Source organism: Hymenobacter translucens, from assembly GCF_020685205.1.
In the GTDB taxonomy this organism is placed as follows: domain Bacteria; phylum Bacteroidota; class Bacteroidia; order Cytophagales; family Hymenobacteraceae; genus Hymenobacter; species Hymenobacter translucens.
This window is the reverse complement of record NZ_JAJERB010000006.1, coordinates 57,672-114,024: the sequence shown is the minus strand read 5'-3', so window position 1 is coordinate 114,024 and position 56,353 is coordinate 57,672. Positions and strand designations below refer to the sequence as shown.

At 61.2% G+C, this 56,353-nt stretch carries 55 protein-coding genes (1 of these 55 running past the window's edge); 41 read left to right on the top strand and 14 right to left on the bottom strand.

Annotated features, from left to right (window positions below; translation table 11 throughout):
* Positions 1-226 precede the first annotated feature (226 nt).
* From LJY25_RS14120 to LJY25_RS14085, 8 genes are all read left to right on the top strand, one after another.
* Positions 227-433: a hypothetical protein gene (locus LJY25_RS14120; RefSeq protein ID WP_227609000.1), complete on the top strand. Its 207-nt coding sequence runs from the start codon at positions 227-229 to the stop codon at positions 431-433.
* A 325-nt stretch (positions 434-758) separates the two neighbouring features.
* Complete coding sequence (locus tag LJY25_RS14115; protein WP_227608999.1) at positions 759-4,751, top strand: beta strand repeat-containing protein; 3,993 nt, start codon at positions 759-761, stop codon at positions 4,749-4,751.
* Between the two features lie 128 nt (positions 4,752-4,879).
* The gene (locus tag LJY25_RS14110) at positions 4,880-5,461 is read left to right on the top strand and encodes a HupE/UreJ family protein (RefSeq protein WP_227608998.1); all 582 of its coding nucleotides are present in this window, start codon (positions 4,880-4,882) and stop codon (positions 5,459-5,461) included.
* Positions 5,462-5,720: 259 nt separating this feature from the next.
* Complete coding sequence (locus LJY25_RS14105; protein ID WP_227608997.1) at positions 5,721-8,087, top strand: M1 family metallopeptidase; 2,367 nt, start codon at positions 5,721-5,723, stop codon at positions 8,085-8,087.
* Between the two features lie 83 nt (positions 8,088-8,170).
* The gene (locus LJY25_RS14100; protein ID WP_227608996.1) at positions 8,171-9,034 is read left to right on the top strand and encodes a hypothetical protein; all 864 of its coding nucleotides are present in this window, start codon (positions 8,171-8,173) and stop codon (positions 9,032-9,034) included.
* Between the two features lie 172 nt (positions 9,035-9,206).
* Entirely contained in the window at positions 9,207-9,779 is a 573-nt protein-coding gene (locus LJY25_RS14095; protein WP_227608995.1) for a hypothetical protein, read from the top strand.
* 30 nt (positions 9,780-9,809) lie between these two features.
* Positions 9,810-10,184 (top strand): PH domain-containing protein, encoded by a 375-nt coding sequence (locus LJY25_RS14090; protein WP_227608994.1) that lies wholly within the window; start codon positions 9,810-9,812, stop codon positions 10,182-10,184.
* Between the two features lie 108 nt (positions 10,185-10,292).
* Positions 10,293-10,679, top strand: coding sequence for a hypothetical protein (locus LJY25_RS14085; protein WP_227608993.1), 387 nt, complete (start codon positions 10,293-10,295; stop codon positions 10,677-10,679).
* Between the two features lie 86 nt (positions 10,680-10,765).
* Here LJY25_RS14085 and LJY25_RS14080 read toward each other — a convergent pair whose 3' ends face one another.
* From LJY25_RS14080 to LJY25_RS14070, 3 genes are all read right to left on the bottom strand, one after another.
* Complete coding sequence (locus tag LJY25_RS14080; protein WP_227608992.1) at positions 10,766-11,290, bottom strand: hypothetical protein; 525 nt, start codon at positions 11,288-11,290, stop codon at positions 10,766-10,768.
* Positions 11,291-11,367: 77 nt separating this feature from the next.
* Complete coding sequence (locus LJY25_RS14075; RefSeq protein ID WP_227608991.1) at positions 11,368-12,756, bottom strand: NAD(P)/FAD-dependent oxidoreductase; 1,389 nt, start codon at positions 12,754-12,756, stop codon at positions 11,368-11,370.
* 93 nt (positions 12,757-12,849) lie between these two features.
* A complete protein-coding gene (locus tag LJY25_RS14070; protein ID WP_227608990.1) occupies positions 12,850-13,500 on the bottom strand; it encodes a carboxypeptidase-like regulatory domain-containing protein in 651 nt (216 codons plus the stop codon).
* A 145-nt stretch (positions 13,501-13,645) separates the two neighbouring features.
* Between LJY25_RS14070 and LJY25_RS14065 the strand changes: the two genes are divergently transcribed.
* From LJY25_RS14065 to LJY25_RS13970, 20 genes are all read left to right on the top strand, one after another.
* Positions 13,646-14,053: an ArsR/SmtB family transcription factor gene (locus tag LJY25_RS14065; RefSeq protein ID WP_227608989.1), complete on the top strand. Its 408-nt coding sequence runs from the start codon at positions 13,646-13,648 to the stop codon at positions 14,051-14,053.
* A gap of 32 nt (positions 14,054-14,085) precedes the next feature.
* A complete protein-coding gene (locus LJY25_RS14060; RefSeq protein ID WP_227608988.1) occupies positions 14,086-14,403 on the top strand; it encodes a (2Fe-2S) ferredoxin domain-containing protein in 318 nt (105 codons plus the stop codon).
* A 134-nt stretch (positions 14,404-14,537) separates the two neighbouring features.
* Positions 14,538-15,230: a YjjG family noncanonical pyrimidine nucleotidase gene (locus tag LJY25_RS14055; RefSeq protein WP_227608987.1), complete on the top strand. Its 693-nt coding sequence runs from the start codon at positions 14,538-14,540 to the stop codon at positions 15,228-15,230.
* 46 nt (positions 15,231-15,276) lie between these two features.
* Complete coding sequence (locus LJY25_RS14050) at positions 15,277-15,714, top strand: DUF3592 domain-containing protein (RefSeq protein ID WP_227608986.1); 438 nt, start codon at positions 15,277-15,279, stop codon at positions 15,712-15,714.
* Positions 15,715-15,810: 96 nt separating this feature from the next.
* On the top strand, positions 15,811-16,359 hold the full coding sequence (locus tag LJY25_RS14045; protein ID WP_227608985.1) for a nucleoside/nucleotide kinase family protein: 549 nt from the start codon (positions 15,811-15,813) through the stop codon (positions 16,357-16,359).
* 18 nt (positions 16,360-16,377) lie between these two features.
* Positions 16,378-16,809, top strand: a complete 432-nt coding sequence (locus tag LJY25_RS14040; RefSeq protein WP_227608984.1) for a hypothetical protein — start codon at positions 16,378-16,380, stop codon at positions 16,807-16,809.
* A gap of 10 nt (positions 16,810-16,819) precedes the next feature.
* Positions 16,820-18,490: an L-glutamate gamma-semialdehyde dehydrogenase gene (pruA, locus tag LJY25_RS14035; RefSeq protein ID WP_227608983.1), complete on the top strand. Its 1,671-nt coding sequence runs from the start codon at positions 16,820-16,822 to the stop codon at positions 18,488-18,490.
* Positions 18,491-18,739: 249 nt separating this feature from the next.
* Positions 18,740-19,135, top strand: a complete 396-nt coding sequence (locus tag LJY25_RS14030; RefSeq protein ID WP_227608982.1) for an NADH-quinone oxidoreductase subunit A — start codon at positions 18,740-18,742, stop codon at positions 19,133-19,135.
* Between the two features lie 78 nt (positions 19,136-19,213).
* A complete protein-coding gene (locus LJY25_RS14025) occupies positions 19,214-19,771 on the top strand; it encodes an NADH-quinone oxidoreductase subunit B (RefSeq protein ID WP_317206601.1) in 558 nt (185 codons plus the stop codon).
* 99 nt (positions 19,772-19,870) lie between these two features.
* Positions 19,871-20,437 carry an NADH-quinone oxidoreductase subunit C gene (locus tag LJY25_RS14020; RefSeq protein WP_227608981.1) on the top strand — a complete coding sequence of 189 codons (567 nt, stop codon included), beginning with the start codon at positions 19,871-19,873 and terminating at the stop codon, positions 20,435-20,437.
* 181 nt (positions 20,438-20,618) lie between these two features.
* On the top strand, positions 20,619-21,809 hold the full coding sequence (locus LJY25_RS14015) for an NADH-quinone oxidoreductase subunit D (protein WP_227609218.1): 1,191 nt from the start codon (positions 20,619-20,621) through the stop codon (positions 21,807-21,809).
* 14 nt (positions 21,810-21,823) lie between these two features.
* Positions 21,824-22,123, top strand: a complete 300-nt coding sequence (locus LJY25_RS14010; protein WP_227608980.1) for a nucleotidyltransferase family protein — start codon at positions 21,824-21,826, stop codon at positions 22,121-22,123.
* Positions 22,107-22,400, top strand: coding sequence for a HepT-like ribonuclease domain-containing protein (locus LJY25_RS14005; protein ID WP_227608979.1), 294 nt, complete (start codon positions 22,107-22,109; stop codon positions 22,398-22,400). The genes LJY25_RS14010 and LJY25_RS14005 overlap by 17 nt, the downstream gene beginning before the upstream one ends.
* Positions 22,401-22,453: 53 nt before the next feature.
* Complete coding sequence (locus LJY25_RS14000) at positions 22,454-23,032, top strand: NADH-quinone oxidoreductase subunit NuoE family protein (RefSeq protein ID WP_227608978.1); 579 nt, start codon at positions 22,454-22,456, stop codon at positions 23,030-23,032.
* Between the two features lie 27 nt (positions 23,033-23,059).
* Positions 23,060-24,400: an NADH-quinone oxidoreductase subunit NuoF gene (gene nuoF / locus LJY25_RS13995; protein ID WP_227608977.1), complete on the top strand. Its 1,341-nt coding sequence runs from the start codon at positions 23,060-23,062 to the stop codon at positions 24,398-24,400.
* Between the two features lie 47 nt (positions 24,401-24,447).
* On the top strand, positions 24,448-25,455 hold the full coding sequence (locus LJY25_RS13990) for a 2Fe-2S iron-sulfur cluster-binding protein (RefSeq protein ID WP_227608976.1): 1,008 nt from the start codon (positions 24,448-24,450) through the stop codon (positions 25,453-25,455).
* A 91-nt stretch (positions 25,456-25,546) separates the two neighbouring features.
* Positions 25,547-26,644: an NADH-quinone oxidoreductase subunit NuoH gene (gene nuoH / locus LJY25_RS13985; protein WP_262908805.1), complete on the top strand. Its 1,098-nt coding sequence runs from the start codon at positions 25,547-25,549 to the stop codon at positions 26,642-26,644.
* 7 nt (positions 26,645-26,651) lie between these two features.
* Positions 26,652-27,242 carry a NuoI/complex I 23 kDa subunit family protein gene (locus tag LJY25_RS13980; RefSeq protein WP_227608975.1) on the top strand — a complete coding sequence of 197 codons (591 nt, stop codon included), beginning with the start codon at positions 26,652-26,654 and terminating at the stop codon, positions 27,240-27,242.
* Between the two features lie 182 nt (positions 27,243-27,424).
* The gene (locus tag LJY25_RS13975; RefSeq protein WP_227608974.1) at positions 27,425-27,943 is read left to right on the top strand and encodes an NADH-quinone oxidoreductase subunit J family protein; all 519 of its coding nucleotides are present in this window, start codon (positions 27,425-27,427) and stop codon (positions 27,941-27,943) included.
* A 246-nt stretch (positions 27,944-28,189) separates the two neighbouring features.
* Positions 28,190-28,615 (top strand): hypothetical protein, encoded by a 426-nt coding sequence (locus LJY25_RS13970; protein ID WP_227608973.1) that lies wholly within the window; start codon positions 28,190-28,192, stop codon positions 28,613-28,615.
* A 40-nt stretch (positions 28,616-28,655) separates the two neighbouring features.
* Here LJY25_RS13970 and LJY25_RS13965 read toward each other — a convergent pair whose 3' ends face one another.
* The 4 genes from LJY25_RS13965 to LJY25_RS13950 all read right to left on the bottom strand — a co-directional run bounded on the left by LJY25_RS13965 (position 28,656) and on the right by LJY25_RS13950 (position 31,669).
* Entirely contained in the window at positions 28,656-29,684 is a 1,029-nt protein-coding gene (locus LJY25_RS13965) for a zinc dependent phospholipase C family protein (RefSeq protein WP_227608972.1), read from the bottom strand.
* A 130-nt stretch (positions 29,685-29,814) separates the two neighbouring features.
* The gene (locus tag LJY25_RS13960) at positions 29,815-30,396 is read right to left on the bottom strand and encodes a DUF1003 domain-containing protein (protein ID WP_227608971.1); all 582 of its coding nucleotides are present in this window, start codon (positions 30,394-30,396) and stop codon (positions 29,815-29,817) included.
* 153 nt (positions 30,397-30,549) lie between these two features.
* The gene (locus tag LJY25_RS13955; RefSeq protein ID WP_227608970.1) at positions 30,550-30,948 is read right to left on the bottom strand and encodes a DUF1682 domain-containing protein; all 399 of its coding nucleotides are present in this window, start codon (positions 30,946-30,948) and stop codon (positions 30,550-30,552) included.
* A gap of 118 nt (positions 30,949-31,066) precedes the next feature.
* The gene (locus LJY25_RS13950; RefSeq protein ID WP_227608969.1) at positions 31,067-31,669 is read right to left on the bottom strand and encodes an RNA polymerase sigma factor; all 603 of its coding nucleotides are present in this window, start codon (positions 31,667-31,669) and stop codon (positions 31,067-31,069) included.
* A gap of 201 nt (positions 31,670-31,870) precedes the next feature.
* Here LJY25_RS13950 and nuoK point away from each other — a divergent pair, with 201 nt between their 5' ends.
* From nuoK to LJY25_RS13925, 5 genes are all read left to right on the top strand, one after another.
* Positions 31,871-32,206 carry an NADH-quinone oxidoreductase subunit NuoK gene (nuoK, locus tag LJY25_RS13945; RefSeq protein WP_227608968.1) on the top strand — a complete coding sequence of 112 codons (336 nt, stop codon included), beginning with the start codon at positions 31,871-31,873 and terminating at the stop codon, positions 32,204-32,206.
* A 136-nt stretch (positions 32,207-32,342) separates the two neighbouring features.
* On the top strand, positions 32,343-34,283 hold the full coding sequence (nuoL, locus tag LJY25_RS13940) for an NADH-quinone oxidoreductase subunit L (RefSeq protein WP_227608967.1): 1,941 nt from the start codon (positions 32,343-32,345) through the stop codon (positions 34,281-34,283).
* 9 nt (positions 34,284-34,292) lie between these two features.
* A complete protein-coding gene (locus tag LJY25_RS13935) occupies positions 34,293-34,763 on the top strand; it encodes a hypothetical protein (RefSeq protein WP_227608966.1) in 471 nt (156 codons plus the stop codon).
* A gap of 89 nt (positions 34,764-34,852) precedes the next feature.
* Positions 34,853-36,310 carry a complex I subunit 4 family protein gene (locus tag LJY25_RS13930; protein WP_227608965.1) on the top strand — a complete coding sequence of 486 codons (1,458 nt, stop codon included), beginning with the start codon at positions 34,853-34,855 and terminating at the stop codon, positions 36,308-36,310.
* An 18-nt stretch (positions 36,311-36,328) separates the two neighbouring features.
* Entirely contained in the window at positions 36,329-37,732 is a 1,404-nt protein-coding gene (locus tag LJY25_RS13925; RefSeq protein ID WP_227608964.1) for an NADH-quinone oxidoreductase subunit N, read from the top strand.
* 150 nt (positions 37,733-37,882) lie between these two features.
* On the opposite strand, the gene LJY25_RS13920 is transcribed toward LJY25_RS13925, so the two are convergent.
* From LJY25_RS13920 to LJY25_RS13910, 3 genes are all read right to left on the bottom strand, one after another.
* A complete protein-coding gene (locus tag LJY25_RS13920) occupies positions 37,883-38,674 on the bottom strand; it encodes a 3'-5' exonuclease (protein WP_227608963.1) in 792 nt (263 codons plus the stop codon).
* Between the two features lie 477 nt (positions 38,675-39,151).
* Positions 39,152-39,802: a response regulator gene (locus LJY25_RS13915; RefSeq protein WP_227608962.1), complete on the bottom strand. Its 651-nt coding sequence runs from the start codon at positions 39,800-39,802 to the stop codon at positions 39,152-39,154.
* A gap of 127 nt (positions 39,803-39,929) precedes the next feature.
* On the bottom strand, positions 39,930-43,031 hold the full coding sequence (locus LJY25_RS13910) for a sensor histidine kinase (RefSeq protein ID WP_227608961.1): 3,102 nt from the start codon (positions 43,029-43,031) through the stop codon (positions 39,930-39,932).
* Between the two features lie 314 nt (positions 43,032-43,345).
* Between LJY25_RS13910 and LJY25_RS13905 the strand changes: the two genes are divergently transcribed.
* Positions 43,346-44,380 (top strand): phytanoyl-CoA dioxygenase family protein, encoded by a 1,035-nt coding sequence (locus tag LJY25_RS13905; protein WP_227608960.1) that lies wholly within the window; start codon positions 43,346-43,348, stop codon positions 44,378-44,380.
* A 28-nt stretch (positions 44,381-44,408) separates the two neighbouring features.
* On the opposite strand, the gene LJY25_RS13900 is transcribed toward LJY25_RS13905, so the two are convergent.
* Positions 44,409-44,726 carry a hypothetical protein gene (locus LJY25_RS13900; RefSeq protein ID WP_227608959.1) on the bottom strand — a complete coding sequence of 106 codons (318 nt, stop codon included), beginning with the start codon at positions 44,724-44,726 and terminating at the stop codon, positions 44,409-44,411.
* Positions 44,727-44,885: 159 nt separating this feature from the next.
* Positions 44,886-46,649: an aspartate--tRNA ligase gene (aspS, locus tag LJY25_RS13895; protein ID WP_227609216.1), complete on the bottom strand. Its 1,764-nt coding sequence runs from the start codon at positions 46,647-46,649 to the stop codon at positions 44,886-44,888.
* Positions 46,650-46,908: 259 nt separating this feature from the next.
* Here aspS and LJY25_RS13890 point away from each other — a divergent pair, with 259 nt between their 5' ends.
* The 6 genes from LJY25_RS13890 to LJY25_RS13865 all read left to right on the top strand — a co-directional run bounded on the left by LJY25_RS13890 (position 46,909) and on the right by LJY25_RS13865 (position 54,225).
* Positions 46,909-47,799 (top strand): ABC transporter ATP-binding protein, encoded by an 891-nt coding sequence (locus LJY25_RS13890; protein WP_227608958.1) that lies wholly within the window; start codon positions 46,909-46,911, stop codon positions 47,797-47,799.
* Between the two features lie 102 nt (positions 47,800-47,901).
* Complete coding sequence (locus tag LJY25_RS13885) at positions 47,902-51,510, top strand: ABC transporter permease/M1 family aminopeptidase (RefSeq protein WP_227608957.1); 3,609 nt, start codon at positions 47,902-47,904, stop codon at positions 51,508-51,510.
* 298 nt (positions 51,511-51,808) lie between these two features.
* Positions 51,809-52,264, top strand: coding sequence for a T9SS type A sorting domain-containing protein (locus LJY25_RS13880; RefSeq protein ID WP_227608956.1), 456 nt, complete (start codon positions 51,809-51,811; stop codon positions 52,262-52,264).
* A gap of 135 nt (positions 52,265-52,399) precedes the next feature.
* Positions 52,400-52,978, top strand: coding sequence for a DUF1795 domain-containing protein (locus tag LJY25_RS13875; RefSeq protein ID WP_227608955.1), 579 nt, complete (start codon positions 52,400-52,402; stop codon positions 52,976-52,978).
* Positions 52,979-53,070: 92 nt separating this feature from the next.
* The gene (locus tag LJY25_RS13870) at positions 53,071-53,499 is read left to right on the top strand and encodes a nucleoside deaminase (RefSeq protein ID WP_262908811.1); all 429 of its coding nucleotides are present in this window, start codon (positions 53,071-53,073) and stop codon (positions 53,497-53,499) included.
* Between the two features lie 117 nt (positions 53,500-53,616).
* Entirely contained in the window at positions 53,617-54,225 is a 609-nt protein-coding gene (locus tag LJY25_RS13865; protein WP_227608954.1) for a superoxide dismutase, read from the top strand.
* An 88-nt stretch (positions 54,226-54,313) separates the two neighbouring features.
* On the opposite strand, the gene LJY25_RS13860 is transcribed toward LJY25_RS13865, so the two are convergent.
* Both LJY25_RS13860 and LJY25_RS13855 read right to left on the bottom strand, forming a co-directional pair.
* Positions 54,314-54,619: a winged helix-turn-helix domain-containing protein gene (locus LJY25_RS13860; protein WP_227608953.1), complete on the bottom strand. Its 306-nt coding sequence runs from the start codon at positions 54,617-54,619 to the stop codon at positions 54,314-54,316.
* Complete coding sequence (locus tag LJY25_RS13855; protein ID WP_227608952.1) at positions 54,603-55,166, bottom strand: hypothetical protein; 564 nt, start codon at positions 55,164-55,166, stop codon at positions 54,603-54,605. Before LJY25_RS13855 ends, LJY25_RS13860 begins: the two co-directional genes overlap by 17 nt.
* Positions 55,167-55,779: 613 nt before the next feature.
* Between LJY25_RS13855 and LJY25_RS13850 the strand changes: the two genes are divergently transcribed.
* A protein-coding gene (locus LJY25_RS13850; RefSeq protein ID WP_227608951.1) for a nucleoside permease crosses the window boundary here: on the top strand, positions 55,780-56,353 show its 5' portion. Its footprint extends 707 nt past the window's final position; the window shows 574 of its 1,281 coding nt (coding positions 1-574); it begins with the start codon at positions 55,780-55,782; its stop codon lies off the right edge, out of view.

Below are 56,353 nucleotides of genomic sequence, written 5' to 3'. Positions count from 1 at the left end.
GAGCTTCTAAGGCGACTGCCCCGTTTCGCAGTCTGCGGGCAGGGAGTTTTACATGTTCTGCTGCAACCGGCGCCGGGGGCTTAGCCAGGGCCTTGCGCGGGCCGCCCCCGCCACAGCCCGGCTGGCAACGTTCCCGGTAACGTTTGCATAAATAAAGAGGAAGGCAGCGCCCTAAAACTCCCCTAGGGTGTGGACCTTACCCTAATTCCCACTCTACTATATTCCTATGCTTCCTGGCTCTGCTTGTCAAACGGCCCCGGCGCCGGATTTTCAGTCCTGGCTGGTACTGGCTCTGCTGCTCCTGGCCCTGGTATGCAGCAGCCGCCTGCTAACCCAGGATAAGCCTACCGACCCGAGCCGTACCGGCGGGCCCCGCACGCTTCGGGCCGCCACCAGCACCGCCCCTCCCGGCCCGGTGGCAGTGGTCAGCTAAAAACCAGACAAGCCGCCAACCGGCACCTGCCGGCACCGTAAGGATGGGTTTATTTTTTTCCTCCGCCTGCTGACAAATCCTACTCAAGTAGGCCGGAACCACCATTTTCGCCGGTAGCCGCCTTTCCCTGACCCGGTCGGCTGGCAGATACCCGGGCGGTCCGGGGTCCGAGTCATTTTGTCTTTATACTTTACAGCATACCACCGGCCTGAACGCAACCACTTACCCGGACACTCCCGAGTTTCGGCCGTCGTCCAGGTTCGGCCGGGGTAGTTCAACGGCTTTCCCATCCTTGTTTTTTTCACCTTTCCTACTCCTCTTTTTTATGCGAACAGCTTTACCTTTTACCTCGCGGTCGGCAGTCAGCCGCCGCACCGCCCGCCCGGGGTTCCGGCTGCTGGCTTTGCTGCTGCTTATGCCGGCGCTGAGCTGGGCTCAGGTACAGACGCCTAACCCGGTTACGCCCATCAGCCTGGGCACGGCCACCTACACCCAGGACTTTAATACCCTGGCCACGACGGGAACCAGCTCCGCGGTACCGGCGGGTTTTGGCTTCGTGGAAACCAACGTCGGTACCGGTACTGGCGCTAACACCACCTACACCGCCGTTACCATCACCCCGACCAGCAGCCCGAATACGGGTGAAACCTACAGCTTCGGCTTCGGCGCCTCCGCGCCAACGGACCGGGCCTTTGGCAGCGTCCGCAGCGGCTCTCTATCGGCCCAGTACGGCTTTGCCTTTACCAATACCACCGGCGCCGTTATTTCCAGCCTGACCGTCGGCTACACGGGCGAAATCTACCGCCTGTCGGCCTCTACTACCGCCCGCGCCGACCGGTTGGACTTTCAGTACAGCACGGATGCCACTTCCTTTACCACCGGCACCTTTGTGGACGTGAACGCGCTTGACTTCGTCGGGCCCGTCAACAACAACACCACCAGCACCGGCTACGATGGCAACGACCCTGCTAACCGCACCGCTGTTTCAGGCACCATTACCGGCCTGTCCATTGCCCCCGGCGCCACCTTCTACCTCCGCTTCGCGGATGCCGACGCCGCTGGTGCCGACGATGGACTGGCCATCGACGACTTCTCCCTGACGGCCGGTACGGGCACCGCCTGCAACGCCGCCTTCAGCTATTCGGCCGCTTCGTACTGCCAGACCGGCACCAACCCCACGCCCACGGTGACGGGCACCACCGGCGGCACGTTCAGCTCGACCACGGGCCTGAGCATCAACGCTACCACCGGCGCTGTTGACCTCGCTGCCTCCACGCCCGGCACCTACACCGTGACGTATACCGTGAGCAGCACCTGCAGCAGCACGGCCACCATTACGATTTCCACCGCCCAGTCGGCGGCCTTCAGCTATGACCCGGCCTCGTACTGCACCACCAACACCAGCAGCGTAGCCCCCACCCTGGCCACCGGCAGCACGGCCGGTACGTTCAGCTCCACCGCCGGGCTGACGCTGAACGCGACTACCGGTGCCATTACGCCCAGCAGCAGCACGCCCGGCACCTACACCGTAACCAACACGGTAGCCGCCTCGGGCAGCTGCGCCGCCACTTCCGCCACGGCCACCGTGACCATCACGGCTCCGCCTACGGCCAACATTGGCTATTCGGCACCCAGCTACTGCACCACGACGACGGGCACAGTAGCCCTGGGCATCGGCACAGGCAGCACCCTGGGTACGCTGTCAGTCAACCCGGCAACGGGCCTGACGATCAGCTCCACCGGCACTATCACGCCATCGACCTCGACGCCGGGCACCTATTTCATCACCAATACGGTAGCGGCCTCGGGCGGCTGCGCGGCGGTGACGGGCGGCACGACCGTTACCATCAGCGCCCCCGGCTCGGCAGGCTTTTCCTACCCCGCGGCCAGCTACTGCGGCTCACAGAGCGGAACCATTAATGCTACGCTGGCTCCCGGCGCCACGGCCGGCACGTTCAGCTCCGCCGCAGGCCTGAGCCTGAGCCCCACTACCGGTGCCATTACGCCTACCACCAGCTCACCCGGCACCTACACCGTAACCAACACGATTCCGGCCTCGGGTGCCTGCGCTGCCGTAACGGCCACCACAACGGTTACGATAAACCCGGCCACCATCGCGGCTTTCTCTTATTCGGGCTCGACCTTCTGCCTGGGCGGTACGAATCCCACCGCAACGGTAACCGGCACGATGGGAGGCACCTTCAGCTCCACCACCGGGCTGAGCGTCAATGCTACCACCGGCACGATTGATCTGATGGCCTCCACGGCCGGCACCTACGTGGTAACCTACAGCGTGGCCGGTCCCTGCCCGTCGTCGGCCACGCAGACGGTGACCTTAACCAACGCCCCCAGCGCCGCGTTCAGCTACCCCACGACCGGCAGCACCTGCGCCAGCTCTTCGGCTACCCTTACGCCTACCTTCCCGGCTGGCAGCTCGGCCGGTACGTTCAGCTCTACCGCAGGCCTGGAGATTAACCCGACCACGGGCGTTATTTCGCTGGCTACGTCCACGGCCGGTACCTACACCGTGACCAACACCATCACCGCGTCGGGTGGCTGCCCGGCTGCTACGGCAACCACGCAGGTGGTTATCAACGCCGTTCCGTCGGCCTCACTGACGGCTGGTAGTGCTACCACTTTCTGCCAGGGTGGCTCGGTGGTGCTCACGGCTTCGGCCGGTACGGGCAACACGTACCAGTTTCTGCTCAACGGCACCGCCATTCCCGGCGCCACCTCGGCTACCTACACGGCTTCGACTGCCGGTAACTACGCTGTAGTGGTAACCAATGCGTCCGGCTGCTCGGCTACCTCGCCGGCTACTACCGTCACGGTAAACCCGACTACCACGGCTACGTTCTCGTATCCGACCGCAGCGTTCTGCCTGGGTGGTACGAACCCCACCGCAACGGTAACCGGCACGGCCGGTGGCACCTTCTCCTCGACCACCGGGCTGAGTGTTAACTCCACGACCGGCGCCATCAACCTGGCGACTTCAACAGCCGGCACCTACGTGGTCACGTACACCGTGGCAGGCCCCTGCCCGTCGTCTGCGACGCAGACGGTGACGGTGAACCCGGCAACGACGGCCACGTTCAGCTACCCGGCCGCTACGTTCTGCGTGAGCGGCACGAACCCCACCGCGACGGTGACGGGTACGGCCGGCGGCACGTTCAGCTCAACGGCTGGTCTGAGTGTTAACGGCACTACGGGCGCCATCAACCTGGCTGCTTCGACGCCCGGCACCTACACCGTGACCTACAGCGTAGCAGGCACCTGCCCGTCTTCAGCCACGCAAACGGTGACCATCACGGCCGCTCCCCTGGCCAGCTTCAGCTACGGCACGACCAGCTCTTACTGTGTGACCGGGACAACCAACCCCACCGTGGTGCTGGGTACCGGCGCCACGGCCGGCACATTCTCTTCCACGGCTGGTCTGACGCTTAACGCCACGACCGGCGCCATCACCCTGTCCTCGTCGACACCGGGCACCTACACCGTCACCAACACGGTGGCCGCGGCCGGCGGCTGCGCAGCTACGACCGCTACCTCAACGGTGACCATCACGGCGGCTCCGCTGGCCTCGTTCAGCTACCCGGCCACGGGCACCTGCGCAGGTTCGACGGGCACGGTTGCCCCGACGCTGGCAGCCGGCGCTACGGCCGGTACGTTCAGCTCGACGGCAGGCCTGACGCTTAACGCCACAACCGGCGTTATCTCGCTGGCTACGTCGACGGCCGGTACCTACACCGTGACCAACACGGTAGCCGCCGCTGGTGGCTGCGCGGCTACGACGGCGACCTCGACGGTGACCATCAACGCCACGCCGGCTCGTCCGACGGTCTCGGTGGTGTACAACGGCACGACTACCACGCTCACGTCGAGTGCGGCCACGGGCAACCAGTGGTACCTGAACGGCACCCTCATTGCCGGTGCTACCGGCCAGAGCTACGTGGTGAACACGCCGGCTCAGTTCGGCGCCTATACCGTGGTGACCACCTCGGCCCAGGGCTGCGCTTCCCAAGCCTCGCTGCCGCTGACGGTGACCTCCAGCGTCAGGCCGCTGGCCGGCGCGTCGCTGAGCGTGTTCCCCAACCCCACCCGCGACGGCAACCTGACGGTGGAGCTCACCGGCTACCAGAAGACGGTAGAACTGTCGGTGTTCAACGCTCTCGGACAGGTAGTGCACACGGCTACGGTGCCGGCTTCGGCCAGCCAGACCACACATGCCGTGGATCTGAGCAAGCTGCCTGCTGGTATCTACATCCTGCGCGCCCGGACCGACGGGGGCCTTGATACGCGCCGCATCGTGAAGGAATAGCCTTTCCCGCACCTGCTTGAAAAGCCCCGCTGACTTAGTCAGCGGGGCTTTTTTATGACTGCGCTTTAGATGAACAGCGGCGCTGAACGTGAAGACCGGAAAAGCCTGCGTTGGCTTAGCTTTGCCGTATGTCCATATTCTCGACTTACTTCCGGCTGGGCTTCTTCCACATCTTCAACCTGCAGGCTTACGACCACCTCGTGTTCCTGCTGGCGTTGTGCGCCCCCTACGTGCTGGCCGACTGGCGGCGGGTGCTGGCCCTGGTCACGAGCTTTACGGTGGGCCACTCCCTTACGCTGGGTTTGGCGACGCTGGGCTTTGTGCAGTATAACTCCCGGCTGGTGGAGACGCTGATTCCGGTGACGATTCTGCTTACCTGTGGCCTTAACCTAAGGCGGGCCGGCCAGACCATCAAGCCCCGGGAGCCGGTGCTGCTGACGTCTGCCAATCTGCTGGCCGCAGCCTTTGGGCTGATTCACGGACTGGGCTTTTCGAGCTACCTGCGCGAGCTGCTGGGCCGCAGCAGCCGGCCGGTGCTGGAGCTGCTGGCGTTTAATCTGGGCGTGGAGGCCGGGCAGCTGCTCATCGTTTTGCTGATTCTGATTCTTGGACTTATCACCCTGCGCATCCTACGCCGCACCCGCCGCGACTGGATTCTGGTTGTGAGCGGGCTGGCGGCCGGCGTAGCGCTGGTGCTGCTTTTAGCGTGAGTTGTCCGCCGCCAACCACTAACTTTAGCTGCAAGAATATGGTGGTTCTTACCCGGTGTGCGTAAGGCAGGCCGCTAACCTCAACACCTACCTGTAAGCCTGCTTTGGACGCTTGCCGCCAGAAGCCTGCGGCCGGCAGCTCAAAAAAAGAAACTGGTTGCCCACATGCAGCGTTGGGGCTGCGTTGGGGTCTTTGCCCGCCGCTGCGCAAACATTCTGGTGCCAGCGGCCTTTTTGCTTTCTCTTCCTCTTCTGATTTATGCTTGCAAAATTTCTACTTGGTGCTGCGCTCTGCGTCGGAATAGCCGGCCCGCTGGCGGCGCAGACCACCAATTCCGGCACCGACAAGTTCGCTCAGCTGGAAACCCTGCTGCCCACGCCCAACTCCTACCGCACCGCCTCGGGCGCCCCGGGCCGGGACTACTGGCAGCAGCGCGCCGACTACGACATCCGCGTGAAGCTTGATGACGAGAAGCAGTCCATCAGCGGCTCGGAGGACATCACCTACACCAATCTCTCTCCGGACGTGCTGCCCTACCTCTGGGTGCAGCTCGACCAGAACATCCTGGACAAGAACTCCATCACCACCTCCACCCAGGTAGGTCAGATTCAGAACAAGATGAGCTTTCCGGCCCTCGAGCACCTCGTGCGCGAAGACTTCGACGGCGGCTTCAAGATTGAGTCGGTGAAGATGAAGGGTGGCAAGGCCCTGCCCTACGTTATCAACCACACCATGATGCGGGTAGACCTGCCCCAGCCCCTGGCGCCCCGGGCTTCGGTCACATTCAGCATCAGCTGGCACTACAACATCAACGACCAGCTCAAGATAAACCAGCGCAGCGGCTACGAGTTCTTCCCGGACGACAAGAACTACCTCTACGAGATTGCGCAATTCTATCCCCGCATGGCGGTGTACTCCGACAACCAGGGCTGGCAGCACAAGCAGTTTCTGGGCAACGGCGAGTTTACCCTGCCCTTCGGCGACTACCGCGTGAGCATCACCGCTCCGGCCGACCACGTGGTGGGCGCCACCGGCGTGCTGCAAAACCCCGACAAGGTGCTTTCGGCCACCCAGCGCAAGCGTCTCGCCCAGGCCGTAGGTGCCAGCCGGCCCGTGCTTATCGTGAGTCAGGAGGAGGCCGTGAAGGCTGAGCAGGGACGGGCCAAAGGCACCAAAACCTGGACCTACGCTGCCAAAAACGTCCGCGACTTCGCCTGGGCCTCGTCGCGCAAGTTTATCTGGGACGCCATGCAGATCAAGCAGGCCGGCAAGCCGGTGCTGTGCATGAGCTACTACCCCAAGGAAGGCAACCCGCTGTGGGGCAAGTACTCGACGGAAGTCGTAGCCCATACCATCAAGGTGTACTCCAAGTACACCATCGACTACGAGTACCCGGTGGCTATTTCGGTGCACGGCCCGGTGGGCGGCATGGAGTACCCGATGATCTGCTTTAACGGCGGCCGTCCCGACAAGGACGGCACCTACACCGCCGATAAAAAGTACGGGATGATTTCGGTGATTATCCACGAGGTTGGCCATAACTTCTTTCCCATGATCATCAACTCCGACGAGCGGCAGTGGTCGTGGATGGACGAGGGCCTGAACACCTTCGTGCAGTTCCTGACCGAGCAGGAGTGGGAGCGCGGCTACCCGTCGCGCCGGGGTGAGCCCAAGAACATCGTGGACTACATGCGCACCGACAAAAGCCTGCAGACCCCGATCATGACCAACTCGGAGTCGGTGCTGCAGTTCGGGCCCAACGCTTACGCCAAGCCCGCCACCGGCCTGAACATGCTGCGCGAGACCATCATGGGCCGGCAGCTGTTCGACTTCGCCTTTAAAACTTACGCCAAGCGCTGGGCCTACAAGCACCCCACGCCCGCCGACTTCTTCCGCACGATGGAGGATGCCTCGGGCACCGACCTCGACTGGTTCTGGCGGGGCTGGTTCTACACCACCGACCGCTCCGACCTCGCCATCGAAAGCGTGAACTGGTACACGGTGGACTCGAAGAATCCCGAAATCGAAAACGCCCGCAAGCGGGAGCTGATCAACGCCGAGCCCAAGACCCTGTCGCAGCAGCGCAACCTGCAGGACATCTCCAAAACCCTGGTCGACGTGAAGCCCGAGCTCAAGGACTTCTACAACTCCTACGACCCCACGGCCACGACCGACGCCCAGCGCCAGGCCTACCAGAAGTACCGGGCTGGCCTCACGCCCAGCCAGCAGCAGCGCCTCGACGCCGGCCTGCACTTCTACGAGGTGGAGCTGCGCAACGTAGGCGGACTGGTGATGCCCGTGGTGGTGCAGATGACCTACGAAGACGGCAAACAGGAAATCATAACCATCCCGGCCGAAATCTGGCGCAAAAACAATGAGCGCGTCACCAAGGTGTTTATCACGCCCAAGCCGGTGGTGAGCTTCGTGCTGGACCCCCGTCTGGAAACGGCCGACACCGACCTGTCGAACAACGCCTTCCCCCGCCGCCTGGCCCCGTCGCGCTTCGAGCTGTTTCAGCAGCAGCAGCAAACCCCGCCCAACCCCATGCAGCAACAGCAGGGCACGTCGCAGCAGCGTCCGCCCGCCGGTGGCGGTGGCACGAACGGCAGCTCCGGCACGAACTAGATTTACGTCGGACTTGCGTTACTTTAACAGCCGGACCCGTTGGTCCGGCTGTTTTTATTTTCTATCCATCCTCTTTGCCTGCTATGAAGTCTTTAATACGCTGCCTGCTTACGCTGCCGCTGCTTTTTTATGCTGGCGCCGGTTTCGCTCAGGACTACCTGAACGTGCGTACCCTGAAAATCACGGAGGTGTCCAAAGACTCCGCCTACGGCTATGAGCCCGGCAGCCCGATTAGGATTGGTCGCGACAAGCGGGTCTTAGGGTTTTACCTGAACGCGCTCAAAGCGCCCCGCAACATTAAGTTTCACGTTGATAAGGTCAGCTACCTGCGGGCGGGGAACGACACCCTGACCAGGGTTGACCTGACGTTCGAAGGCCAGCAGGGAATCGTGACGCTGTTTTTCTCGCCTCGCCGATTTGAGCAGCCGAAAGCTCCGGTTCTCTTTACGTTCAAGACCCAGGCCGACCTGCCCACGGTGGTCCGATTTCCGGCTGACAAAATCATAAAGGTTGCCTCCTGCGCCCCAGCAGTCGGGTATGCGCCGGCCCCTACCGGCTCGTTGGCCCCACCCGACATGCTGGCCAAGCGCCTGGGCACGCTCCCGCCCCAGCCCGATACCTACCCGGTGTTTACGGGTGGCCCCGCCGCCCTGCAGCAGTATTTTACTGCCCACCCCCTGACGAGCGACCTGGCCAAGCAGGCCGTATTCAAGACGTCGATCCTGTTCCTGGTTAACTGTGATGGCAAAGCCGGCGGCTACCGCCTCCTGGCTGATGTGGAAGGAAGGGGTGATTTTGAAACGCTGGTAAACCAGGTGCTGGCTCCCGTCAACGACATGCCCCAGCAGTGGAAGCCGGCTACCAAGAACGGCAAGCCCGTGGACTGCTACCAGATCATGAGCTTTACCGTCACCCGCGGGCAGCTCACCAACGTTGCGTATCAGTAGGTTTTGACCATCTTACTACCCCGGAAGCACCCCGGCCGCCGGTCGGGCCCTGCTTCGGCAATAGCCGTCAGGCATCCAGCAGAAGGCTAAGCTGCCTCCTGGGCGCCCGAAAACCGGGGTCATAAAGCCTATCTGCCTTACCCATTTTGGCCCAACCCTGGGTTTTAGCGTCATGAAAGCTGCCTTCCTTGCTGCTGCCCTACTTTTCTTTTTGCCAAAGTCGGGCTTTGGCCAGGGTGCGGCAACGGGTGGTGACTACACGCCCGAGCAGCGCCAGCAGATCAGGCGGGCGTGTCCGCACGGGACCCGGGACCTTCAGCAAGCCAGCTTTTATGAGGATGGCACTGTGGCTGTCCTCACTTACTACCAGCAAAAAAACAAAGTGAGCCGCCCCTACAAATACCGGCAGTACACGTTTTATGCCGATGGTGCCCCCTGCTCCCGGATCCGAATCAGCTCGTCTGGCACACAAAAAGCCAGAACCTGGAACCAGTCGGGACAGCTGACAGAGAAGCGTAAAGCCACCATGGCAGCGCAGGGAACAGTTATCGAAACCGCCCGGCGATTCGCTTATCAGGATGGGCGGCTGGCCAGCATCCGGATTACGAAAGAGCGGCAGGCCTGCTACGTGATTGATGTGCTGGAAAGCAAGACCATTGAACTCACCAGCCGGGGCCGGGTCGTGACCACCCACAAAAGCCGTGAAAACCAGCTCAGCAGCACTTCAGCTGAAGCCCAGAATTAATGATTTTCTTTTCCTCTTAGCGTAATACCCATGGGAATTCTCGACGGCCTGCTCGGCAACGCTTCTGAAAACGATACCCAGCAAACCCAGCAGGAGCTGAGCCGCATCCTGGGCCCTGATGAGCGGGTAGAAAAAGCCTACGCCATCATCCGGGACCAGATCATATTTACCAACAAGCGCCTGCTGCTGGTCGACAAGCAGGGAATTACGGGCAAGAAGCGGGAAATCCTGAGCGTGCCCTACCGCAGCGTGGAGCGGTTCTCGATGGAAACCACCGGCCACTTCGACCTCGAGTCGGAGCTCAGGATCTGGGTGCGGGGGCAGGCCGAACCCATCAGCAAAGCCTTCCGCGACGACCAAAGCATCTACGACATCTACCGGGCCCTGGGCCAGTACGCGGTGTAGCAATGCCCGCCGCTTGGGTCGCTAAAGCTGCAGTTTTCTATATTCTGCTTGCAACGTTTTTTCGGGTGGTTGGCTCCTTTCTTTACACCATTATTACCATCCCGCCTTATGTTTAAACAGCTTCTCCTCATTCCGGCCCTGGCCATCTTGATGCTGACCGGGTGCAACCACCGCAAATGCTCCGACCCGGAGCCCCGTGCTTCCTGCGTAATGGGTACCGTAGTGGGCAAAACCTGCTACGACGGCGTGCTGATTCAGGTCAGCGGCTCCCGCCAGATCGGCAGCGCCTGGAACGGGAACACCAACGTAATTTCTACCGGCGGCGACCTGCCCGGCTTCGACACCCAGGGCCAGACGGTGTACTTCAACTACCGTCCCATGGGCGACGCGGAATGGATGCCCCGCCCCTGCCCCGCTATCGGCGTACCCTCCAACACGCCCCGCATGGTGCTGAGCAACGTGTCTTCTACTGCGTGCGCCGCCGTTATCAACTAGCCCCGATTTTCTGATCTGACCTCAAAAAGTCGGTCTGCGGTAGCGGACCGGCTTTTTTTATTACTCCGCTTTCCGCCAACGGGCCCTTATTGGTCGAACGTCAGAAAGTAGGTCCGGGCGGTTTTCTCGTCCCGCCACAGGTAGCTCGACACCCGACCTTCCCGCTTGCTGTAAGGCTTTGCCCGGGCAATTGCTACCTGGTCCCACCACGCCTGCTCAACCAGTAACTGCCCGCTGAACGCCAGGCCCGTAGTATCCGGCTGCAGTCCGAGCCGCTGGATAATGGCCCGGGTAGTAGCGGGTCCCGACTCAAACGCCAAGGCATAGGTGGCATCAGCGCCCAGCTCGTCGGCATAGCAGTAAAGCCGGCGCACGCCGGCGGGCGGGTTCATGTCCAGGAACTCAGCGAAACGCCGCCGGTTGCTTTCGGTATCGGGAGTGCGGGCGTCGAACCGGGGAAGCAGCTGATCCTGCTTGTCAGCGGCCTGCTGGCGAATTTTCTGACTGAGCTCCTGCCGGCTTTCCCGAACCTGGTCACAGGAAACCCAGCCCAGGCCGAGCAACACCAGCGCAACCGGAAAGCTGATTTGGCATCTTGAAGGAACGCTCATAACAGGCAGCCAGACTGAAAAGCAAAAAGCCCCGCTACTATACCCGCGGGGCTCTTTCATAAACTGGAATCGTGGTGCTACCCTCTCACCTCCGTGGCCGGCGTCTGAATAGCCGGGGGCGTGGGGTTGTACTCGGGCGTAGCGGTCATGTGCTCGGCCTTTTTCTTGCCTTGGTCGTCTTTCACATCGCGGCGGCTGAAGGGGCGGATAATCAGGCGCAACGCCTGGTCGGAGCTGAAGTAGCTGAAGGCCCAGTCGACCAGCGCCACCACTTTGTTGCGGAAGCCCACGAGCGTCATCAGGTGCACGAACAGCCAGGTCAGCCAGCCGAAGATGCCGTTGAAGTGCACGTCCTTGGGCAAATCCACCACAGCCTTGTTGCGGCTCACGATGGCCATCACGCCCTTGTTGGTGTACACAAACGGCAACGGCTGCTCGCCCCGGCGCAGGCGCTCGAAGTTTTTGGCCAGATGCTCGGCCTGCTGCTGGGCTACGGGCGCCAGCATGGGCAGACCCCGGGGCATCTCCTCGGTTACCATGTTGGCCACGTCGCCGATGGCGAAGATGTTGTCGTAGCCCTGCACCTGGTTCCAGAGGTTTACCGTGATGCGCTTGTTGCGGGCCACCACCTCGTCGGGCAGGCCGGGTACGGCAGCCCCGTTCACGCCGGCGGCCCACACCAGGTTTTCGGTCGGGATAAACTCGGTTTCGGAGTAGTAGGCCCGGCAGTTCTCAAACTTCTTGATCGACGTGTTCAGGCGCACGTTCACGCCCAGCTCGTTCAGGTAGCGCAGCGCATCGGCCTGCGACTTTTTCGACATCGGCCCCAGCAGCTCGGCTCCGGCTTCGACCAGGAAAATCTGCATGCGCTCCAGGTCGAGCTCGGGGTAGTCCTTGGGCAGCACGTGCCGGCGCATCTCGGCCAGGGAACCGCTGATTTCCACGCCCGTAGGTCCGCCGCCCACCACCACAATGTTCATCAAAGCCTGCTTTTCCTCGGGGTTCTCGGTGAGCAGGGCTTTCTCGAAGTTCTGAAAGATAAAGCTGCGCAGGTTCAGGGCATTTGGGATGCTCTTGATCTGCATGGCGTTCTTCTCGATGCTCTCGATGCCGAAGAAATTGGTGAGCGAGCCGGTTGCCAGGACCAGGTGGTCATAGCGGATGTCGCCCACGCTGGTCTGCACCATGTTATTGGCCGGGTCGACGCGCTGCACGTCGGCCATGCGGTAGAAGAAGTTCTTCTGGCCCGCAAAGATCTTGCGGATCGGGTAGGCGATGCTGTCGGCTTCCAGGGCGCCGGTGGCTACCTGGTACAGCAGGGGCTGGAAGTTGTGGTAGTTGTTGCGGTCGATGACGACGACCTGCACGGGCTGGTGGCGCAGCTCTTTGGCGAGCCTGAGGCCGGCAAAGCCGCACCCGATGATGACAACCCGGGGATTGGAGCTAGCGGGGAGATTGGTATCCATAGCGCGGAGGAAAGGAGAAGGGCAAACACCCGCTTTACCCCAAAAGGGCGCTTGTGGTTGCCTGAGCGCTACTGTCGCGCTTGCCGGCGCTAGTTAGTAATCTACGCCCTCTTTCTTCTTAAACTCCCCGTCTTTCACCTGCTGAATCAGCTTAAGCCAGCTGAAAGGGTTCAACAGCGGGTTGTTGGTATAGGGCGTGGGCGCCATGCCCATGCGGCGGTTCTGGTCGGCCTGCTGCATCTCCATCGTCTGCCGGTAGTTACCCATGCTGGTAACGGGGGCGTTGTGGAAGATGCGCCGCATGATCTGCTCGTTCAGGTTCTCGGCCGTGCGGGTGCCCCGCTCGGTGGGCAGCCGCAACGCGAGGAAAGCTTCCTTGAAAGCTTTTTCGGTGGCATAGGGAAAGACCCGCACTTCGGGCAGCACCGTAGCGTCTTCCTTGAGCTGGACAATGACGGAGTAACTCTGCCGCGGGTAGTTTTCGGGAATTATCACCGTCTGGTTACGGTAGCCCAGGGAGCGAATCACGATGCTGTCGCCGGTAAGGACCGGCAGAGAAAAGTAGCCGTAGGCGTTGGTGGCGGTGCCGCGCCCGGCCTTGGGTACGAACACGGTGGCCCCGGGTACGCCCAGCAGACTGTCGCCGGTAGCGATGATGCCCGTAAACTGGACGACGCGCCGCTGCCCCTGGGCCCGGGCGCCGGAAGGAGCCAGCAGCACCCCAGCCAGCACCAGAGCCAGCATAGCGAACAAGGAGCGAAAACAGACTCTTCCAGACATACAGGACATTACAGAATACAATAATACGGCAGTTTCGGGGGCTGAAGGCGGCAGCAGTGTAAATTTGTTCTGCCCGCGGGCGGCCCCTCGCCTGCCGGCTAAACAAAAGATGCGCCTAAAACACTTCAACGTTGCATTCGGTCAGCAACTCTTCAAAGCTTTCGGCGACGAGTCGCGGGTGCGCATCCTGCATCTGCTCCTGCGGAATCAGGAAATGTGCATCTCCGACCTGGAACAGGTGCTGGACTTCACCCAGACCAAGACCTCGCGCCAGTTGTTGTACCTGAAGAATGCCGGACTGGTAAACTTCCGACGGCTCGACAACTGGATCTTCTACTTTCTAAAGGACGAAGGCATCGACTTGGTTCAGCAGCTGCTGGGCTACATGGAAAAAGACCCCCAGCTCGTGCGCGACCAGCAGGTGTACCAGACGCTGTGGTCGAACCGGGAGCTGGCTGCGTACAAGCTGCAGAACCGCCGCTGGACCGGCAACCTCGACACCCGCGCCGCCAGCTGATTCTGCCATTAACCTGCTAACCTTTTCCCGCCGTGGTTGACCGTCACCTGTTCGTTTGCACCAATCAGAAATCCGAAGTCGGCCGGGAAGTGGCCAAAGCCCTGAAAATTGAAATCAAGAAGCAGGGCCTGAAAAGCGTGACGGTCAAGGGTGAGAAGCGGCGCAACCGGGTGCAGACCTGCAACTGCCTCGACGTGTGCAAAAACTGCAAGAAAGGCCCCGGCGCCGCCCTGGTCGTGTACCCCGAAGGCATTTTCTACGGCAACGTGAAGCCCAAAGACGCCGCCGACATCGTGCACGAACACTTGGGCGAAGGCCGGGTTGTAAAGAAGCTGGTGATTGAGGGATAATTAATTAAGAATTAACAATGAGTAATTAATAATTGCAGGCAACCAGCTGTCGGATGCCCCGCTCATTTCCCAGGACGCATGAATTCGTGCCGCGCCATGACCTCCTGTCTCCCAGCTCCTAACTTCCAGCTCCCTTGAAATACCGCCACCTGTTTTTTGACCTCGACCACACGCTCTGGGATTTCGAGAAGAATGCCGACGAGACGCTCCGTACGCTGTTTGAGCAGCACGACCTCGGCCGGTTCGGCATCAGCGTCGAGGATTTTATCCGGGTGTACAGCGACATCAACCACGCGCTGTGGCGGCTGTATCAGAACAACAAAATCACCCAGCAGCAGCTGCGCGAGGTGCGCTTCGTGCGCACCCTGGCCAGGCTGGGCGTAGCCGAAGCCGACGTACCGGCTGACATTTCCCGGCAGTTTACCGACATCCTGCCCCGGAAGGCGGCTGTGTTTCCCTTTACCTACGACGTGCTCGACTACCTGCAGGCCAAGTACACGCTGCACCTGATTACCAACGGGTTCAAGGACATCCAGCACATCAAGCTCACTTCCTCCCGCCTCACGCACTACTTCCAGGAAATTATTACCTCGGAGTGCGCCGGCGGCTTCCTCAAGCCCGACCGCCGCATCTTCGACTACGCCCTGCAGCTGACCGGCGCCCGGGCCGGGGAAAGCCTGATGATTGGCGACAACCTGGAGTGCGACGTGCTGGGTGCCTATAACGCCGGCCTCGATCAGGTGTATTTCAACCCCGGCAAGCGGCGGCACTTCGCCCAGACCACCTACGAAATCAGCTGCCTGAGCGAGCTAAAGGATATCCTGTAAGCTGGATTTTCCGATATTATGCCGTTGCACCATTCCGCGCCCGGCCATGAAGCAAACCCTCCTGTTTATCCTGACCACGGGCAGCATCGGGGCCATGCTGCTGGTACTGGGCTGGCTGGTGCTCCGCAGCGACTACCGCACCGCCCACGGCCCGGTGGTGCCGGCCCGGGTTACCGGCAAGTACTCCCAGAGCGGGGGGCGCAGCGGGCCCGACTACTTTTTGCTTTTGCAGTTTTCGCCCCGCAGGGGGCAGCCGGCCGAAGCCCGGCTGAGTGTAAGCAAGGAGCGGTATGCCGCCGCCCGGCCGGGCGAAACGGTTTCCATCAGCTATGACCCCACCGAGCCGCTGTCGGTGCGCCGGGCGGGGGCGCCCTGGTTTAACCCCTGGTACCTGATTCCGCTCGGCGGGGGCGTGGTAGGCGTTGGGCTGGCGCTGCTTGGTTTGCTGAGCCTGGCGCGTAACCGGACCCCGCGGGCCGCGTAGGTGGGGCCGGCAACCGGGGACCGAACTACCTTTGCCGCTTTCGTACTCTTCGCGGACAGAATCCGGCCGCGCCGGGCTCTGCGTTTCTCCTTTCCCATGATTCAGATTATAGGCCTCTCCGGCAAGCGCGGCAGCGGCAAAGACACGGTGGCCCGCCTGATCCGGCAGCTTCAGCCGGAGCGCAACTGGCAGGTTCTCTCCTTTGGCGACGCCATCAAGGCCGTGTGCGCTACTCTGGCCGGCGAAGACATTGCGCCCTACTACACCCAGCCCGGCAAAACCGAGCTGCTGCCGGCCTTCGGCCGCACCCGGGGCGAAATGCTGCAGCAGGTGGGCGCCGCGCTGCGGGCGTGGAACTACGAAATCTGGGTGCAGGCCTTTTTCGCTCGCCTGCCGGCCGATTCGTTTGTGATTGTGCCCGACGTGCGGTTTCCCAACGAGGCCCAGCCTATCCTCGACCGGGGCGGGGTGATGCTGCGCGTGGAAGGCGACCCGCTCAAGCAGCAGGGCGACGGCACCCGCGACGACAACCACCCCAGCGAAACGGTCATGGACACCTATGAGCAGTTTGCCGCCTTGCTGCACAATACCGGCACCTATGCTGAGCTTGAAGCGCAGGTGCGCGAGCTGCTGGCGCGGCTGTAGTCATCTGCCCCCTTGCTTATGACCCGAAGATGGCTGCTGATTCCGCTGGGGCTGCTTATCGGCTTGCTGGCGTACGAGCTTCTTAAGCCGGAAAGGCCGATGATTTTGTCGGCGTACGCCGATAATTTCGCCGGGCAATGGGGACTGAGTCTGTATAAAGACGGAGATTTTCAGTTGTTTTTGCCGGCTGCATCGGGTACTGGCCGCTTTCAGGTGCTCGGCGACACGGTTATTCTGCATTATGCCGCAGCCCGGCCAAGCATGCCCGCGGCCTACCTCATTAATCGAAAAGGAAAGAAAATAGACGAGTTGCAACAGGTGGCGGGCAAATGGGTCTTGGCTCCCCTTAACAACTGGGCCGTTCTGCAATTCGACCCGCCACTACGCCCATTAGCCGGGGCCTCTCTACCTTTGCCCTTCCCACTCCCACCACGAAAAACCACTTCCTAAAAACAGACTCATGGCTAACGGATTTTTCAACGTCCCCACCCCCATCAACGAACCCGTCAAAGGCTACGCGCCCGACTCCAAGGAGCGGATCGAGCTGCGCAAGATGCTCAAGGAGCTCAAGCAGCAGCAGCGCGATATCCCGATGCACATCGGCGGGCAGGAAGTACGGACCGGCAACACCAAAAACATCACCCCGCCCCACGACCACCAGCACGTGCTGGGCTTTTTCCACGAGGGCGACAAAACCCACGTCCAGCAGGCCATCGACGCGGCGCTGGCGGCCCGCGAGAACTGGGCCAACATGCCCTGGGAACACCGCGCCTCCATCTTTCTGAAAGCGGCCGAGCTGCTGGCCGGCCCCTACCGCGCCCGCGTCAACGCCGCCACCATGCTGGGCCAGAGCAAGAACTGTTTCCAGGCCGAAATCGACGCGGCCTGCGAGCTGATCGACTTCTTCCGGTTCAACGTGTTCTTCATGCAGGAAATCTACAAGCAGCAGCCGGAAAGCCAGCCGGGCATGTGGAACCGCCTGGAGCACCGTCCGCTCGAAGGCTTCGTGTTTGCCCTCACGCCCTTCAACTTCACGTCCATTGCCGCCAACCTGCCCGCCTCGGCGGCCATGATGGGCAACGTGGTGGTGTGGAAGCCCGCCAACACCCAGATCTACTCGGCCCAGGTGCTGATGGAGCTGTTCAAGGAAGCCGGCGTGCCCGACGGCGTCATCAACCTGGTGTATGTCGACGGCCCCACTGCCGGCGACGTTATCTTCTCCCACCGCGACTTTGCCGGCATTCACTTCACCGGCTCCACCGGCGTGTTCCAGAACATCTGGAAGACCATCGGCCAGAACATCCACCTCTACAAGAGCTACCCGCGCATCGTGGGCGAAACCGGCGGCAAGGACTTCATCGTAGCGCACCCCTCGGCCCACGCCAAGGCCGTGGCCGTCGGCATCAGCCGGGGCGCGTTTGAGTACCAGGGCCAGAAATGCTCAGCGGCTTCGCGGGTGTACCTGCCGAGCAACCTCGCCGACGAAATCCTGGGCTACGTGAAGGAAGACCTGGCCTCGTTTAAGATGGGCGACGTAGAGGACTTCTCGAACTTCATCAACGCCGTCATCACCGAAGCCTCGTTCGACAAGCTCGCCAAGTACATCGACGGCGCCAAGGCCGACCCGAACGCCGAAATTGTGGCCGGCGGTGGCTACGACAAGTCGAAAGGCTACTTCGTGGAGCCTACCGTCATCGTGACCAAGGACCCGAAGTACGTGACCATGTGCGAGGAACTGTTCGGCCCCGTCGTCACGGTGCACGTCTACGATGCCAACCAGTTTGAGCAGACGCTGGAGCTGGTGGATTCGACTTCGCCCTACGCCCTCACCGGCGCCATCTTTGCCCAGGACCGCTACGCCATCGACCTGGCTTCGAAAAAGCTGCTGAACGCGGCCGGCAACTTCTACATCAACGACAAGCCTACCGGCGCCGTGGTCGGTCAGCAGCCCTTCGGCGGCGCCCGCGCTTCCGGCACCAACGACAAGGCCGGCTCGCTGCTGAACCTGCTGCGCTGGGTGTCGCCCCGCGCCATCAAGGAAACCTTCGTACCCGTGACGGACTACCGCTACCCCTTCCTGGGCGTGGAAAACGGCGAAAACCTGAACGTAACCGGTCAGGGCGGCTTCTAAGCTTTTCGAATAGGTTAAAAAAGGCCGTTCCGGGTATCCGGAGCGGCCTTTTTTCTTGCTTACTTATTTCTACCCAGTACCCTATAGCAGGTCAGTACGGAGCCCACGCACTCTACCTGCTGGGAGTGGCTTTTCTCTCAATTATCCGCCATTGCGGACCCTACCGCCCCTAACCTTTGTTCCCAACCCCTGAAGCCCTACCTTTGCCCTCCAACGCCCATTTCGATGGGCCTTTAATCGTTTAATCCTATGCTTCTCGCTGCCACTACTAACTACCAGCCGGTTGACTTCCTGCCCATTGTGGTGCAGTTTGGCCTGGCCATTGCCTTCGTAGCCTTTGCCATGGTGGTGTCTCACCTCGTGGGCCCCAAGCGCCGCAGCACCGTGAAGGACTCTTCCTTTGAGTGCGGAATCGAGTCGGTGGGCAATGCCCGCACCCCGATTTCCATCAAATACTTTCTCACGGCCATCCTGTTTGTGCTGTTCGACGTGGAGGTAATCTTCATGTACCCCTGGGCCGTGAACTTTCGCGCCCTGGGCTGGGACGGCTTTGTACAGATGATTGTGTTCCTGGCTTTGTTGATGGCGGGGTTTGTCTACGTCATCAAGAAAGGCATCCTGAAGTGGACCGGCACCCACGCCTAAGTCCGTTTCCAGCAAACTTTTGCCGGCCGGCCGGTGTTCGGAAATAGGGAAAATCCTCCCTCCAAAACGACAATTCCGATGAGCGATATTCGTGTTCCTGAAATAAAGATGGTCGATGCCCCTGAGGGCGTTGAGGGTGCTGGCTTCTTTGCTACCTCCCTGGAAACCGTCGTGGGAATGGCCCGCGCCAACTCCCTCTGGCCCCTGCCCTTCGCCACTTCCTGCTGCGGCATCGAGTTTATGGCGACCATGGGCTCCCACTACGACATCTCCCGCTTCGGCTCGGAGCGTCCGTCGTTTTCGCCCCGGCAGGCCGACCTGCTGATGGTGATGGGTACCATCGCCAAGAAGATGGCGCCCATCGTGAAGCAGGTGTACGAGCAGATGGCTGAGCCCCGCTGGGTGCTGGCCATGGGTGCCTGCGCCTGCTCGGGCGGTATCTTCGACTCCTACTCCGTGCTGCAGGGCATCGACCGCATCATCCCGGTCGACGTGTACGTGCCCGGCTGCCCGCCCCGCCCCGAGCAGGTGCTCGACGGCCTGATGCGCGTCCAGGACCTGGCCCGTACCGAATCCATCCGTCGCCGCAACGCCCCCGAATACCAGGCGCTGCTGGCATCTTATAATATTAAGTAAGGAGTTAGGAGATAGAAGCGGGGAGTTAGGAGTCGTTCTGACTGCCTTTATTTCGACATTCTAGCTCCTGACTCCTACCTCCTAGCTCCTTCAAACAGAATGGCTGAACACACCGAAGAATCCGCAGCGGCCCAGGAAGGGGCGGCTATCCAGGACCCGGCAACGGCAAAGAACGCCCAGCTGCTGGCCTTGCTACAGCGTCTGTTCGGCGCCGACACGTTCACGGACGTGGAGGAGCCCTACGGCCTGCTGACGGTAACCACTACCCGGGAGCGGATTCACGAAATCATTGCCGGCCTGCAGCAGGATCAGGAGCTGCAGCTCCACTTCCTGACCACCATGTGCGGGATTCACTATCCCGAGCAGGAGGGCAAGGAACTGGGCATGATCTACCACCTGCACAGCCTGGTAAACAACATCCGGCTGCGCATCAAGATTTTCTTCCCGATTGCCGACCCCGTCGTGCCTACGCTAACTGACCTGTACGCCACGGCGAACTGGATGGAGCGTGAGGCCTACGACTTCTTCGGCATCATCTTCACGGGCCACCCCAACCTGATCCGCATCCTGAATGTGGAAGACATGGATTACCACCCCATGCGCCGCGAATACGCGCTGGAAGACGGTACCCGCGAAGACAAAACCGACCTTTTCTTCGGACGATAAATTGGCAGTTGGTATTGGGTAGTTGGTAGTATAACGTACTACCCGGCAGCCCGCTCAAAGAGTTTTTCTGCTCCTACTACCAACTACCTATTACCTACTACCCACCATGGCAGTAAACGACACGCTGGAAGGCACTAGCAAGATCATCCAGGAAGCCCGGGAGCAGCAGCAGAACAGCGGCATGGTCCCGACGCTCAACGACTTTTCGCAGGAGCTGACGACCCTTAACCTGGGCCCGACGCACCCGGCTACGCACGGCATTTTCCAGAATATCCTGCAGATGGACGGGGAGCGGATTATCTCCGGCGTGCCTACCATCGGCTACATCCACCGGGCGTTTGAGAAGATTGCCGAGCGCCGGCCCTTCTACCAGATTACGCCCCTCACCGACCGGATGAACTACTGTTCATCACCCATCAACAACATGGGCTGGCACATGACGGTAGAGAAGCTGCTCGGCGTGACGGTGCCCAAGCGCGCCCAGTACATGCGCGTCATTGCCATGGAGCTGGCCCGCATCACCGACCACCTGATCTGCAACTCGATTCTGGGCGTGGACACCGGGGCCTTTACGGGCTTCCTGTACGTGTTTCAGGAGCGGGAAAAGGTGTACGAGATTTACGAGGAAATCTGCGGCGCCCGCCTCACCACCAACATGGGCCGCGTGGGCGGCATGGAGCGCGACTTCTCCGACGTAGCCATCCAGAAGCTGCGCGACTGGCTCAAGACCTTCCCCGCCGTGATGAAGGAGTTTGAATCCATGTTCAACCGCAACCGCATCTTCATGGACCGCGTCGTGAACGTGGGCCCGATTACGGCGGAAAAAGCCCTGAACTACGGCTTTACGGGCCCCAACCTGCGCGCGGCCGGCGTCGACTACGACGTGCGGGCCATGAACCCTTACTCCAGCTACGAGGACTTCGAGTTTGAAATTCCGGTGGGCACCAAGGGCGACACCTACGACCGGTTTATGGTGCGCAACGAGGAAATCTGGCAGAGCCTGCGCATCATCAACCAGGCGCTGGAAAACCTGCCCGAAGGCCCCTACCACGCCGATGCTCCGCACTACTACCTGCCCCCCAAGCAGGCGGTGTACAAGAACATGGAGGCCCTTATCTACCACTTCAAGATCATCATGGGTGAGATTGAAGCGCCGGTAGGCGAGGTGTACCACTCGGTGGAAGGCGGCAATGGGGAGCTGGGCTTCTACCTGATTTCCGACGGGGGCCGCACGCCCTACCGCCTGCACTTTCGTCGCCCCTGCTTTATCTACTACCAGGCTTACCCCGAAATGGTGGTGGGCAGCAGCCTCTCCGACGCCATCGTGACCTTGTCGTCGATGAACGTAATTGCCGGGGAGCTCGACGCGTAATCCAAAACCTTACAATGCACCTCACCGACCAGCAGTTGGAAACCATCCGGACGTTCTTCCGCACGCAGCCCGTGCTGAAGGCTTATCTGTTTGGTTCCTACGCCCGCGGTGAGGCTGATGAACAAAGCGACGTAGACTTGCTGGTTGAGTTGGATTATGAGCACCTCAACGCGCTGGACTTTTTCCTCTGGCGAGAATACCTGACCGGGCTGCTCGGCAAAAAGGTCGACGTCGTGTCAGGTCTGAAGCCCGACAGCCGCTTTGCCCGAACCATTGAACCTGACTTGCAGCCCATCTATGAAAAAGCCGCTTAGCGACCATTTGCGGCTGGAGCATATGCTGGATGCTGCCAACCAAATCAGTCAAGCTTACCAAACCCTGCCGCATGGAGCGCTGCCTGACGGGGACTATCGATTTTTTGCCTTCGTCAAGCTTACCGAAATTATTGGCGAAGCGGCCAGTAAGCTCACCCTGGAATTTCGCCGGCAGCACCCGGCCGTCGAGTGGCAAAAAATAATCGGCCTCCGACACGTTCTGGTCCACAACTACGACACGATTGACGAAAAGGCCCTGTGGCAGATCATCCGCTAGGACATTCCTACTTTGCGGAACCAGCTGCAGCAACTTTTAAACTCCCTTACTTAATGAGCTTCCCAACTGACTCCCCCCCGAAGCCCCAGTTTTCGGAGGCGGCCAAAGCTGAAATAGACCGTATCTGTAAGCAGTACCCGGCGGAGCGCCGCAAGTCGGCCATGCTGCCGGTGCTGCACATTGCCCAGGCCGAGTTCGGTGGCTGGGTGGCCCCCGAGGTGCAGGATCTGGTGGCCGAGGTGCTGGGCGTGAAGCCGATCGAGGTGTACGAGGTTTCGACCTTCTACACCATGTTCAACCTCAAGCCGGTGGGCAAGCACGTGCTGGAAATCTGCCGCACGGGCCCCTGCCAGCTGCGCGGCTCCGACGAGCTGACCCTGGAGCTGGAGCGCATCACCGGCGCCAAAGTCGGCGGCGGACCTTCGGCCGATGGCCTGTTCACTCTGAAAGAGGTAGAATGCCTGGCCGCCTGCGGCTTTGCTCCCGTGGTGCAGGTGCGCGAGAAATACTACGAGCAGCTCGACACCGAAGCATCGGTAAACGCCATGCTCTCGGAGCTGCGCAACATGGTGCATCGCCCCGCCCTGCCCTGGGAGGAAAAAGGCCTGCCCAACGCCGTAGCCAACAATTAACCGCTTTCAGCTAACCGCTCAGACACTATGGGACGCAAACTGCTGACCGAACATATCAACGTTGAAGGCATCGATACCTTCGAGGTGTACCGCAAGCACGGCGGCTACCGCTCGGTGGAGAAGGCCATCAAGACCATGACCCCCGACGAGGTGGTGGAAGAGGTGAAAAAGTCGGGCCTGCGGGGCCGCGGCGGCGCCGGCTTCCCCACGGGCATGAAGTGGAGCTTTCTGGCCAAGCCCGAAGGCGTGCCGCGCTACCTTGTCTGCAACGCCGACGAATCCGAGCCGGGCACCTTCAAGGACCGGCAGCTGATGTCGAAGCTGCCCCACCTGCTGGTGGAAGGCATGATTACGAGCTCTTACGCGCTGGGCGCCAACACCTCGTACATCTACATCCGCGGTGAGCTTTTGTACGTGCTGCGCATCCTGGAAAAGGCTATTGCCGAAGCGTATGCCAATGGCTTCCTGGGCAAGAACATTCTTGGCTCCGGCTACGACCTCGACCTGTACGTGCACCCCGGTGGGGGCGCCTACATCTGCGGCGAGGAAACGGCCCTGCTGGAGTCGCTCGAAGGCAAGCGCGGCAACCCGCGCAACAAGCCCCCATTCCCCGCCGTGCAGGGCCTCTACGCCCGCCCCACGGTGGTGAACAACGTGGAGTCCATTGCCGCGGTGGTACCCATCGTGAACGACGGCGGCGACGAGTACGCCAAAATCGGGGTGGGCAAGAGCACCGGCACTAAGCTGATTTCGGCCTGCGGCCACCTCAACAAGCCCGGCATCTACGAAATCGAGCTGGGCGTGCCCGTCGAGGAATTCATTTACTCCGATGAGTATTGCGGCGGCATCTGGAAAGGCCGGGACCTGAAGGCCGTCGTAGCCGGCGGCTCGTCGGTGCCGATTCTGCCCAAGGAGCTGATCCTGAAAACCGCCGCCGGTGAAAACCGCTTGATGACCTACGAATCCTTGTCGGACGGCGGGTTCGTGACGGGCACTATGCTCGGCTCGGGCGGCTTCATCGCCATGGACGACACGACCTGCATCGTGCGCAACACCTGGAATTTCAGCCGCTTCTACCACCACGAGTCGTGCGGGCAATGCTCACCCTGCCGCGAGGGTACGGGCTGGCTGGAGAAAATCCTGCACCGCCTCGAGCACGGCCACGGCAGTGAGCGCGACATCGACGTGCTGGCTAGCGTGGCCAAGCAGATCGAAGGCAACACCATCTGCCCGCTGGGCGAAGCAGCGGCCTGGCCGGTTTCGGCCGCCATTCGGCACTTCCGCGAGGAGTTTGAGTGGCACATCCGCTACCCCCAGGAAGCCACCCGCCCCGGCGCGGTGTTTCCCGGCAAAGCAGTACTGGCTTAATTTGCACTAACTGACCTTTCTCTTCCGCCCTTAGGAAGCTTTGAATAATGGCTAAAATAACTTTTGACGGCATCGAGGTGGAAGTTCCGGACGGAACCACCATCCTCAACGCAGCCCGCGCTATCGGTGGCGGCATCGTGCCCCCGGCCATGTGCTACTACACCCCGCTGAAAGGCTCGGGCGGCAAGTGCCGTGCCTGCCTCGTGCGGGTAGCCGCCGGCTCGGCCAAGGACCCGCGCCCCATGCCCAAGCTTGTGGCCTCGTGCGTGACGCCCGTGCAGGACGGCATGGTGGTCGAGAACACGACTTCCGAGCAGGTCCTGAACGTGCGCAAGGGCATCGTGGAGATGCTGCTCATCAACCACCCGCTGGACTGCCCCGTGTGCGACCAGGCCGGGGAGTGCGACCTGCAGAACTTCGCCTTCGAGCACGGCGTGAGCACCACCCGCTACGAAGAGGAGCGCCGCACCTTCGAGAAAATCGACATCGGCCCGCTGATTCAGCTGCACATGACGCGCTGCATCCTATGCTACCGCTGCGTGTATACCGCCGATCAGCTCACCGAGCAGCGCGTGCACGGCGTGCTGGGCCGGGGCGACGCCGCCGAAATCGGCACTTACATCGAGAACATCATCGACAACGAGTTCAGCGGCAACGTCATCGACGTGTGCCCGGTGGGCGCGTTGACCGACAAAACCTTCCGCTTCAAGCAGCGGGTGTGGTTTACCAAGCCGGTAAACGCCCACCGCGACTGTGAGAACCCCAAGTGCTGCGGCAACGTGGTGTTGTGGTACAAAGGCAAGGACGTGCTGCGCGTAACAGCCCGCAAAGACCAGTACGGCGAGGTGAAAGAGTGGATCTGCAACACCTGCCGCTTCGACAAAAAGGAGACGTCGGACTGGACCATCGAAGGCCCGGCCCACATCGACCGGTCGTCGGTGATTTCGGCCAACCACTACGAGCTGCCGGTGCTCAACCAGTCCATCGTCGCCGACCTGCCCGAAAGCAGCACCCGGGACCTCGAACAAAACCCTCCCATGCGTTTGGGTAACTAGTTGCCAGTTGTTAGTTGTCGGTTGTCAGGCTTGGACGACCATCAACTAGTATCTACAACTGACAACGAACCACTGACAACTGACCACTAAAATGATTGAACTACCAACCCTCGGCTGGCAATCCATTGTAATCCTCGTCGTATTCGGCGTGTCGCTGCTGATTGCCACCTACTGCACCTATGCCGAGCGCGTGATTGCGGCCTTTCTGCAGGACCGCGTAGGTCCGGACCGCGCCGGCCCGTTCGGCCTGCTGCAGCCCCTGGCCGACGCCGTGAAGCTGTTCACGAAGGAAGAGTTTTTCCCGGCCGGCGCCAACCGCGCCCTGTTCATTATGGGCCCCTGCCTGGCCATGATTACGGCGCTGATGTCGTCGGCGGTAATTCCGTTCGGCAACGTGATTCAGTTCGGCAATAACGTCTTTAACCTGCAAGGCATCGAAGTTAACATCGGCATGCTGTGGATTTTCGGCATCGTGTCCCTCGGCGTGTACGGCGTGATGATTGGCGGCTGGGCTTCCAACAACAAGTTCTCCCTGCTCGGCGCCATCCGGGCCGGCTCCCAGAACATCAGCTACGAACTGGCCATGGGCATGTCGCTCATTGCCATTCTGATGATTTCGGGCAGCCTGTCGCTGCGTGACATTACGCTGCAGCAGTCGGCGGCCGGGGAGTGGCACTTCTGGAACATCGTCAAGCAGCCCCTGGGCTTTATCATCTTCCTGGTGTGCGCCTTTGCCGAAACCAACCGCACGCCCTTCGACTTGCCCGAGTGCGAAACCGAGCTGGTGGGCGGCTACCACACCGAGTACAGCTCCATGAAGATGGGCCTCTACCTGTTCGCGGAGTACGTTAACATATTCGTGGCTTCGGCCGTGATGAGCGTGCTCTACTTCGGGGGCTTCAACTTCCCGTTCCAGTACGAGCTGCGCGACTGGCTGGTGAGCAACCAGGCCTGGGAGCTGGCCTCGGCCCAGAACCTGATTTCGGTGCTTGGTCTGCTGGCTCTTTTCGGGAAGATCTTTGCCTTCATCTTCTTTTTCATGTGGGTGCGCTGGACCCTGCCCCGCTTCCGCTACGATCAGCTGATGCGCCTGGGCTGGACCATCCTGATTCCCCTGGCCATCTTCAACATCCTGCTCACCGGCGGCCTGCTGCTGGCCGGGGTCATCGATTTTGGCGTCATTAAGTAATTCTACTATGCAGTCCTTAAGCAATAGAGCGAAAAAGCTGGAAGCCAAGCCGATGACGCTGGCCGAGCGGGCTTACCTGCCGGCCATCTTCCAGGGCCTTAGCATCACGATGCGGCACTTTTTCCGGGCCGCTACCAAAAAGCAGGTGACGGTGCGCTACCCCGAGGAGCAGCGCCCCTTCTCCCCTATCTTCCGCGGCCTGCACGTGCTCAAGCGCGACGAAGCCGGGCGGGAGCGGTGCACCGCCTGCGGCCTCTGCGCCGTGGCCTGCCCCGCCGAAGCCATTACGATGGTGGCCGGGGAGCGGAAGAAAGGCGAGGAAGGCCTCTACCGCGAGGAAAAGTACGCCGTCAGCTACGAGGTGAACATGCTGCGCTGCATCTTCTGCGGCCTCTGCGAGGAAGCCTGTCCGAAAGCCGCCGTATACCTGCAGCCCGACAAGATGGCCCCGCCCCGCTTCGAGCGCGACGAGTTTATCTACGGCAAGGACCGCCTCGTGGAGCCCGTCGATCCGGACGCCCGCTCGATACGCGGCATCCAGCTCACGCCCGAGCAGGCCGAAGCCCTCCGCCAGAAAACCAGCGGGCAGCTGGCCTAGCCGAACGTCAATTCCCCTCCTTATTTTCAAGGAGGGGTGCCCGAAGGGCGGGGTGGTTTAATCGTCAGAACGACCTTTGGCTTTTGCTCTTAACATCGTTCAACGATTGTCAACCACCCCTAACCCCTCCTCAGCTGAGGAGGGGAACTAGTTTCCTAGTATTCAGCAGTAGCTTTCCGCCGATGCCTTCTTCTTCCCTGTTCTTCTTTTTGTCGTTTGTGGCGCTGTTCTCGGCCCTAGGCGTGGTTCTGGCCAAAAACCCGGTGCACAGCGTGCTGTTCCTGATCCTGACGTTCTTCTCGCTCTCGGGGCACTACCTGATTCTGAACGCGCAGTTTCTGGCCGCCGTCAACATCATCGTGTACGCCGGCGCCATCATGGTGCTGTTCCTGTTCGTGATTATGTTCCTGAACCTGAACGCCGACACCGAGCCCCACAAATCGGCCTTGTCGAAGGTAGCCGCGGCGGTAGCCGGCGGACTGTTGCTGGTCGTGATGGTGGCCGCCCTGCGTGACGTGCAGCCCGGCACAACCTACAACGCGGGGGTGTTCAACTCCCAGATCGGCATGGTCAGCCAGCTGGGCATGATCCTGTACACGAAGTACCTGTTGCCCTTCGAGCTGGCCTCAGTACTGTTCCTGGCCGCCATGGTTGGGGCCGTGATGCTGGGTAAGCGCGAAGTGGGCGAGCGGAACTTCTAAGCAGCATCCTCCCAAAGAAACGAAAGCGGCGTCTGAAGCATCAGGCGCCGCTTTTTTACATTTCGCTGAGTTACCTCGAAAATGAGATTTTCGGTTACACTACTCCTTGGTTATTTGTATAGCGTGGCTGCAAACTGCCAGAATGCCCAATTGACTGAGAGTACCAAGATGAATCCGGTGCTAGTTATAAACCGATACGTAAATAATAAGAAGAGGCACCTCAGGGTACAAGCCAAGGATGTGGCCTTGAAGTCCCGCACCAAAACCTACGCTCTTCGCGATAGTGCCGGCTTCCTGTTACTGCCGTTTATCCCTGCAAATGATACCCTGGAGTTAACTATTGATACCGGGTATAAAGGCATCCTGATAACTCAGATTCAAGGGTGGCGCCTACAGCCCGGAGCAACTGTGTCGGTTGGGCGACTTACTAATTTTCGCAAGGTTCTATCAATAGCAAGAGAAGGCGACTATCAAGTAGAGGATGTGGAATATGCTGATCTGAATATCAGATACAGAATAGCGCCAGAAGGAAGCATCCTGGACTTGCCCAATGTCGCTGCTTTCAAGTCTATAGACTACACCGTACTGATAGGATATCAACAGGGCACACTTGTAACATCCTGGCAAGGGCAGCTCAAGAAACGCTACCGCAAACAAAAAAGCGGCTCCTGAATAATCAGGAGCCGCTTACAACTACAACGAATTCAACCTACTAATACGTCGTGCCTTCGAACTCGGGGAAGGTTTTCATGTCGACGAGTTGGCCTTTCTTGAGCTGCTTGAGCTCGGCTTTCAGGTTTTTGGCGTTGCTGCGGGTGGTGTACTCAGCGTCGAGCTTGGTGAGGTCGGGCTTGCCGGCGTTTACCCAGGCGGTGTACCAGAAGTTGGCCGTGGCCCGGATGGCGCCGCGCATCTGCCGCTCCACCATGTGGTTGAGAGCGGTGTGGTAGCTGCCGGCGTAGGCCCGGGCGTGGATGTTGCTGTTGAACACGTTCTTCTTCGGCTTGCCGGCAGCATCAACTTCGTAGAGCTGGGCGGCGGCCGTTTCGGTGCGGAGCTTCTTGTCGATGGACAGCAAAGTATCAGCGGCGGCGTGGCTCTGGCTGATGATGCGCCAGGTTTCGGCCACCGGGTCGGCAATCAGCTTGGCCTCGCCCACGTTGAAGTTGTAGGGACGGCCGAACTGCTCGGGCACCTGCGACTCCCACAGGGCGTGGATGCCGCGCTGCCCGGTTTTCTGTCCGTCGTGGTTGCTGGAGGTGTGCAGGGGCATGTGGGCGTCGCCGAGGTAGTGGCCCAGGTCGGCGGCCAGGAACAGGATGTCGTCCTTGCGCCCGGTTTTCATGGCCTGGGTCAGCTTGGCCATCACGTCCTGGATGTACCAGGGCAGGCGGCCGTGCTTGTCGAGCGTGGCGGCGTCAAACTTCGCGTAGGCTTCCGTAGACGTGCGGGGCATCTCCGCCAGCGGGGTGTTGAACTCCTCGATGTCGATGAAGTGGCGCGGAAACTCAGCCTTGTCGTTGAGGGTGTACTTGCGCAGATCGGGTACAATGGCTTCCTGCACCACGAAGTCGAGGTGGTTGAAGAAGAACGTGCGCATGGGCTCGGGCAACGCCAGCACGGCGGCGCGGTTGATGCGCTGATGGGCCCAGGTACCCCAGGCGTGGAGCAGCGTGGGCGCAAGCAGAACCAAAGCCCCGGCGAGCAGCCAGCGGTGGAAAGGACGGGTTGTGAAAGTCATGGAGCGGGTTGAAGGCGCGTGGTGTGGGTAGCGCAGTTACCGTAAAGGTCCGTACCGGGCAGCTAGCAACAAAGTCATTCCGCCAAAACTCCACCGGGCCGGGCTCCGTCGCAGCTGGTTTAGCTTCATCTTAGTCCGTATGCCCTGCCCCCATCTGCCCGTCCGGGCTTAGCCGCTGCTGTTGCTGCTCGATGGTGTCCATCACGCGCTCGGGGTGCACGTCCTGGGCCAACTCGGATATTTCCGGGTCCTGGGACTCCTGCACGTCCATCTTGTGGGCCATTGCCTGCACCAGCACAATCAGCCGGGTTATCTCGTGCTCACTGAGCAGGCTTACCTGCAGGTTCAGGTCGGCGCGCTTGTCGGCCAGGGCGGCCATGCGGTTCTGGCTGATCAGCACGAACGTGGACAGGAAGATGGCCTCGACGGATGCTTCCATCGCCAGGATAACCAGGGACGGGTCAAAGGGCTTCAGGCCCAGCCAGCCCACGTTCCAGAGAATCCAGCCGGCGAAGAACACCAGGTGAATCAGCACAAAGGTCATGCTGCCGGTAAAGGTCGTGACGCGGTCGGCCATCCGGTCCTGCCAGGTTTTCTGCTTTTCTTCTTCGCGCTGCCGCAGCAGCAGGGCCTCGATATTGCGCTCCACCACCTGGGCCATGCCAGAAAAGGCCGGAGTGGGAGAGCCGGGAGGAGAGCCGGGAATAGTCATGGAGCTTTACTAGGTACGGGCCGTATACGAGGCTTCGAAAAAACGCAGCTGCACAGTAGTCTTGCTTTCGCCCGACCGGCCTGCCCTAACGCAAAGCGGCTCCCCTTTCAGGGAGCCGCTTCCGGAAAACATGACGGCGGTAGCCCGACACGGCTAGTCGGCGGGGTGGGCACTGGCGGTTGGTGTTTCGGCCGCCCGGCGCATCCAGGCGGGCCCGCAGCTGGCGCGCATCTTCTCACGGAATTTCTCCTGCTCTTCGGGCGTCATGCCGGCCAGGCGGGATTCCATCTTCTGCTTCCACTCGGCCTGGTGCTGGTTCCACTTGGCCCGGCCCCAGCGGTGCCGGCCGGTGCCCCCGCGGAAGCCGCCCAGCAGCAGGCGGGAAAGCGCCAGCAAGCCCAGGGCCTGCCAGAAGCTCAGTACCGGGCCGTGAAAAAGCTCGGGCACCAGCCAGTTCCACAGGCTCATCGTAACGAAGCCCGCGACAACCACGAACAGGGCGCCAAAGAAGGCTATTTTAAGGCCGCGCAGCAGCCGGGAGTTAGTGTTCATTTTTTGCTATTGATGCTGAGGTTGGCTGCTGATTGTTAATTGCTGGATGTTGATTGTTGGTTGCTGCCTGCTGCGGACGATGGAAAATCAGCCGTCAACAAGTATCAGTCAACAATAATCAATCAGTAAACAGATTCGTGTAGAGGGCATGCAGGCGCTGGCGCAGGTGCTGCACGGCGTAGTGCTTGCGGGAAATCAGGGTTTTGAGCGGTACGCCGGTTTCCTCGGCCAGCTCCTTAAAGCTACGCCCTTCCAGCTCGTGCCACACGAATACGTCGCGCTGGTTTTTGGGCAGTTCCTCCAGGGCTTCGGCCAGCGCGTCCATCAGCGTCTCGCGCAGCAGGCGGTTTTCGGGGGCGTCGTCGGCGGCGGGCAGCACGTCGGCCAGCAGCAGGGCGCCTTCCTCGTTGGCATCGGCGTAGCGCAGCATCTCATCTTCCAGCGAAGCGGGCTTCTTTTTGCGGTACCGGTCGGTGATGCGGTTGCGGGCTACCCGGAAAAGCCAGGAGGCTACTTTCTCTACCGGCTTGAGCATCCGGTAGCTTTCCACCAGCTCCCCGAACACATCCTGCAGGATGTCCTCGGCGTCGGCGGGGTCGGGTACGCGGCGGCGGATGAAGGCCAGCAGGCGGCCGCGCTGCTCCTGCACGGCCTGCTGAATCTGCCGGTCCTGTCCTGTCATCACGACCGTGGGTAATAAGGGTAAGGCTAGTGCTTCCATTCTGAGAGAGCAGACGGACACGGCGGAAAAATACTTTAAAATAGTTGTCACCCTCTTTCGAGCCGCTTTCCGGGCCAGGTACCGGGAGCGGGTCAACAGTACTTTTCCGTGTGGATTTCCCGATTTTCAGGATACCTTTGCCAGCTAATTCACCCCGGCTAAACCCTGGCCGGGCTTTGCCTTGTCCGCTGACCCCATTGCATGGAACAGAGCACTATTCCGGAGGTAATCCGGACCGTCCCGCTGGAGTACTACGTCTTTTTTGCCACTGCCCTGTTTTGTATCGGGGTGGCCGGCGTACTCACCCGGCGCAACGCCATTATCATTTTCATGTGCGTAGAGCTGATGCTGAACGCGGTGAACGTGCTGCTGACGGCCTTCTCGGCCTACCGCTCCGACCCCAACGGGCAGATCTTCGTGTTCTTCATCATGGCCGTGGCCGCCGCCGAAGTATCGGTGGGCCTGGGCATTATCGTGATGATCTACCGCAACTTCCAGAATACCGACGTCAACCTGCTTAACCGCTTGAAGTGGTAATGATAACCAGAGCGTCATGCTGAGCTTGCCGAGGAATCTCGCGTGCTGATGTTGGATTAGTAATCCAGTCGACTCCACGCGAGATTCCTCGGCAAGCTCGGAATGACGTTCTGAGTTTTCTTTTAGCATACTCCTTATGCAAGAAACTGTTCTACCCGGCGCCATAGCCCCCCAGTCCACGCTGCTGTACCTGCTGATTCCGCTGCTGCCGTTTCTGGGCTTCCTGATCAACGGCCTGCTAAACAAAAAGCTTTCCGGCACCGTGGCCGGCCTGATCGGCAGCGCCACCGTGCTGGGCTCGTTCCTGATTTCGGTGTACCTGTTCACCACCTTCGAGTACCAGTACACGGTAAAGCTGTTCGACTGGATTTCGGTGGGCACGATGCAGATTCCGTTTTCCTACCAGATCGACCAGCTCAGCTTGATTATGCTGCTGCTCGTGACCGGCGTGGGCTTCCTGATCCACGTGTACAGCATCGGCTACATGCACCACGACGAGAACGTGGGCAAGTTCTTCGCCTTTCTGAACCTGTTCGTGTTCAGCATGCTGGTGCTGGTGCTGGGCGCCAACTTCGTGATTCTGTTTATCGGCTGGGAAGGCGTAGGGCTCTGCTCCTACCTGCTCATCGGCTTCTGGAACAAGGAAACCCCGAACAACAACGCCGCCAAGAAAGCCTTCATCATCAACCGCGTCGGTGACCTGGGCTTCCTGCTCGGCATCTTCCTGATCTACCTCACCTTCGACTCCGTACAGTACGCCGAGGTGTTCCAGAAGGCTTCGACCATGCAGATCGGGACGGGCGTGGTCACGGCCATTACCCTGCTCCTGTTCGTGGGCGCGATGGGTAAGTCGGCCCAGCTGCCGCTCTACACCTGGCTGCCCGACGCCATGGCCGGCCCCACCCCGGTTTCGGCCCTGATTCACGCCGCCACCATGGTAACGGCCGGTATCTACATGGTGCTGCGCTCGAACGTGCTCTTCACCCTGGCCCCCGACACGCTCCACGTCGTAGCCTGGATTGGCGGCCTCACCGCCTTGTTTGCCGCCACCATCGGCCTGGCCCAGAACGACATTAAGAAGGTGCTGGCGTACTCCACGGTTTCCCAGCTTGGCTACATGTTCCTGGCCCTGGGCGTGATGGGCTACAGCACCTCGCTGTTCCACGTGCTCACCCATGCCTTCTTCAAGGCCTTGATGTTTCTTGGGGCCGGCTCCGTGATTCACGCCATGAGCAACGAGCAGGACATCCGCCGCATGGGCGGCCTGCGCAAAGCCCTGCCCATCACCTTCCTGACCTTTCTGATCGGCTGCCTTGCCATTTCCGGCATTCCGCCCTTCTCCGGCTTCTTCTCGAAAGACGAAATCCTGGAGCACGTCTACCAGCACAACAAGGTCCTGTGGGGCATCGGCCTGCTGACCGCCTTCCTGACGGCGTTCTATATGTTCCGCCTTTTGTTCCTGACCTTCTTCGGCGAGTTCCGCGGCACTGAGGCTCAGAAGCACCACCTGCACGAGTCGCCGGCCTCCATGACGCTGCCGCTGATTATCCTGGCCGTCCTGGCGGCCGTGGGCGGCTTCATGGGCGCCCCGATGTTCCTGGGCAAGCACTACCTGGCCGACTACCTGTCCCCCCTGTTCACGTACTCTCAGCGCCTCAGCCCCGGGGCGTTCGGGCAGCACCTTGACCACAACACCGAGCTGATGCTGATCGGCCTGTCGGTTGCGGCCGGGGTACTGGGCATTGTGCTGGCTTACGTGCAGTACGTGAGCCGCCGGGTGCGTCCGGCCGAGGACGACGCCCGGCGAGCAGCTCCGGAAAGCCTGGTGTACCACAAATACTACATCGACGAGCTGTACGACACGATCTTCGTGCGCCCGGTGATGGGCCTGTCAAAAGGCCTATACCGCTTCGTGGAGCAGGGCATCATCGACCCCATCGTGAATGGCCTCGGCCGCGTGACGCTGGGCGGCGGCCACCTGCTGCGCTTTGTGCAGACCGGCTACGTGGGCCTCTACCTCATTCTGATGGTGACCGGCATCGTGCTGATTCTGGCGCTGAACATCTTCCGTTTCTAAAACCGACTTATGCGAGTACTACTAACGCTGTGGCTGGCTCTGCTGACCGGGGCCGCCTTCGCCCAGAAAGTCGAGGTGAAGGGCGAAACCATCCTGGTGGACGGCACGCCTTACGCTATGATTGAGCAGGATGGCTGCAAGCTGATGGACGTGCAGTGCATGTACTACCTCAAGTCGCTCGACGGCAAGCGGCTGTTCGTGGTTAAGCAGATGCAGTTCGTGGACCCCGCTACCGTGACGGCCGCCCACCCGGACGGACGCACCCTGTACCTGGAGTACGTATTCACGGCCGCTGGCACCCACGCCGAAACCAACTTCCCCACCACCCTGCACCTGCGGCCCATCGACGTGGCCCGCAAAGTGGTGAAGGCCCAGCTTTTCGCTAACGGCACCCTCAACGAGCAGGCCGCTGCCGACTTTGTGACCAACAATGGCACTTCCTTTTCGGAGCGCCGCAAGGCCCTGGATGCATTACGTTAAGGAGAACGAAACAAACCCAGCCCTTCATGGGCTTTTTACCCCGGTCGATAACTCAATTCGACTCTCTGCCTGACCAACCCGCTTAGCTGATGCTGACTGCTTTTTTACTCTTCTTTCCCGTCGCGGCGGCCTTGCTGCTTCACTTCGCCAAGGGCAACGCGGCCCGCGTGATGGCCCTGGGGGCGGCGCTGGTTGAATTCGCCGCGGCGGTGTTTGCTGCGTTTTCCTTTCAGCGCGACGCCTCCACGCAGTTTGCTTTGAATATGCCCTGGGTGGAGTCGGCCGGCATCGGCTTCCACATCGGCATGGACGGGCTGAGCCTGGTGCTGGTGCTGCTGACCTGCTTTCTGGTGCCGCTCATCATCCTGGCGTCTTTCCGCCACGACTACCGTAACGCCTCCGCCTTCTACGCGCTGATTCTGTTTATGCAGACCGGCCTGATCGGGGTGTTCGTGTCGCTCGACGCCTTTTTGTTCTACTTCTTCTGGGAAGTTGCCCTGATTCCGATCTACTTTCTGGCCGGCGTGTGGGGCTCCGACCGCCGCGTTGCCGTCACCTTCAAGTTTTTCCTGTACACCATCATCGGCTCGCTCTTTATGCTGGCCGCCTTTGTGTACCTCTACTTCCAGACCGGCCTGGGCGGCGCGGCCCGCTCCTCCGACATCAGCGCCTTCTACGCCCTTACGCTTAGCTCGGCCGAGCAGGCCTGGCTGTTCTGGCTGATCTTCATTGCCTTCGCCGTGAAGATGCCGCTGTTTCCCTTCCACACCTGGCAGCCCGATACCTACACCGAAAGCCCCGCACCGGCCACCATGCTGCTTTCGGGCATCATGCTGAAGATGGGCCTCTACGGCTGCCTGCGCTGGCTTTTGCCGGTGGTGCCCCGGGGCGTCAGCCAGTGGGACAAGACCGTGATGATTCTGGCCGTCATCGGCGTTATCTACGGCGCCATCATTGCCATCCGCCAGCGCGACGTGAAGCGCCTCATTGCGTATTCTTCTCTTTCCCACGTGGGCCTCATGATTGCGGGCATCTTCTCGCTCACCATGATGGGCCTGCAGGGCTCCGTGATTCAGATGCTGGCCCACGGCGTGAACGTGGTCGGTATGTTCTTCGTGGCCGACATCATCCAGCGCCGCACCGGCACCCGCCAGATTCCCGAGCTGGGCGGCCTGACGCGCCACACGCCCCTGCTGTCGGTAGCCTTCCTCGTGATGCTGCTCAGCACGGTGGCCCTGCCCCTGACGGCTGGCTTCGTAGGTGAGTTTCTCTTGCTGGCCGGCGTGTACCAGTACAACATGTGGCTGGGCGCCGTGGCCGGCGTTACCATCATCCTGAGCGCGGTGTACCTGCTGCGCATGTTCCAGCGCGTGATGCTCGGCCCTGATACCGCCTTCACCTCCGCCATTCGCGACCTGACGGGCGCCGAGCTGGCCGTGCTGGTGCCCCTTATTGCCCTGGTATTCTGGATTGGCTTGTTTCCGAACACCTTCATGAGCATCTCCGAGCCGGCCATCCTGAAGATTCTTCAGCAGGTCAACCGCTAAGCCCCCGATTCCGACGACATGACTTCCATCATCCTGCTTTCTGTACTCGGCATCATCAATCTGTTTCTGGGCTTTCTGCGCTCAAACAAGATTCTGCTGCCCGCCGCCATGGTTATCCTGGCCGTTGTATTCGGGGCTAACCTCTACGACTGGAACGCCGAGCCGCGCGCCTACTTCAACAACATGCTCACCATCGACCGGTACTCGGTGGCCTTCACGGCCATCGTGGTGCTGACGACCCTGCTGCTGCTGCCGTTCTCGCAGAAGTACGTGCGCGACGGTGAAGCCAACCTGGCCGAGTACTACTCCCTGCTCCTGTTCTCGCTCGTGGGCGCCATCATGATGGTGAGCTACGACAACCTGCTGATGCTGTTCGTGGGCATCGAGATTCTGAGCGTGTCGATGTACGTGGTAGCCGGCTCCGACAAGCGCAACGTGCGCTCGAATGAGGCTGCGCTGAAGTACTTCCTGATGGGCTCCTTCGCCACCGGTATCCTGCTGTTCGGCATTGCGCTGGTGTACGGCGCCACGGGTGCTTTCCAGCTTAGCCAGATCGGGGCGGGCGTCGTGAACCCGGCCAACGCTTCGCTTACGCCCATGCTGTACCTGGGCATGCTGCTGATGTTTATCGGCATCAGCTTCAAGGTATCGGCCGCGCCCTTCCACTACTGGACGCCCGACGTGTACGAAGGCACTCCCACGTTCTTTACCGCCTTTATGAGCACGGTGGTGAAAACCGCCGGCTTCGCGGCCTTCTTTAAGCTGCTGGTCGTAGCCTTTGGCGCGGCCCAGAGCTTCTGGATTCCGACCATCATGGCCATTACGGTGCTGACGCTGCTGATCGGCAACGTGGGCGCAGTGGCCCAGACCAGCGTGAAGCGGATGCTGGCTTATTCCAGCATCTCGCACGCCGGCTACCTGTTCATCGGCCTCCTGGCCCTGAACGGCAATCTTTCCGGGCTTTCGGCCAACGGCCTGTTCTTTTACTCCCTGGCGTACTCGGTGGCTACCATTGCCGCTTTCGGGGTGCTCAAGCTCGTCACCGACCAGCGCCAGCGCGAGGACTACGACGGCCTCAACGGCCTGGCCCGCACCAACCCGCTGCTGGCGTTCGTGATGACCGTTGCCATGCTGTCCCTGGCCGGCATCCCGCTCACCGGCGGCTTCTTCGGTAAGTTCTTCCTCTTCGGCGCCGCCATCGACAAAGGCTATATCGGCCTGGTGGTGTTTGCCGTGGTGATGTCGATGGTCAGCATCTACTATTACCTGCGCCCGGTCATTGCCATGTATATGCGCGACGGCGACGGACCCACCGCCGAACCCATCGAGGTGGGTCCGTTCCAGTCATTTATCCTGGTCTTGCTGGCTTTGCTGACGGTAGCCCTCGGTATTATGCCCGGCTTCCTGAGCAACGTGCTGTAAGCCGGTTTGGACTTGATGTAACAGAAAGAGCGGCCCCAGGGTCGCTCTTTTTCATGGAGGTTATTTAGTCCTACCGGAACGTCATGCAGAGGCAAAGCCGAAGCATCTCGCAGATGCTTCGGCTTTGCATAACCGCCTTGGTCCAGGTAGTTACACCCGCCGCATTACCGAGGCGGCATCGGCGTACACGATGGCCTCGTCGCTAAAGGGTTCGTCGCCACGGAACTTCTGGAGCAGGCGGGCGGTGGTAATGATGTCCTTCTGGCAGTAGTGAACGATGCGGGGCAGGTCCTTATCGGAGTAGTACACCCGGGCCACGTCGGCGCCGGTGATGTCGTCCTTGGGCGTGGGAATGCCAAACATGGCGGCCAGCAGCGACAGGGACGTGTAGGACTTCCGGTCGCCGAACTTCCAGAGTTCCATCGTGTCGAGATGGTTAACTTCCCAGGGCTTTTTGCCGGCAATGTCGAGCTGGGGCGGCAGGGGCAAGCTGTTGATAAGCAGGCGGCGGCCCAGGTACGGAAAGTCGAACTCCTTGCCGTTGTGGGCGCATAGGATGTAGTCAGGCTTACGGGCCAGCAGGTCGGCAAACTCGCGCAGCATCTTCACCTCATCGTGGTCGGCGAAGCTCTTTACCCGGAAGCGCCAACGCTCCTCCTGCTTGTCGAAGGTGAAGCAGCCCACCGAGATGCACACCACCCGCCCGAACTCGGCGTAGATGCCGGCCTGCTCGAACAGCGTAGCCGCTTCCAGGTGGCTGGGCATGGGCTCGACGTCGGCTTTCGAGGAATGCCAGCCCTTCTCCCGGCGCAGGGCATGGCACTTGTGTTCCCAGAGCTGGCGCAGCATCTCGTTGAGGTCGTCGTGACAGCCCACGCACGGCACCGTCTCGATGTCGAGCACGAAAATCTGTTCGAGCGAGGATTTGCGAAGAATCTGCATGAGGGGTGCGGCCGGCGTTCTGACTCCGAAGATAGCGCCTGGCGCCCACAAACGCGCGCCGGGGGCATAATTCCGGCTGGCCCGGTTTTGTTTGCCCGGTGCCGGGAATCAGCCCCGGCTCTGGCTAACCGCCTCGGTCCCTTACCGGAGAATATAAGTCAGGTCAACCGGGAATGGCCACAAAAAAATGCCCGGTACCCGCACGAAAGCGGCTACCGGGCGATACTGCTACCCGCAGACCGGAGGCTTGCTGTAGTCCTCTGCTCTACAGCAAACCCAGCGGCGTCAGAACCTTTTCTCTCCCAAAGCAAAACCTGACGTCGCCCCAGTGCAGCTGAGTAGCTGGTACTCCTACAATGACTCCCGAAAGCTGAGCTACGACACCAAGCGCCGGATGTCATTGTATGATACAAATATATACTTAGTAAGTACAAACCACAATCACATGATAATGTGAAAGTCCGCCGCTCCTTTTTCCTAGGTCAGCCCTTGGCGCAGGGCCTTGCTGACTGCCTCCGTCATGGAGCGCACGTGCAGCTTCTCGTAGATTTTCTTGATGTGGGAGCGTACGGTGTCGATGCTGATGTTGCGGTCGGCGGCAATCATCTTGTAGCTGTAGCCTTCCACGAGCAGCCCCAGAATTTCCTGCTCCCGGGCGCTGAGGTTGGCATGCGACTCTTCCACAACGGGCTTGGGCGGGGCCTTGGGAAACAGGCGCAGCACCTGCCGGGCAATGGCGGGCGTCATGGGAGCACCACCGGCCCGCACTTCGCCGATGGCGTCGAGCAATTTGGCCGGGGGCGTTTTCTTGAGCAGGTAGCCGTCGGCCCCGGCGCAGATGGCCTCAAACACCCGGTCGTTTTCGTCGAATACCGTCAGCATCACCACGTTCACCTTGGGCGTGGCGCCCTTGATGCGGCGCAGGCCTTCAATGCCGGTCATGCCGGGCATGTCGATGTCCATCAGCACTACGTCCGGATTTAGCCGGGCCACGTCGGCTTCAGCCTGGGTGCAGTTGCTCAGGGCCCCGGCCAGCTCCAGGCCGGGCGAGCCGGAAAGCAGCTGACTCAGGCTGGCGCGCAGGTCGGCGTTGTCTTCGTAAATCAGGACGCGGGTAAGGGATTCCATGAAGTAGGGGAATGGGCAGTTTTTAACGAAACGAAGGTACGATAAAGCGAGGGGCGGCCTCACCACATGATGATGTGAAAACGAGGTATGTTTCTGATTACTTTACTGGTACCCGGCTTTAAGGGGCTTAGTCGGGAGTTACGCTCAGGCGCAGCGTGGTGCCCGCCCCGGGGGCCGTGGTGATGGTAAGCGTGCCGCCCATGGCGGCGGCCCGGGTGTGCATGTTCACCAGCCCATTGCCCCCACCCTGGGCCGGGGCGTTCAGGTCGAAGCCCACGCCATCGTCGGCCACGACCAGCACGAGCTGGCGCTGCTCGTAGGTCAGGGAGATGCTGGCCCGCTCGCACCGGGCGTACTTGGCCAGGTTGTTCACGGCTTCCTTGAACAAAAGGAAAAACTCGCGCCGGGCCCGCATGTCGAGGCGGAGGCCCTGCACCTCGGGGGCCACCCGGAAGGTGAAGTCGATGCCCCGGGCTTCCAGAATGTCGGAGGCAAAGCTGCGCATGCGGGCCGTGACGGCATCCAGGGAGTCGTGGGCGGGGTTGATGGTCCACACGATGTCGTCCATGGAGTCGAGCATCCGTCGGGAGCTTTCCCCGATCTGGTGAAGCAGGGCGGCGGCCTGCTCGGGCCGGTTCTGGTGCTGGTGGTTCTGCGCCAGCTGACTCAAAATGGAAATGCTGCTGAGCGTGGAGCCCATATCGTCGTGCAGGTCGCGGGCAATACCGTGGCGGACCCGCTCCAGGGCCAGCAGCTGGCGCACCCGCATCTGGTAGGCCATAAAGAGCATGGCAAACACCACCCAGCTGGCCAGCAGCCGAAACCACCACGTCTGCCACCAGGGCGGCTCCACAATCACCCGCAGCGTCGTGCCGAGCTGGTTCCAGACCCCATCGTTGTTGGCCGCCCGCACCCGGAAAGTGTAGGTCCCGGGGTCGAGGTTGGTGTAGGCCGCCTCCCGCCTTGCGCCCCCGTCAATCCAGTTCTTGTCGAATCCCTCCAGCTTGTAGGCGTAGCGGTTTTTGTCGGGCAGGCGGAAGTTCAGCGCCGCAAAGTCGATAGAGAAGAAGTTGTCCTGGGGCCCGAGCTTAATCACGCGCCGCTCGGTGATGCTGGTATCGAGCCGCACGGGCTGGTTGAACTTACGAAAGCTGGTCAGCACCACGGGCGGAGCCTTGGTGTTGGACCGCACGGCTTCCGGCCGGAAGGCCACCACTCCGCTTACGCCCCCGAAGTACAGCTGCCCGCTTTGGCCCTGGTGGTACGCCCCGGCGTTGAACTCATCCTGGGGCAGCCCGTCGCGCATGTCGTACGTGCGAAAGGTGCCTGTTTTGGGCGAAAACCGGGCAATACCGCGGTTGGTCGACAGCCACAAACTGCCCCAACGGTCTTCCACCATGCCGTACACCACGTCGTTGGGCAAGCCCTGGGGTTCCCGGAACGTGGTGAACAGGCCGTTGTCCGCGTCGTCGAGCCGGTTGAAGCCCCCGCCCTCGGTGCCCACCCAGAGTGTGCCGGTCCGGTCTTCCAGGATGCAGCGCACAAAGTTGCTGCTCAGGCTGCGGGCCCGGTCGGGGTTGGCCCGGAAAGCCTTAGAGCGGCCCGTGCGGGCATCAAACCGGGAAAGCCCGCCGCCGCCGGTGCCCACCCACAAGCTGCCCTTCCGGTCGCGGTGGACTACCCGCACGAAGTTGTTGTTGAGACTGCGCGGATTGCCCGGGTCGTTGCGGAATACCTGGCAGCGCCCGGTCGTGGGGTCGAGCAGGTTGAGGCCGCCGCCGCCGGTGCCCACCCAGATCTGCCCGCTCCGGTCTTCCGATACGAACAGAATCATGTCGTCGCTGAGGGAGGCCGGGTCGGCAGCCTGGTGGCGGTAGTGCGTGAACGAGCCGGTGGCGGGGTTAAGGCAGTGCACTCCGCTGTTCTGGGTGCCGACCCAGAGCCGGCCCCGACGGTCCACGCACAGGCCGCGGATAAAGTTCTGAGGCAGGCTGCCGGGGTCGTTGGGGTCGTGCCGGTACACGGTGCGCTGCCCGGTACGGGGCGAAATGCCCACCACACCTTCCGTTTCGGTGCCCACCCACACCCGGCCGGTGCTGTCTTCGCACACGGCCCACACCGGCCCCGGGCGGGAAGCTACCGGCAGAGTCCGAAAAGCGGACGGCTGCGCCTCGAAGCAGCTGACGCCGGCCTCGGTGCCGGCCCAAAGCATTCCGTCGCGGTCCTGATACAGGCTATGCACCTGTTTATCAGGCAAGCTCAGCGGATTCAGGGGCTGGGGCTGCTGCACCAGAAAGCTGCCGGAAGCGCGGTCCAGCTGGTTGAGCCCGGCATTTGTTCCCACCCAGAGCCGGCGTTGGGCATCCTCGGTAATTGACAAAATGACGTTGCTGCTCAGGCTGCCGGCCCTGCCCCGCTCAGGCTGGTAGCGGGAAATTTGCCCCTGCTGGTCCAGGGAAAAAAGGCCCTCGGCTTCGGTACCAACCCACAGCAGCCCGGCTTTATCGGCGCAGAGGGTAGTAATGGGCCCGCGGGGCTTCCAGCCGGGCTGCGCCACCAGCTCGCCTTTGCCCGTGTCGAGGTAACTCAGGTTTCCTTGCCCCGTGCCCACCCACAGGCGTCCGGCTTGGTCCTGGGCAATGGCCCGGATCGAGTTGAAGCGGGTGGAAGCGCCCGGTTCGGGGCGGTGGCGAAACAGCGTGAACCGCCCGTTCCGGGGGCTCCTGGCATCCATCCGCTGCACGCCCATGTCGGTTCCCACCCACAGCCGGCCTTGCCGGTCCGAAAACACGACGCGCACGAAGTTGTCGGCCAAGGAGGTGGGCTGGGCGGGGTCGTGCTCAAACACCTGGAAGTCGTCGGTGAGGGCGTTGTAGCGGCAGAGGCCCCCGCCCCCGGTGGCCACCCAGAGCGTACCCTGCCCGTCGAGCGCCTGCGACAGAATAAAGTTACTGCTCAGGCTACGGGGACGCTGCGGGTCGTTGCGGTACACTTTGAAGCCGGCACCATCGTAGCGGCTAAGGCCGTCCTGGGTGCCCAGCCACAGAAAGCCCCGACGGTCCTGCACGATGCTGTACACGCTGTTTTCCGACAAGCCCTCGTTGGCCGTCAACGTCCGGAATGTCAGGGGTGCCGGGGCGGGTGGGCGTTGCGCCAGGCCCCTCGCCCCAACCAGGGCCAGGGCCAGCAGGAGCCCGAGGCGGAGCAGCAGAACGGCACGGTAACGCATGAGCAGGTGGGCTTCGCAGCCCGTATGCAGCCAGAAGATGGAACGTCGAAAGAGCTGAGTAAATGCACCCCAGCGCCTGCGGCCCGACTTTCAAAGTTTGGCGCAACCTATCAATTTTCCCGCTGAGCACCAAGCCGCCGGGCGGCTACTGCTCCGTGCCCGACGTTCTGAGCCAGGCTCTTTTTCCGACCATACCCTGCAACATTCGCCTTCGGGAACACGTGACTACCTGCCCCCGGGCAAACTGGCTTCAGCCCCGCTTTTTTCAGTGCTGGAATTCGGTACCTTGCTTTTCTCTCAAACGCCTGCCTCCGATGCCATTCCTTCCTACCGACGTCAGCTCCGCGGAAACCGGCCGCCTGGGCATCCGCCACCTGAAGCGCTTCTGGGCGCAGTCCCTGGCCCGGCGCGCCGGCCGGCCCGTCGAATCCCACGAGCGGGACTGGCGCTTTGATAAGCTGGTGCTGAACGGTCTGGGTTTGCCGCTGCAGGAAACGCTGCGCCACCTGATGATGGTCGCTCCGGATTTCGACGCATTCGAAAGCTGGGTACTAAGCAAGAACAATGGGCGTATTGCCCCGCACCAGATCGAGCGGCTGAACAGCCTGCTGGCCGGGCAGCCTTATCCGGAAGCGACTCTTGCATATCTGCGTGACCTGGAGGCGGCCGAAGACGTCCTTGGCCCCGAGGACCTGCGCTGCTGGGACGAAAACGGTTACGTCATCGTGCGGGAGGCCGTTTCGCGGCAGCAGGCCCAGGCCACGGAAACGGCCGTCTGGGAAGCTCTGGGGATGAGCCCCGACAATCCGGCTTCGTGGTACGAGAAGCCCATCGGCCAGGGCATTATGATGGACTTTTACCATCATCCTACTTTACTGGCAAACCGCCGCTCGCCCCGCATTCAGAAAGCCTTTGCCCAGCTCTGGCGCACGGCCGACCTGTGGGCCACCACTGACCGCACCAGCTTCAACCCGCCCGAAACGGCTGGCTACTGCTTTCAGGGCCCCCACCTGCACTGGGATATGAGCCTGCAGCCCCCGTTTCACTTCGGCACCCAGGGTCTGCTCTACCTGTGCGACACGACCGCCGAGCAGGGCGCGTTCTGCTGCGTACCCGGCTTTCACCGCCGGCTCGCAACCTGGCTGGAGAGCCTGCCCGCCGGCACCAACCCGCGCGAGGTAGACCTGAGCGGCCAGGCCGTTCCCATTGCCGCCCGGGCCGGGGACTTCGTGATCTGGCACCAGTTCCTGCCCCACGGCAGCAGCCCCAACCGTGGAAGCTACCCCCGCATCGGGCAGTACCTGAATATGTACCCGGTGGAGTTCAAAGAGACGATAGAGTGGCGGTAGCCCCAAGCAAAAAGCGGCGCCTGAAGCATCAGGCGCCGCTTTCTAGTTTTGGTCCGAACTCTTCCAGATACACTGTCAGGGATCGTGGATCCACATCCAGATCGTCTACAGCAAATTTAACGAGCACTTGGCTTTGCTGCTTGCGCTTCCGAATGACCAGGTAGGTAGTAACGCTTTGATCAAAGGTTACATGCATCAGCATAAGCTTTACCTTCGACCAGCGCAGATGCCCGGTTTCTACCGTCCAGATGCCCAGCTGGCCGATTTTCAGCTTGGGACCTCGGCTGCTGAAACGTTTTATGGCTTGCCTCAGCATATAGCCACCGAGCAACAGCAGAAACAGCATAGCAGGCCACGACTTTGGCGACCAGATTATCATTCCGATACCGCCTAGCAGAAAGAGAGCTGCAAAGACTACATCAGCAAAAATTGAGCTTTTCGAATACTCTACTGAGTATTTATAGAGCCCGGCTTCAGCTGAGTCAGTAGGCTGCTTTTGCATGCACTACTTCCCCACTACCGCTGTAGCAATACTCAGCTCCTTGAGCTGGGCGTCGGAGATGGTGGAGGGCGAGTCGATCATGACGTCACGGCCGGAGTTGTTTTTGGGGAAGGCAATAAAGTCGCGGATGGAGTCGGCGCCGCCGAACAGGCTGCAGAGGCGGTCGAAGCCAAAGGCAATGCCGCCGTGGGGCGGGGCGCCGTACTCGAAGGCGTCGAGCAGGAAACCGAACTGGGCCTTGGCTTCCTCGTCCGAGAAACCCAGCAGGCTGAACATCCGGGCCTGCACCGCGCGGTCGTGGATACGGATAGAGCCGCCGCCCACTTCCACGCCGTTGATGACCATGTCGTAGGCATTGGCCCGCACCTGCCCGATGGTGTCGGGGTTGTCGAGCAACGCTAGGTCCTCGGGCTTGGGCGAGGTGAAGGGGTGGTGCATGGCGAAGTAGCGGCCTTCCTCTTCGAGAAACTCGAGCAGCGGGAAGTCCACCACCCACAGCGCGGAGAACGTGTTTTTGTCGCGCAGACCGAGGCGCTGGCCCATTTCCAGGCGCAGCTCGCTCAACGCCTTACGGGTCTTGCTCTCGTCACCGGCCAAAATCAGCAGCAGGTCGCCGGGATTGGCGTTGAAGGCCGCTTTCCATTTCTGCAGCTCGTCCTGGGAGTAGAACTTGTCCACCGACGACTTCACGTTGCCGTCGGCTTCCACCCGGGCGTACACCAGGCCGGTGGCGCCCACCTGCGGGCGCTTTACAAACTCGGTCAGCTCATCCAGCTGCTTGCGGGTGTACATGGCCGAGTTGATGGCGTTGATGCCGACTACGAGGCCAGCGTTGTCGAACACCGGGAACCCCTGCCCTTTCACCACGTCGTTGAGCTCCACGAACTTCATCTCAAAGCGCGTGTCGGGCTTGTCGTTGCCGTAGTAGCGCATGGCGTCGGCGTAGGTCATGCGGGGCAGGGCCGGAATGTCGAGGTTCTTGACCTGCTGAAACAGGTAACGGACCAGCCCTTCGAAGGTGTTCAGGATGTCTTCCTGCTCGACAAACGACATTTCGCAGTCGATCTGGGTGAACTCCGGCTGGCGGTCGGCGCGCAGGTCCTCGTCGCGGAAGCACTTCACGATCTGGAAGTACTTGTCGAAGCCCGACACCATCAAGAGCTGCTTGAACGTCTGGGGCGACTGGGGCAGGGCGTAGAACTCGCCGGGGTTCATGCGGGAAGGCACTACGAAGTCGCGGGCGCCTTCGGGCGTGCTTTTGATGAGCACCGGCGTTTCCACCTCAATAAAGCCCTGGCCGTCGAGAAAGGCGCGGGTGCTCTGCGCCACGCGGTGGCGCAGCTCCAGGTTGCGGCGCACGGCGTTGCGGCGCAGGTCGAGGTAGCGGTACTTCAGGCGCAGGTCGTCGCCCCCGTCGGTTTCATCCTCGATCAGGAAGGGCGGCAGCTTGGCCGGGTTCAGCACCGTGAGCGTGCCCACGCGGATTTCCACGTGGCCGGTGGGCATCTTCTCGTTTTTGGCGTAGCGCTCGGCCACGGTACCGGTTACCTGAAGCACAAACTCCCGCCCCAGCTGCCGGGCCTGCTGCCGCACCTCTTCGGCCTCGACGCCCTCTTCAAACACGAGCTGGGTGAGGCCGTACCGGTCGCGCAGGTCGAGGTAGAGCACGGCGCCGATGTCGCGGGTGCGCTGCACCCAGCCGCAGAGCGTGACGGTTTGACCAATATGTTCGGGGCGAAGTTCGCCGCAGGTGTGCGTCCGGAGCATGGTAATGGGGTAATGGAGTTCGGGCAATAGCCGCGGCGAAGGTAGGAAGAAACGAAGTTGGGTAATTCTGAAAAACACCCTGCCCCACCCGGGCAGACTGTAATGAAAGTGGCAGTCCGCCGATTCATGCCCCGAAACCCGGCTTCCGGCGGGCCTTTTCTTTTTCCGGGGATGCGCAACCACTATAGCGTATTCCCTATCTTTCCGCCGAATTGTAGCCCACCCTTATCCGCCTTTCTCCCAACCCTTTTCAGCCCGTATGGAACTCGTCATCGAACACCTTTCCAAAACCTACGCCAACGGCGTGCAGGCCCTGCGCGACGTCTCGTTGACCATCCCGACGGGCATGTTTGGCTTGCTCGGCCCCAACGGCGCGGGCAAAAGCAGTTTGATGCGCACTATTGCCACCCTGCAGGAAGCCGACAGCGGCAGCATCCGCCTGGGCGGCCTGGACGTGCTGACCCAGAAAGACGACATGCGCCGGGTACTGGGCTACCTGCCCCAGGAGTTTGGCGTGTATCCCAAGGTCTCGGCCGAAGACCTGCTCGACCACTTCGCCGTGCTCAAAGGCATTTCCAACGCCAAGGAGCGCAAGGAGAGCGTGACGGCCCTGCTGCAGAAAACCAACCTCTACGACGTGCGCAAGAAGAGCCTCGGCGGCTACTCGGGCGGCATGAAGCAGCGCTTCGGCATTGCCCAGGCGCTGCTCGGCAACCCGCGCATCATCATCGTGGATGAGCCCACCGCCGGCCTCGACCCGGCCGAGCGGAACCGGTTTCACAACCTGCTCAGCGAAATCGGGGAGGAAATCATCGTGATTCTGAGCACCCACATCGTAGGCGACGTGAGTGACTTGTGCCGCAACATGGCCATCATCAACAAAGGCCAGGTGCTGCTGACCGGCGACCCGCTGGTGGTGATGGAGCAGCTGCGCGGCAAGGTGTGGCGCCGGGCCGTGGACAAAGACCAGCTGCCCCGCCTGCAGCAGGAAATGGAGGTGATTTCGTCGCGTCTGTTCGCGGGCCGCACCATCGTGCATGTGGTCAGCGACGGGCGCCCCGGGGTAGACTTTGAGCCGGTGGAACCCAACCTGGAGGACGTGTACTTCGCCCGCATTGCCGAGGCCACCCGGGCGCAGGTCGTCGCTTAAAAAGCTGTCCGTTGCTAGTTGTCCGTTGTCAGCCTCTCGAACGACCTGACAACGGGCAACTGATAACTAACAACTAAACTCTCCCCGCTTATCCATCCTTCTATGTTCCTCGAAATAGTACGCTTTGAGCTCTGGTACCGCTTCCGGCAGCCCGCTACCTATATCTACCTGGGTGTGCTGGCCGGGCTGGGCATCCTGTTCATGATGCTTACCGGCGGGGCCTTCCAGGGCGTATCGGCCGCGCTGGGCTCGAGCAAGGTGTACGCCAACTCGCCCTTTACCCTTGCCCAGCTGATGATGCCCGTCAGTGTTCTGGCCGGGGTGCTCATCACCACGGCCATGATGGGCAACGCGGTGCTGCGCGACTTTGACTACCGGATCCACCCGCTGTTCTTTACCACGCCCATCAGCAAGGCCGGCTACCTGGGCGGACGCTTCACCGGCGCCATTCTGGCTACAGCCTTCGTGCTGCTGGGCATCCCGCTGGGGCTGTTCCTAGGTACGCTGATGCCCGGCATCCAGCTTGATAAGCTGGGCCCGTTCAGTTTGATGGGCTACCTGCAGCCGTTCATTACGGTGCTGGTACCCAACCTGCTGCTTACCGGCGCCATTTTCTTTACCCTGGCTACGCTCACCCGCAACGTGCTGGCGACCTACGTGGGCACCATCCTCTTCCTGATTCTCTACATCGTGTCGCGCAACCTGCTGCGGGACCTCGACAACGAAACCCTGGCCAACCTGCTCGACCCCCTGGGGGCCGCCTCCCGCTCCCTGACCACCAAGTACTGGACCACGGCCGAGAAAAACACCCGTCTGCTGCCCCTCGACGCCAACTGGCTGATGAACCGGGCGCTGTGGCTCGGCATTGCCGGAGCGGTGCTCGGGCTCTGCTACTACCGGTTCCGGTTCAGCTTTGCCATAGCCGATGCCAGCCCCCGCGTGCGGCGCGAAGCCGAAAAGCCCGGCGTGCTGCCCGTAGCGCCCAGCCTGGAACTGCCCGTGGTGCGGCAGGATTTCTCGTCAGGCCAGCACCTGCGGCAGTTTGGCCGCCTGGTGATGCTGGAGTTCAAGGGCATCATCAAGAGCGTCTACTTTATTGCCATTGTCGTCACGGGCCTGGCGTTCCTGCTTAGCTCGGCCACCCAGATCGGCAAGCTGTTCGGCACGGCAACCTTCCCGGTGACGCCCAACGTCGTTTTCCTGTTTCTGGGCTCGTTTACCCTGTTTATCCTGGCCGTCATCACCTTTTACGCCGGGGAGCTGGTGTGGCGGGAGCGCGACAGCCATATCAACCAGATCTACGACGCGCTGCCCCTGCCGAACTGGGTACCGTTTACCTCCAAGCTGGGCGCGCTGATGCTGGTACAGGTGGTGATGCTGCTGATTGTGCTGGTAGCGGGCCTGATTACGCAGATCATCTACGGCTACTTTGAGTTTGAGCTGGGCGTGTACCTGAAGTGGCTGTTTGGCCTGAAGCTGATCGACTACCTGCTGCTGTGCGTGCTGGCTATGCTGGTGCAGGTGCTGGTGAACAACAAGTACCTGGGCCACTTCGTGATGGTGCTCTACTACGTGTTTACCCTGTTTGCCGGGCAGTTGGGCCTGGAGCACAACCTGTTCAGCTACGGCTCCGACCCGGGCCTGCAGTACTCCGCCATGAACGGCTTCGGCCACTTCGTGGTCCCGTACCTGTGGTTTAAGCTGTACTGGGGCGCCCTGGCCGTAGCCTTTGCCGTGGTGGCCAACGCCTTCTGGGTGCGCGGCACCGAAACCCACTGGCCCACCCGCGTGCGGCTGGCCGCCCGGCGCCTCACCGGCCCGGCCCGGCTAAGTCTGGTAGCCGCCCTGCTGCTATTCGTAGCCACCGGCGGGTTTATCTTCTACAACACCAACATCCTGAACCGCTACCAGACCAGCAAGGCCCGGGAAAAGGAGCAGGTGCAGTACGAGAAAGCCTACAAGCGCTACGGCAGCCGGCCCCAGCCCCGGATAGTGGCCGTCGCCGTCAACGTAGACCTGTTTCCGAGCCGGCAGGAAGCCCAGGTGAAGGGTACCTATTGGCTGCGCAACAAAACCGCCCGCCACATCGACTCCGTGCAGCTCAACCTGCCCGCTGAGGCCCGGATCCGGGAGCTCTCCGTGGCCGGTGCTCAGACTGTACTGCGTGATTCCCTGGCCGGCTTCTACATCCAGCGGCTGACCAAGCCCCTGGCCCCCGGCGACTCGGTGCAGCTGCGCTTCAACCTGGCCTACGTGGCAAAAGGGTTTGAAAACAGCACCGGCCGCATCAATGTGGTGTATAACGGCACGTTTGCCAACAGCAGCGTGCTGCCCAGCATCGGCTACAGCAAGAACTCCGAGCTGAGCGACGAGGACGCCCGCAAGAAAAACGGCCTGCCGCCCCAGCCCCGCATGGCCTCCGTCCGCGACACAGCCGCGGCCCGTAACAACGCGCTGAGCACCGACGCCGACTGGGTGCGCTACGAAGCGGTGGTCAGCACCGAGCCCGACCAGATTGCGCTGTCGCCAGGCTATCTGCAGCGGGAATGGGTAGAAAACGGGCGGCGCTACTTCAGCTACAAGATGGACGCCCCTATTCTCAACTTCTTCTCCTATCAGTCGGCGCGCTACGCGGTGCGCAAGGACAAGTGGCAGAACGTCGACATTGCCATCTACTACCAGCCCGGCCACGAGTACAACCTCGACCGGATGGTGCGGGGCGTGAAAGATGCCCTTACCTACTACAGCGCCGCCTTTGGGCCCTACCAGCACCGGCAGGTGCGCATCCTGGAGTTTCCGGGCTACCGCTCGTTCGCCCAGAGCTTCCCGAACACGATTCCCTTCTCCGAGGCCATCGGCTTTATTGCCGACGTCGATGACACAGACCCCGAAAGCGTGGACTACCCCTACTACGTGACGGCGCACGAGGTAGCGCACCAGTGGTGGGGCCACCAAGTGGTAGGCGCCGACGTGCAGGGCTCCACGCTGCTGATCGAAACCCTGTCGCAGTACTCGGCCCTGATGGTGATGAAGCGCACCTACGGCGAGGCGATGATGAAGAAGTTCCTGAAGTACGAGACGGACCGCTACCTGACCGGGCGGGGTACCGAGCGGCGCAAGGAGCTACCCCTGGCCCTGGTCGAAAACCAGCAGTACATCCACTACAACAAAGGTTCCCTGGTGATGTACACCCTGCAGGACTACCTGGGCGAAGACAAGGTAAACAGCGCGCTCAAGGCGTTTCTGGCGCAGTACAAGTTTCAGCAGCCGCCCTACACCAACTCCCTGGAGCTGGTGCGCTACCTGCGCGGCGCCGCCCCCGACTCCCTGCAGTACCTGGTAACCGACATGTTTGAGAAGATCACGCTGTATGAAAACCGCACCGACTCGGCTTCCTATAAAAAGCTTCCGAACGGGCAGTACCAGGTGAATCTGGCCATCAACGCCAAGAAGTTCTACGCCGACAGCCTGGGCAACGAGAACGAGGCGAAGATGAACGACTGGGTGGACGTGGGCGTGCTGGCCCGGCGCAAGGAAAAAGGCCAGTGGCGCGACGTGTACCTGTACCGCCGGAAGCAGCGCCTGCACGCCGGCCTCAACCGGATTGCCGTCACCGTGGCTGAAAAGCCCGAAAAAGCCGGCGTCGACCCGTTTGCCCAGCTGATTGACCGCAACCCCGGCGACAACGTGAAGACGCTGACCGGGAAGTAGTGGGCTACTGGTTGCAAGTCCCAGGCGGCAAGCTTTCCTGGCCTATCGTTTTTGTAGTCATCATCCTGATTTTACGAACCGAAGAGCGACGTAGTCAAGCAGCTCATACCATTTGAACGACTAGCGTAACAACGACTCGTTCAGACTTGATCAGGTTCTTCTGCTCCGCTTCGGGATGACAGACCACATTAAGTAGAACGAAAAAGCTTGCCGCTTAAAGCTGATGGCTTGCCGCTCAGTTTGGCCCGGATTATGTAAAGGGCCGTACAAGTCCAATTCCCTACGCCATTTCTTCGCCATGAAACGCCTCACTCTGCTTGCCTTCGCTGCTGCCACGCTGTTTTCCGCCACCGCCGTGCAGGCCCAGACCAAAGTAAAAACCAAGTCCAAGTCCGATGCGGCCGGGGTTTCGGTTAAGTCGAAAACCAACACCGGCGCCGTGGTGCTCGACGGCCCCGTGAAGCGGGTGGAAACCCTTTCCGGCATCGACGTATTCCCGGACCCCACCACGGGTACCATCATGCTGAGCTTTACCCAGCAGTTCACGCAGCCCGGGACTTTGGTGATGACCAACTCCCTGAACAAGCCCATCTACACCACCGCCCTGGACCCGCAGAACAACACTGGCCAGCCCGTGGACCTGGGCCGCATCTCGCCCGGCGTGTATATGGTTGAAGCCAAAACCGGCAACTACGTGTACTGGAAGAAGGTGCGCATCAAGTATCCCGCCGCTCCGGTGCGCCGCCGCCGCTAAGCCACCGCCCTTGCTTAACCTCCGCAGCCGCCCTGGTTGCGGAGGTTTCTTTTTGACCGTTGCACTTCCGGCCGCCCCGCGGCTATTCCGGAAGTGTGGCCCGCCTCCTTACCTTTCGGCTCCCTTGCCCTTTCTATGAACAGCCTTTCCCTTGTTTTCCGATCCACGCTCCCACTCGTGCTGGCGTTGCTCACGCTGACTGCCGCCGCGCCCGGGCTCAAGCTGAAGAAAACGACAATCAACAAAACCCTCACGGTGGGTGTGCCCGCGGGCTTTATTACCCTGCCCGACGAAGGCATTGCCGTGAAGTACCCGGCACCCCGCAAGCCCCTGGCCGTATTTACCAATCCCAGCGGCCGCGTCGACTTCAGCGTAGCTCAGAAGCCCACCACCTTCGCCAGCCGCGACTATGGCCTGCTGCTGAAAATCTACAAGGCCAGCATCCAGAACATGTACACCAAGGTGGACTTCCTGAGCGAGGATATCCGCACGGTGAACAAGCGCGACTTCGTGGCCCTGGAGTTTGTGTCGGCGGTGGCCGACAACCGCCGGGGCAGCAACCTGGCCCCCATCCGGCGCTACCAGTTTGTGCAGTACGCCATTCAGGGCGACCAGCTGCTGGTATTTACCTTCAACTCCCCGGCCGACGAGCAGGCCCAGTGGCAGCCCACCGCCCGCGCCGTGATGCAAAGCATTGCACTGAAGGAGAAGTAGTTGTTGGTTGTTTATTGTCCGTTGTCAGGTCGTTCATGAGCCTGTCAACGGGCAACTATCAACGGACAACTATCAACGACCAACCAACAACCATGCACGAGCCCTACATGCGCGAGGCGCTGAAGCAGGCCCGCTACGCGCTGGCGGAGGATGAGATTCCGATTGGGGCCGTGGTGGTGCTCAACCAGCAGATTATAGCCCGGGCCTACAACCAGACCGAGCGGCTCCGCGACGTGACGGCCCACGCTGAGATGCTGGCTCTTACGGCCGCGGCCAATGCTTTGGGCAACAAGTACCTGACCGATTGCACCCTGTACGTGACGGTGGAGCCCTGCGTGATGTGCGCAGGGGCCACGTTCTGGAGCCAGGCCCGGCGGGTCGTGTATGGTATTGGGGAAGACAAGCACGGCTTCCAGCGACACGGCCGCCTGCTGCACCCGCGCACAGAGCTGGTAAGCGGGGTACTGGCCGAAGATTGCGCGGCCCTGATGCGCGAGTTTTTTGCCCGCAAGCGTAAATAACTACTTTTGACCGGACAGGCAGCCGGTGGACTTTCCACAACCCCAGCTGCCCTTCTGCGGTTATAGCTGCACCACCCTATTCCGGCTTCTTTTTACCAACCCCTAAATTCAAAGACCATGGCTTTCGAACTCCCCAAGCTGCCCTACGCCTACGATGCCCTCGAGCCCCAGATTGATGCGCAGACGATGGAAATCCACCATAGCAAGCACCATCAGGCTTACGTAACCAACCTCAACAACGCCATTGCCGGCACCGAGCTGGAGAATCAGTCGCTTGAGGAGCTGATGCACAACATCGCCAAAGCGCCGGCCCCGGTGCGCAACAATGGCGGCGGCCACTTCAACCACTCCCTGTTCTGGACCATCCTGTCGCCCAACGGCGGCGGGGAGCCCACCGGCCCGGTTGCGGAAGCCATTACCAAGTCGTTCGGCTCCTACGAGAAGTTCAAGGAAGAATTCACCAAGGCGGCCACTACCCGCTTCGGCTCGGGCTGGGCCTGGCTGTGCAAGCAGACCGACGGCAACCTGCAGATCTGCTCCACGCCCAACCAGGACAACCCGCTGATGCCCGACACCGGCTGCGGCGGTACTCCCCTGCTGGGCCTCGACGTGTGGGAGCATGCCTACTACCTAAAGTACCAGAACCGTCGCCCCGACTACATTGCGGCCTTCTACAACCTCATCAACTGGGACGAAGTAAACCGCCGCTTCAGCGCGGCCCAGTAGACTTCCCCGGCCAGAAAAAGCCCGCTCCGGATTCCGGAGCGGGCTTTTTTACTTTTAGCAGGACAGGCTCCTCAGCGGCAGGGCGTTGCTAGACCGAGTCCAGGGGCTTCAGATAACTCTGCAGGGCCTGTACGTAGGCTTCGAAGGCGGCCACGCCCCGGGGCGTGATGGCGCAGCGGGTCAGCGGATAGCTGCCGTCCAGCTCCCGGGTCAGGGTCAGGTAGCCGGCGTCCTTGAGCTTGCCGAGCTGCACGCTCAGGTTGCCGGCGGTGGCGCCGGTCTTTTCCCTGAGGAACGTGAATTCGGCTTCGCGCACGCTCAGCAGCAGCGACATCACCGCCAGCCGCAGCTGGGAGTGCAGCAGCGGGTCGAGGTCCTCAAACGGCGCGGCCACGGCGGAAACGTGCTTTGAGCAGATGCCCGGGAATAATGTAGCTCAGCAGCACGGCAGCCAGCAGGAGCAGCTGAGTCTGGAACGGTACCAGAAAGGCGACGGTAGCCAGCAGCCAGCAGGCCGCGCCCCCGTAAACCAAGGGCTGGAACCGCAGCGCCCCGCCTGACACAAACGTGCCTAGCCCGTAGGGCCCGATCAGCAACGGATAAGCCAGCTGCCAGCCGTATACCGAGCCAAAGCCGATGACCATCACCAGCAGCACGCCCATGCCAGCCCAGAAGCCCAGAAACTGTCCGACCGGCGTCCGCACGGTCTGGTTCTTTTTCAGCCGGTAATGGTAGATCAGGACGACCACCGTACCCAGGGGCATCAGCAGCCAGGGCAGCCACGGCCGCTCGTAGTCAGCCAGCATCAGCGCGTAGTGACTCAGCGCGGCGGCCAGCACCAGCCAGCCCCAGAACAGATAGTCAAACGAACGGTCGCTCAGATCTTTTTTGGCGGCCTGAATCATCCGCTGGATGAGCGCCAGGCTTTCGGGCCCGGACAAAGGTTTTTTCAGTGAATTCCATAGGGTAGAAGGGGTAAAAGACGAAGCAAGGGCAATGGGCAGGCTTAGCGGGTTTCAGCCAGCAGATCGAAGAAGGGGTTTACCCGCAGCTCATTGGCCGGCTCGGCCGGGGCCGCACTACGGGTCTTCTGCCTGCCGACGGTTCGGACCGGGGCACCCGGGCAGCCTGCGTCAGCCACCAGCGCCGCACGGCCACGCCGTACAGCACCGCGATGCTAACCGAGAACCAGATGCCCATCCACAGCGCCGGCAGCAGCCAGCCGGCCACCCCACGAGCAGCAGGGCCAGAGTTACAGCCGCCAACTGAGCGGCGGCACCAGTGCGGATGGGGGTTCCGGCGTCCGGATGGTGGATAGCAAGGTTGGTTTTCATGGCAACACACCGGTTATCGACGAATGATGCGAGAAGCATAAACCAGTTTATGATATACACCACACCACGTTGTAAACTTTATTTTTAACCCGTGTTTTTCCTGGGTTTCCCCCATCTCCCCTCGTTTCTGATTTTAGTTATCTTTGACGGCCCCGGTCCCCACTGACCGGGCGTTTTGTTTTCCCACTCTTCTTTTCCTTTCCCCCTCAAGCCCACCTGCATGAATACCAAGCTCCGCCTGATTGTACTGAGCTTTCTCCAGTTCTTTATCTGGGGCTCCTGGCTGATAACTATTGGCGCGTACTGGTTTCAAACCAAGCAGTGGTCGGGTGCCCAGTTCGGCGCCATCTTCTCCACCATGGGCATTGCGTCCATCTTCATGCCTTCCCTCATGGGCATCGTGGCCGATAAATGGATCAACGCCGAGAAGCTGTTTGGGGTGCTGCACATCCTGGGCGGCATCGTGCTGTTCACCGTCCCGATGGTCGACGACCCGGGCACCATGTTCTGGGTGATGCTGCTGAACATGATTTTCTACATGCCCACGCTGGCGCTGTCTATTGCCGTTTCCTACTCAGTGCTCAAAAGCAAGGGCGGCGACGTGGTCAAGGACTATCCGCCCATCCGGGTGTGGGGCACCATCGGCTTTATCGTAGCGATGTGGACGGTCAGCCTGCTTGGCTTCGAGAAGTCGTCCAGCCAGTTCTACATTGCCGCCGGGGCCGCTATTCTGCTGGGCATCTACTCGTTTACGCTGCCGGCCTGCCCTCCGCCCTCCAAGAACACCTCCAGCC

What these genes read in the sequence shown, in the direction of transcription:
- LJY25_RS14120 (WP_227609000.1), top strand. Translation starts at nt 227, where the DNA reads ATGCTTCCTGGCTCTGCTTGTCAAACGGCCCCGGCGCCGGATTTTCAG.
- LJY25_RS14115 (WP_227608999.1), top strand. Translation starts at nt 759, where the DNA reads ATGCGAACAGCTTTACCTTTTACCTCGCGGTCGGCAGTCAGCCGCCGC.
- LJY25_RS14110 (WP_227608998.1), top strand. Translation starts at nt 4,880, where the DNA reads ATGTCCATATTCTCGACTTACTTCCGGCTGGGCTTCTTCCACATCTTC.
- LJY25_RS14105 (WP_227608997.1), top strand. Translation starts at nt 5,721, where the DNA reads ATGCTTGCAAAATTTCTACTTGGTGCTGCGCTCTGCGTCGGAATAGCC.
- LJY25_RS14100 (WP_227608996.1), top strand. Translation starts at nt 8,171, where the DNA reads ATGAAGTCTTTAATACGCTGCCTGCTTACGCTGCCGCTGCTTTTTTAT.
- LJY25_RS14095 (WP_227608995.1), top strand. Translation starts at nt 9,207, where the DNA reads ATGAAAGCTGCCTTCCTTGCTGCTGCCCTACTTTTCTTTTTGCCAAAG.
- LJY25_RS14090 (WP_227608994.1), top strand. Translation starts at nt 9,810, where the DNA reads ATGGGAATTCTCGACGGCCTGCTCGGCAACGCTTCTGAAAACGATACC.
- LJY25_RS14085 (WP_227608993.1), top strand. Translation starts at nt 10,293, where the DNA reads ATGTTTAAACAGCTTCTCCTCATTCCGGCCCTGGCCATCTTGATGCTG.
- LJY25_RS14080 (WP_227608992.1), bottom strand. Translation starts at nt 11,290, where the DNA reads ATGAGCGTTCCTTCAAGATGCCAAATCAGCTTTCCGGTTGCGCTGGTG.
- LJY25_RS14075 (WP_227608991.1), bottom strand. Translation starts at nt 12,756, where the DNA reads ATGGATACCAATCTCCCCGCTAGCTCCAATCCCCGGGTTGTCATCATC.
- LJY25_RS14070 (WP_227608990.1), bottom strand. Translation starts at nt 13,500, where the DNA reads ATGCTGGCTCTGGTGCTGGCTGGGGTGCTGCTGGCTCCTTCCGGCGCC.
- LJY25_RS14065 (WP_227608989.1), top strand. Translation starts at nt 13,646, where the DNA reads ATGCGCCTAAAACACTTCAACGTTGCATTCGGTCAGCAACTCTTCAAA.
- LJY25_RS14050 (WP_227608986.1), top strand. Translation starts at nt 15,277, where the DNA reads ATGAAGCAAACCCTCCTGTTTATCCTGACCACGGGCAGCATCGGGGCC.
- LJY25_RS14045 (WP_227608985.1), top strand. Translation starts at nt 15,811, where the DNA reads ATGATTCAGATTATAGGCCTCTCCGGCAAGCGCGGCAGCGGCAAAGAC.
- LJY25_RS14040 (WP_227608984.1), top strand. Translation starts at nt 16,378, where the DNA reads ATGACCCGAAGATGGCTGCTGATTCCGCTGGGGCTGCTTATCGGCTTG.
- pruA (WP_227608983.1), top strand. Translation starts at nt 16,820, where the DNA reads ATGGCTAACGGATTTTTCAACGTCCCCACCCCCATCAACGAACCCGTC.
- LJY25_RS14030 (WP_227608982.1), top strand. Translation starts at nt 18,740, where the DNA reads ATGCTTCTCGCTGCCACTACTAACTACCAGCCGGTTGACTTCCTGCCC.
- LJY25_RS14025 (WP_317206601.1), top strand. Translation starts at nt 19,214, where the DNA reads ATGAGCGATATTCGTGTTCCTGAAATAAAGATGGTCGATGCCCCTGAG.
- LJY25_RS14020 (WP_227608981.1), top strand. Translation starts at nt 19,871, where the DNA reads ATGGCTGAACACACCGAAGAATCCGCAGCGGCCCAGGAAGGGGCGGCT.
- LJY25_RS14015 (WP_227609218.1), top strand. Translation starts at nt 20,619, where the DNA reads ATGGTCCCGACGCTCAACGACTTTTCGCAGGAGCTGACGACCCTTAAC.
- LJY25_RS14010 (WP_227608980.1), top strand. Translation starts at nt 21,824, where the DNA reads ATGCACCTCACCGACCAGCAGTTGGAAACCATCCGGACGTTCTTCCGC.
- LJY25_RS14005 (WP_227608979.1), top strand. Translation starts at nt 22,107, where the DNA reads ATGAAAAAGCCGCTTAGCGACCATTTGCGGCTGGAGCATATGCTGGAT.
- LJY25_RS14000 (WP_227608978.1), top strand. Translation starts at nt 22,454, where the DNA reads ATGAGCTTCCCAACTGACTCCCCCCCGAAGCCCCAGTTTTCGGAGGCG.
- nuoF (WP_227608977.1), top strand. Translation starts at nt 23,060, where the DNA reads ATGGGACGCAAACTGCTGACCGAACATATCAACGTTGAAGGCATCGAT.
- LJY25_RS13990 (WP_227608976.1), top strand. Translation starts at nt 24,448, where the DNA reads ATGGCTAAAATAACTTTTGACGGCATCGAGGTGGAAGTTCCGGACGGA.
- nuoH (WP_262908805.1), top strand. Translation starts at nt 25,547, where the DNA reads ATGATTGAACTACCAACCCTCGGCTGGCAATCCATTGTAATCCTCGTC.
- LJY25_RS13980 (WP_227608975.1), top strand. Translation starts at nt 26,652, where the DNA reads ATGCAGTCCTTAAGCAATAGAGCGAAAAAGCTGGAAGCCAAGCCGATG.
- LJY25_RS13975 (WP_227608974.1), top strand. Translation starts at nt 27,425, where the DNA reads ATGCCTTCTTCTTCCCTGTTCTTCTTTTTGTCGTTTGTGGCGCTGTTC.
- LJY25_RS13965 (WP_227608972.1), bottom strand. Translation starts at nt 29,684, where the DNA reads ATGACTTTCACAACCCGTCCTTTCCACCGCTGGCTGCTCGCCGGGGCT.
- LJY25_RS13960 (WP_227608971.1), bottom strand. Translation starts at nt 30,396, where the DNA reads ATGACTATTCCCGGCTCTCCTCCCGGCTCTCCCACTCCGGCCTTTTCT.
- LJY25_RS13955 (WP_227608970.1), bottom strand. Translation starts at nt 30,948, where the DNA reads ATGAACACTAACTCCCGGCTGCTGCGCGGCCTTAAAATAGCCTTCTTT.
- LJY25_RS13950 (WP_227608969.1), bottom strand. Translation starts at nt 31,669, where the DNA reads ATGGAAGCACTAGCCTTACCCTTATTACCCACGGTCGTGATGACAGGA.
- nuoK (WP_227608968.1), top strand. Translation starts at nt 31,871, where the DNA reads ATGGAACAGAGCACTATTCCGGAGGTAATCCGGACCGTCCCGCTGGAG.
- nuoL (WP_227608967.1), top strand. Translation starts at nt 32,343, where the DNA reads ATGCAAGAAACTGTTCTACCCGGCGCCATAGCCCCCCAGTCCACGCTG.
- LJY25_RS13935 (WP_227608966.1), top strand. Translation starts at nt 34,293, where the DNA reads ATGCGAGTACTACTAACGCTGTGGCTGGCTCTGCTGACCGGGGCCGCC.
- LJY25_RS13930 (WP_227608965.1), top strand. Translation starts at nt 34,853, where the DNA reads ATGCTGACTGCTTTTTTACTCTTCTTTCCCGTCGCGGCGGCCTTGCTG.
- LJY25_RS13925 (WP_227608964.1), top strand. Translation starts at nt 36,329, where the DNA reads ATGACTTCCATCATCCTGCTTTCTGTACTCGGCATCATCAATCTGTTT.
- LJY25_RS13920 (WP_227608963.1), bottom strand. Translation starts at nt 38,674, where the DNA reads ATGCAGATTCTTCGCAAATCCTCGCTCGAACAGATTTTCGTGCTCGAC.
- LJY25_RS13915 (WP_227608962.1), bottom strand. Translation starts at nt 39,802, where the DNA reads ATGGAATCCCTTACCCGCGTCCTGATTTACGAAGACAACGCCGACCTG.
- LJY25_RS13910 (WP_227608961.1), bottom strand. Translation starts at nt 43,031, where the DNA reads ATGCGTTACCGTGCCGTTCTGCTGCTCCGCCTCGGGCTCCTGCTGGCC.
- LJY25_RS13905 (WP_227608960.1), top strand. Translation starts at nt 43,346, where the DNA reads ATGCCATTCCTTCCTACCGACGTCAGCTCCGCGGAAACCGGCCGCCTG.
- LJY25_RS13900 (WP_227608959.1), bottom strand. Translation starts at nt 44,726, where the DNA reads ATGCTGTTTCTGCTGTTGCTCGGTGGCTATATGCTGAGGCAAGCCATA.
- aspS (WP_227609216.1), bottom strand. Translation starts at nt 46,649, where the DNA reads ATGCTCCGGACGCACACCTGCGGCGAACTTCGCCCCGAACATATTGGT.
- LJY25_RS13890 (WP_227608958.1), top strand. Translation starts at nt 46,909, where the DNA reads ATGGAACTCGTCATCGAACACCTTTCCAAAACCTACGCCAACGGCGTG.
- LJY25_RS13885 (WP_227608957.1), top strand. Translation starts at nt 47,902, where the DNA reads ATGTTCCTCGAAATAGTACGCTTTGAGCTCTGGTACCGCTTCCGGCAG.
- LJY25_RS13880 (WP_227608956.1), top strand. Translation starts at nt 51,809, where the DNA reads ATGAAACGCCTCACTCTGCTTGCCTTCGCTGCTGCCACGCTGTTTTCC.
- LJY25_RS13875 (WP_227608955.1), top strand. Translation starts at nt 52,400, where the DNA reads ATGAACAGCCTTTCCCTTGTTTTCCGATCCACGCTCCCACTCGTGCTG.
- LJY25_RS13870 (WP_262908811.1), top strand. Translation starts at nt 53,071, where the DNA reads ATGCACGAGCCCTACATGCGCGAGGCGCTGAAGCAGGCCCGCTACGCG.
- LJY25_RS13865 (WP_227608954.1), top strand. Translation starts at nt 53,617, where the DNA reads ATGGCTTTCGAACTCCCCAAGCTGCCCTACGCCTACGATGCCCTCGAG.